Raw genomic sequence first — 54,617 nt, 5'->3', positions numbered from 1 at the left:
CGGTCGCTATAGGGACCGGATCCCGACGACGATCACCGGGGATGGGGGCAGAAAACCGACAACGATCACTGGCTTCGTCAGGCGGCGACGGGGAGAGAATCGCCCCGGGCGACATCGTCGACGTCACCTTCTTCACCAGCCTGCACGGCCCGCCGGCCGAACACCCACACGTACGTCAGGAACGCCACCTCGGCCACGACCCCTATCCCCACCCGGGCCCATGTGGGCAGGCCCGACGGTGTCACGAACCCCTCGATGACACCGGAGATCAGCAGGACGCCAACCAGCCCCACCGCCAAACCCACCACCGCGCGCCCGGCCCGCGCCAACGCCTCAGTACGTCGCAACGGCCCTGGATCGATCACCGTCCAGCCCAGCCGCAGGCCGGCACCGGCGGCAATAAACACCGCCGTCAGCTCCAACAACCCGTGCGGCGTGATCAGCCCGAAGAACACGTCCAAGCGTCCGGCGGCGGCCATCAGCCCGGCCGACACGGCCACGTTGAGTACGTTCATCCAGAGAACGACGATGACCGGCACCCCAAGAAACACACCCAGGATCAGGCAGGCGGCCGCCACCCACAGGTTGTTGATCCACACCTGGGCAGCGAACGAGCCGGCCGGGTGGGTGGAGTAGTAGTCCTCGAAGTCGTGTTCGACGAGTTGCCGGATCTCCTCCGGGGCACCGATGGCCATCTGTACGTCCGGGTTGGCCTCGACCCACCACGCCACGGCGGTACCGACGACGACGAACGCCACCGCGACCGCTACCCACCAGCGCCGGTTGCGGTAGACGGCGGCCGGAAACCCCACGGTGAGGAAGCGGACCACATCGGACCACCGAGGGTCCCGGGCACCCGTCACCGCGGCCCGGGACCGCGCCACCAAGCTGGATAGACGCCCGAGCAGGACGGCGTCGGGTGCCGCGGAGCGGGCCATGGCCAAGTGGGTAGAGACGCTCCGGTACAGCCCAACCAGCTCATCGGCCTCGGCGCCGGTTAGGCGACCCGGACGGCGAACCAAGGTGTCCAGGCGGTCCCACTCGTGCTGGTGCGCGGCGATGAACGCCTCGACGTCCACGGGCCTCCTTCCGCCGCTGGCTAACGGCTAGACGCTACCAATGACGGCGGGCCGATGCTCCACCCGGCGACGGGCTGTCTACCGGACACCGGAGCACGTGCGCGGTGTGGGGCAGACTGGGGGGATGAACGACGTGGTGACCGGCGAGGCTGTACCGCTAGAGCTGCGCTTGGCGAAGCTGCCGTCCCGGGTGCTGTCCATCGCCATCGACGTGGCGATCTACGCCGGTTGCGGGCTCGCGCTGTTCGGGATCGCCAACGCGGTGGTGCCGGCGCTCGATCCGGCGTTGGCCACCGCTCTCGGCTTGGTCGTCACCATCACCCTGCTCGTCGCCGTCCCGGCGACCATCGAAACACTCACCGGCGGCCGGTCGGCGGGCAAGTACGCGCTCGGGTTGCGGGTGGTTCGCGACGACGGTGGGCCGATCCGCGCTCGGCATGCTCTCGTGCGCGCCCTCAGCGGAGTGTTCGCCGACTTCGTCGTCACACTCGGTGTCGGAGCGATCTTCTGCTCGCTCCTGAACGAGCGCGGTAAACGTATCGGTGACGTGCTCGCCGGCACTGTGGTGTTGCGCGAACGTATTCCCTCACTTCCCGGGCCGCCGGCCGTACCACCCGAACTGGCTGGTTGGGCCCGCACCCTCGAACTGGCCCGGCTTCCCAACGACCTCGCGCTCAACGCGCGGAACTATCTCATCAGGGCACCACAGATGGCTCCCGCCGTGCGGGACGACCTGGGCGCACGGCTAGCCGACCAGGTTGCCTCCGTGGTCACCCCACCACCGCCGCCAGGTGTGCCGGCGTGGGCCTATCTGGCGGCAGTGCTAGGCGAACGCGGGCGCCGGGAGATTGAGCGCATGTCCGGCCAGGCCACCACCCGGGTTTCCCACGAAGCGACGCCGCCCCCTGCGCAGCCGCCATCCGTCGACGGCTCCGACCAGTCCAGTCATCAGCGGCCTACCGGTGGGTTCGCACCTCCACGGTGACGCATCCGCCTTGTGCGCCACGAGGCCTCGGCACCCGGCGAGGCCAGGAACGGTGTACACACCCGGGCTCAGGCGATGCGGTCGATCACCAGCGGCAGCAGATCGGGCCGGGATCCCTCGGGTCCTACGGCGTACGCACCGTCGAGCACCTCCAACGCTCGCTCGAACCTCTCTGGTTCGTCGGTGTGCAGGGTCATCAGCGGTTCGCCACCCCGGATGGACGCTCCGGGCTTCGCGTGTAGTTCGACACCCGCGCCAGCTTGAACCGCGTCCTCTTTGCGAGCTCGTCCGGCGCCGAGGCGCCACGCGGCCACTCCTACGCTGTAGGCATCCAGCCCGGTGAGCACACCAGCGGCCGGGGCCACGACGGTGTGGCTATGACGTGCGGTGGGTAGCGGCGCTTCCGGGTCTCCCCCTTGGGCAGTGATCATCCGCCGCCACACGTCCATGGCGGAGCCGTCGCGCAGGGCGTCCGCCGGGTCGATACCGTCGAGCCCCGCGCCTTCGAGCATCTCCCGGGCCAGTGTGATGGTGAGGTCGACGACGTCGTCGGGGCCGCCACCGGCGAGCACCTCCACCGCTTCTCGGACCTCCAAGGCATTGCCGACGGTGCACCCGAGTGGCGTCTGCATGTTGGTGAGCAGCGCTACGGTGTGGACACCCGCGTCGGTACCGAGGTGGACCATGGTGCTGGCCAGCTCACGTGCGGCGGTGACGTCCTTCATAAAAGCGCCGGAACCGACCTTGACGTCCAGGACCAGCGCCCCGGTGCCCTCGGCGATCTTCTTGCTCATGATCGAGCTGGCGATGAGCGGGATCGACTCGACGGTTCCGGTGACGTCGCGCAAGGCGTACAGGCGTTTGTCGGCCGGCGCTAGGTCGTCGGTCGCCGCACAAACCACCGCACCCACGTCGCGGACGACGGCCAGCATCTCCGGGGCAGCCAGGGATGCCCGCCAGCCCGGAATAGCCTCGAACTTGTCCAGGGTGCCACCCGTGTGGCCGAGGCCCCGGCCGGATAGTTGCGGGACGGCCGCACCACACGCGGCCACGGTGGGGGCGAGCGGCAACGTGATCTTGTCACCGACCCCGCCGGTGGAATGTTTGTCTGTTGTTGGCCGCGGGACGGATGACCAGTCCATTCGCACGCCGGATCGCACCATGGCGTCGGTCCATCGAGCGACTTCGCGCCGCGACATCCCGTTGAGGAGAACCGCCATCGCTAGCGCTGCCATCTGCTCGTCGGCGATCCCGCCGTCATGCCCATGTGCGTATACGTCGATGACCCAGTCGATCTGCGCGTCGGACAGCTCTGAACCGTCACGTTTGGTTCGGATGATGTCGACGGCGTCGAAGCGGGATGCGCTAGTCATGCGCCCAACGATGCCCGACTCGAGGCGCCGCCGGCCACCCACCCTCCCCCCCCCGCAGCGCACTAGTGTGTCGCGGGTGTTTTTGGTGACTTGTCGGTTGGGGTTAGCGGGCGACGGCGCGGTGTAGTGCATCCGATTGCGTCTTAGCCTCGATCCGTGGAGTGGCGATCGGATCTACAAGCAGCCCGTTCGTCGCGGCCATCGGTCTCGGCGTACATTTCTGGCGACGCCCGCGCTCGGCCGGCCGCAACAAGCTTCCTCACGGCACGCCGCCGAGTGCAGTAAGCCTCCTTGTTGTCGCCCTGGCGACAACAAGCCTCCTTGTGCCCAGAGCGAAGGCCGCAGTAAGCCTCCTTGTTGTCGCCCGGACGGCGACACGCGTCCCTCGCGATGAGGACTCTGCTGCTTGCCCCGGACTCCGCTACCGCCAAATGGCGTTAAAGCCCGAATCCGGCTCTTAACACCACCTGGCAGTAGCGAAGTGCGCGATATCGCCCACCCAGAGGAGCGACAACGGGCCGACCGCGGCACACCTCGTCGCTCCCGCCCCATGATCATGAACACTTTGCCGGGTCATGACCCGGCAAAGTGTTCATGATCATGGGGCGGGGAGGGACGAGGTGGAACGGCCAGAGCATGTCCTACCGCCCAGTACCGGTACGCCACCGCGGTAGTGCCGAAGCCGGCCGCGATCAGCAGCAGCACCAGGTGAGACTGGCCGGTTGGTGGCAGCAAAAGCGCAGCGACGCAGATCGCCGCCACGAACGTCGCGTTGAAGGCGACGTCGTAGAACGAGAAGACACGTCCCCGGTACTCGTCGTCCACATTCTCATGAATCACTGTGTCGACGACGATCTTCACACCCTGGGTGGCCAGCCCGAGGACGAGCGCCACCACCGCCAGCGCGGGCACGGTGAACAGACCCCCGGGGGCGATCACGGCGACCGCGGCCGCGCCCAGCAGCACCGCCGCCCAGGTCTCTTTCCGCATCCGCCGGGTGGCCAGCGGCGTCACCATGGCGGCCAGCGCGAATCCCGCACCGGACAGTCCCAGCAACAGCGCCAGGGTGCCGAGGCCCGCGTCGACGTCGTCGGGGTCATGGAAGTAGTTACGCGACAGCAGGATGGCCACGATCAAGGTGAAACCGTAAAAGAACCTCGTGCCCGCCATGGCGAGCAGGCCGAGCAGTGCTGGCCGCCGGCTGGCCACGTGCCGGGCTCCGGCAGTCATCCCCAGCACCACCTGCCGAGCCGCATGTCCGAGCGTGATCCGCGCTGCCCCCTCGTCGGGGCCCAGTACACGCCGCCCGAGCCGCAGCGCCAGCAGCCCCGCGACCAGGTACATCACGGCGCTGGCGACGACGACCGGGCTCTCGGCGGACTCGTCCGCGTCCGAGCCGAGCACCCAGCGCTGGGTGGCATACCCGAGACTCACACCGGTGACGACGGCGACGGCCCCAGCGGTCGGTGCGATCGAGTTGGCCAGGACCAGCTCGGAGCGAGGTACGACGCGGGGTACCGATGCGCCGAGTCCCGCCAAGATGAACCGGTTGAGCGACAACATGACGAGCACCGTGGCGAACAACAGCGGCCCGATGTTGCCGTCGATCACCTGCCAGGCAACCACCAGTGCGAGCGCGGCGCGCAGGAAATTGGCCAGCAACAAGATCTGGCGGCGTTGCCAGCGGTCCAACAACACCCCAGCGAATGGTCCGACTACGGAGTACGGCAACAGGATGACGGCGAACGCCGCGGCCGCCGCCGGCGCCGTAGTCTGCCGCTCCGGCGAGAAGAAAACAAACGAGACGAGTGCCACCTGTAACACACCGTCACCCACCTGGCCGGCGATCCGCACCGCGAACAGGCGCCGGAACCCACTCCGGCGCAGCAACGTCCACACATCGGCGAGCAGTCCGCTCTTAACAGGCACGCCTGACAGCCTAGTTGGCGGCTGTCCGCGGCCGCCGGAGGTGATGCGCCCTGTTCCGGTACGGCCACCTGGGGCGTCGCTGGACGTTCAGATGGGCCGCGGACAGTGGCCCGGAATTGTTCATCCCGTGTCCGCCAGGTGGTACCAGGGTGCTGGCGGAGCTGTTCACAGCTCGAAGGCCTGCGGCAGCACCTGCGTCATCGCCAGCACACCGGCTGGAGTATCGACGAGCAGCTCCGCGCCGCCATGCTCCCAGAGCAACTGGCGGCACCGCCCACATGGCATGATCGTTTCCCGGTCCGCACCACCCACACAGGTGAACGCGACCAGCCGGCCGCCGCCGGTGGCCATCAGACTCGACACCAAACCACATTCGGCACACAGGGTCAGTCCGTACGACGCGTTCTCGACGTTGCAGCCAGTGACCACCCGCCCGTCGTCCACCAGTGCCGCAGCCCCCACGGGGAACGACGAGTACGGCGCGTAGGCATGCCGCGACGCTTCCCCTGCCGCTGCTCGCAACGCTGCCCAATCAACCTGCTCAGCCATAGAGTCTCTCCATCCGCGACGCGCGTCGATCCACGTCAGTGTTCCTCGCCGCGGCGGTATCGGACCCCGTCGGCCGCTGGTGGCCGCAGCCGCTGCGAGGCGGTGGCCAGCACCGCCAGGGTCACCAGGTACGGCGTCATGGTCGTGACCTCGTGCGGCAATGCGTCCAACCCGGCCCAACCCACGACCGCGAGCCCTGCCAGGACAAGAAGCACAGCGCTGAGGACGTAGCGGCGCCGGTACAGGTCCCAGATACCAACGGCGGCCAGAATGAGGCCGACGAGCAGGAGAAGTGCCAGGATCGCCGCCGACGTCGCGGCCCGCAGCCGGACCGCGTCGGCATATCCGAACAGACCGGACCCGGCCAACAGCCCGCCCGGGCGCCAGTTGCCGAAGATCATCGCGGCTAGCCCGATGAACCCGCGGCCCCCGGTCTGACCTTCCCGATACGACTGCTCGAACATGACGAGCACGAATCCGCCTAGTCCGGCCAGCGCTCCGCTGACCACCACCGCCAGGTACTTCATCCGATAGACGTTGACACCGAGCGACTCCGCCGCGACCGGGCTCTCTCCCGCCGAGCGCCAACGCAAACCCAACGCGGTGCGCCACAGAATGAACCACACCAGTGGGATCATCGCCAGCGCGATCAGGGTGAACACGGTCAGGCCGCTGGTCAAGCCGCGGAGCAGGCCGCCCACGTCGGAGATCAGGAAAACGCCGGTGTTTTCGAGCCGGCCGAGCACATTCGGACCGGAGGACAGAATCGGTACATCGAACGTACTCACCGACCCCAGCGGAGGCGACATGGTCGGTCCGCCACCCTCGGTCGCGTCGGTGTAGACCGCTTCGGACAGGAACCGCACCAGGCCAGCCGCGACCAAGTTGATCGCCACACCGCTGACGATGTGATCGACGCCGAAGCTAACGGTGGCCACAGCATGCAGCAACCCGCCCAGCGCACCGCCGATCAAGGCACCGAGCAGAGCACCCCACGGCCCGTAGTGCCAGCCACCGAAGCCGGCCCCCCACGTTCCGAGGATCATCATGCCTTCAAGACCAATGTTGATCACACCGGCCCGCTCGGCCACCAGGCCACCTAGGGCGCACATGGCGATCGGCAGCGCCAGCGTAAGCATCGCACGGGCGGTTCCGCTGCTGGTCAGCACAACTTCGCCGCTGACGACGCGGACCAGCGAGATGGCGATGAACCCGAGCGCCACCAGCAGAAGCATCCGGTGCATGCGGGACAGCCGATGTGCCTGGCCGTCCGGCTCGGTCTGAATCGGCGGCTCGGTCCGTGTTGTCATCGAGCCACCTCCTCGGTCACCGTCGCCGGGTCTTGAGCGCGAGCCCGTCGTTCCTCACGGCGGAGCATTCCACGACGGGCGACTTCGTCGACCACGAGAACGGACAGCACGACGATTCCCTGCATGATGATCACGGCGGCCGGCGGTATCCCCTCGGATTGCAGGCTCGGCCCGGCCCGGTCCAAGAAGGCGAAAAGCAACGCCGCCAGGGCGATGCCCACCGGTTTGTTCCTCCCCAACAGGGCGACCGCGATACCGGTGAACCCGTAGCCGGAGACGAATGAGTCAGCTTGGAATCGGTGTGCGGACCCGAGTAGGTCCGGCAGGCCGACCAGCCCGGCCAACGCCCCGGACACCAGCATCGCCTTGATGATCATCGCCTTCGACGAGATCCCATTGGCGGTGGCAGCGAACGGGTTCAGCCCGGTGGCCCGCAGCTCGAACCCGAACCGAGACCGCGACAGCACGATCGCCATCACGATCCCGACCACGATCGCGACGACGACGAACCCGTGCACCGGGCGGCGCGGCTCTTCGAGCCCGATCACCCCGAACAACTCGTTCAGCCCGGGGAACTGGCCGGATTCCGCGATCCGCCGCGTCGCGACGTTCTCGCCGGGCCCGAGATCGGGGTCGACGAACGGCACCCGCACCATCCAGGCGGCTAATGCGATCGCGATCGAGTTCAGCATGATCGTGGAGATGACCTCGCTGACTCCGCGGGTCACCTTGAGCACCGCGGGAATGGCGGCGTACACAGCGCCGGCAGCCATGGCGGCGACGACGATCACTAACACGTGCAGTGGCGCCGGTAGCACCAGCGCCGCCCCCACACCTGCTGCCACCACGGTAGCGATCCGGTACTGGCCTTCGACTCCGATGTTGAACAGGCCCATCCGGAAGCCGATGCTGACCGCCAAACCGGCCAGGAACAGGGGCGCCGCCCGGTTGATCCAGACGCCGATCGAGTTCGCCTGCGCCACACTCGTTTCGCCGAAGTCGAATAGGGCGGCCAGCGCGCGTAGTGGATTCTCACCGATGATCAGGATGAACAGAGCCGTGATGACGAGCGCCACACCCAACGCGACCAGCGTCGGCGCCATCCGCCGCCACCATCCGAGCAGCCGCGTCATGCGAGTTCTCCCGGGTCGTCGGCTGGGCCGGCCTCAGCAGGAGTGGCGCCGGTCATGTAGCTGCCGAGGATCTCGGGGGTGACGTCGGCGGGATCGAGTTTGGCGACGATACGCCCACCGAACAACACGTAGAGCGTGTCGGAGAGGCCGAGCAACTCGTCGAGATCAGCCGAGATGAGCACGGTCGCCAGGCCAGCGGCGCGAGCCTCGCGCAAGCGATCCCAGACGGCGGCCTGGGCCCCGACGTCGATGCCGCGTGTTGGATGCGCGGCGACCAACACTCGCAGCTGGGTGCTCATCTCCCGCCCAATGACGAACTTTTGCTGGTTGCCACCAGACAACGCGGCGGCCAAGGTCTCCGGTCCGGGCGCGCGGACGTCGTAATCCGTCATGATCTGCGCCGCCTCGGCCCGCGCCGACTTGGGGTTGATCCAGAATCGGCCCCCCGCCGGCTCCTGGCTATGCCAGCCCAGCAACCGGTTCTCCCACAAGGGCGCGTCCAGCAACAGGGCCTGCCGATGCCGGTCTTCGGGGATGAAGCCCACCCCACTGACCCGCCGGCGGTGCGCCGACCACTGGGTGACGTCGTCGGCGCCGAGCACCACCCGGCCCGCGTCCAAGGATCGCAACCCCATGATGGCCTCGACCAGCTCGCTCTGGCCGTTGCCCTCCACCCCGGCGAACCCGACGATCTCCCCCCGGCGGACGTCGAAGGAGATATCTCGCAGCAGGTCAGGACCATCGTCGGAGGTGATGGTGACGTCCGTGACCGCCAACTCCACGTGATCGGTCACAGTGGACTCGGCGGTTTGCGGCGTGGGCAGTTCGCTGCCGACCATCAACTCCGCGAGCTGGCGCGACGTCGTCGTCCCTGGTTCGACGGTGGCCACCGTCGAACCGCGCCTGATCACCGTGATCCGATCGGCCACCTGGAGTACTTCATCCAGCTTGTGACTGATGAAGATCACCGACAGGCCCGCCGTCCGCAGCTGGACCAGGTTGGAGAACAGCGCATCGACCTCTTGCGGCACCAGTACGGCCGTCGGCTCGTCCAGGATAAGCACCCGCGCACCGCGGAATAGCACCTTGGCGATCTCCACCCGCTGGCGGGCGGCGACCGAGAGTTCCTCGACCAGCCGGTCTGGATGCAGGCCCAAACCGTAGCGGTCGGACAGCTCACGGATCTGTCGGCGGGCCGCGGCGTAGTCGAGCCGAATACCACGGCGCGGTTCCGCCCCCAGGACGATGTTCTCCAACACGGTCAGGTTGTCGGCCAGCATGAAGTGCTGGTGCACCATGCCGATGCCGAGGTCGATCGCATCTTTGGGGGTGTGGAACCGCACCAATTCGCCATCCACCGTGATGGTTCCCTCGTCCGGCTGATACATGCCGTAGAGGATCTTCATCAGAGTGGACTTGCCGGCGCCGTTCTCGCCGACGACGGCATGTACCTCACCGCGGCGCGCGTCGAGGTGAACGTCGCGGTTCGCCACTACACCCGGAAACCGTTTGGTAATCCCGGTCAACTGGACGACAGCGGGTTCGTCGTCCTCGACGGTCACATCCTGATCGGCGTTGTCCATGGGCCCCCTTCACGGGTCGTGCCGGGCCCGGCGGCCGATGTGCCGGCTACCGGACCCACACAGACGTCGTGAGAACTACTCCGTCGGGCTGACCTCGATCTCACCGTCGACGATCCGCTGCTTGTAGTCGTCGAGTTCATCGACGATGTCGTCGATGAACCCGCCGCTGGTGGTGTAGCCAACACCGTCATCGGACAGGTCGTAGGCATGGGACACGATGTCCTCGCCGTCGGCGAAGGCCGCGATGCTGTCGAAGACGGCGACGTCGACCCGTTTCAGCATCGACGTGAGGATCACCTCTTGCAGCTCTGGATCGCCGACGGTCTCGTACTGGTCCGAGTCGGTGCCGATGGCCCATTTGCCGGCATCAGCGGCCGCCTGGAAGGTACCGACGTTGGAGTCACCTGCTGGTGTATAGATCACGTCGATACCGCGGTCGTACATCGCTTCTGCTGCCACCCTGGCGCCAGCCGCATCCCGGAAGCCGCTGGCGTCCTCGCCGGCCGCCAGCCGCTGGTCGGCGATCTCGATGGATGGGTCGACAGCTTCGACGCCCTGTTTGAACCCAGCGGCGAACGCGTTGATGACCGCGCCCTCGTTGCCGCCGATGATGCCCACCTGGCCGGACTCCGTCTTCAGCGCCGCCGCTACTCCCATGAGGAACGAACCCTCATGATCGGCGAAGGTCATCACCGCGACGTTGTCGTGGTCGCTGGGGATACCGTCGATCCGGATGAACTGGACGTCTGGATACTCACCGGCAGCCGTGTCCATGTCCTCGATGAAGGCGTAGCCGATCCCGAAGATCGGCTCGCGGCCAGCGTCAGCCAACTCCCGCAGCAGCTCACCGCGGTTCGACCCGTCCGGGTTCGGCGACAATTCTTGGAAGTCGACGCCCAGCTCATCCCGAGCACGTTCGAGCCCGGCGGCCGCGGCGTCGTTGAATGAACGGTCGCCCCGCCCCCCGATGTCGAACGCAAGTCCGACACTCAGGTCGCTGGCGGCGCCGTTGTCGCTGGTAGTGCCGTTGTCGCCGTCGTCATCGCTGGCACATGCCCCGAGCAGTAGCGCCAGCCCAGCAGCACCCACCGCATATTTCAACACCCGTCGCATGGGCGTCTCCCTCCAATGGCCTTTGGCTTCGGGCATGACGTCAATGAATACGGCCCGAGGACGGAGAGCGTAGCCGCCGAAACGACGGCTGGCGACACCGACACGACGTTGTTACAAGACCGAAAGCGAATCGCCCCTAATGTGCCGTTCTTACGGCGGGTCAGAGCAATCCGCGGACGATCGACTGGATCTCGGCCACTGGGACGAAAACCTCCGAGTCGCGAGACAGCGGGTCGAGTTCACCGCCGACGGCATCGCCGTCCTGAGTCTGGCCCTCCCACGTCGCCGACCATTCCGTCGACGCCGTAACCGGATACCCGTTGGCATAACCGATCGACGCGCGGCGGAACGTCACCGTGCATCCTTCATCGGCGTCCCCCCACTCAATGAGGGCGAGGCTGGGTTCGCAGAACACACTTCCGCTCGGGGAGGCGATCGACAGGCCACCCGTCCGCGCGGTCACCTCGGCCCACACGTCACCGCCGGCCACATCGGCCCGGATAGTGCGCTCGCCGTCCGGCCCACCAACACTGTCGGGGTTCGTCACCCAGAACCACGTGGCGATGTTGACCAGCGTCGCGCCAGCACTGCTCCCGGCCATCTTCGGATTACGATCGACCTCCGGCTCATCGATCACCATCACGTCACGGGCAGCTTCCGCCAGATCCTCTGGATCGATCACAGGTTCGGGTTGTGAACCAGTGACGAAGAAGGTGTAACGAACTGGGATCTCATTCCCAAGGTCATCGGAGACGTCGTGCACATGAGGTGAGCACGGCTTCGCATCAGGCGACTCCGACGCGATCTGGTACCACGTGATGCTATCGCCGTTCTCATAACGCTCAATGGCCTCGTCGAACACGTCGACATCCGGCCAGGCATGCCGACCCGACGCGGCATGGCCCGTATAGCCTGGGAGGATGTTTTCGGTGACATATTCCTTGATGGCTCCGGGATCACTTGGATCGATATCCGCCCAGCCCATGGCTGCCAAGTCGAGCGGGACCCACCAACAGACCGGGGGAACGTGCACCGTGTAACTGCCGCCACCACCAGGTGCTCCGTCACCGCTGAGGTCGACGCTCACCGCCACGGTATATCCGTCACCGTCCGAATCTCCGCCACCACCAGGAAGCTCCGCACCTGCGCCGACTAGGAGGGATAACGACACGGCGGCGGTCAGACCTAGGGCGGCTCCGGTACGAATCATCCTGCGCATGAAACGTGTACACCTCGATGCGTCGGCGGTCGATCGTCGGTAGGTTAGCAGGATTGCGGTGTTTCCGGACATCTCACGGCACAACGTATGGTCAAACTGCGGATGAACTGACGGTCACAGGGCACCAGGAGACCGACCGGCCGCTGCTGCGCACCATGGACCCCGGGCATAGAGTGGGGGTACCACTAGCCACCACAGGCGGTGTTGTCCTGAACCGCGGTGTCCTCGACGAGCCACTGGTCATCCAGCAGCCGCAAGTCCAGCCGGTAACGTTCGAGGTGGGAAGCAGGGGCGGCGGCGCCCTGCCGGATCTCGAACCAGTCGAGCATTCTGATGCACAGGTCTACCTCGGCACGGTCGGCGGCAACCCCAAGGTCGAGTGCCTCCAGTTGCATCGGCGTCCCGATGAACACCCACTCTTCTCGATCCATTTCGCCGATCAAGTCGATCAGCCGGTCTAGCTGCACACCCGTGGCGACGTCGCGAATGCCGGATTGCTTGTCGTCGGCACCGAACAATACGGCCTGCCAACTAGCCATGAACCGTCCGGCGGCCTCCAAGACCTGAAGGTCGTCGTCGGTCACACCCTCCGGCGCTTCGATGGGCAACTCCTCCGCCAACGAGATGACGCTCGGCTCGTCGCCGGGAAGGTGAGGTTGGGTGAACGATGCCTCCGGTTCGGGCGTGGCGTCATCGGGCGGGTCTGGAGTGGACGTGGTGGCGGCCGGTGTATCAGTGGGGTCCGGCACGGGTCCGACCGTGGTGGTGGCAGTGCCGTCGAGGCCGGCTGGCTCCGCGGAGTCGCTGGAGCATCCGGCTATGACCAACATGAGTGCTGCTGCGGTGGCCGGCGCCATCCGGCGCATCGTCGTTCGAGACACCCGGACACCCTACTGACACCCCCATGATCATGAACACTTGTCCGTGCCATGGCACGGACAAGTGTTCATGATCATGGGGTGGGGGTGCCAGGCGTTCAGGGTGGCGGTCAACCGGTCGACGAACGCCATCGCCGCCGGCGCACCTCTCGCGGCGACGACGGGCACCGTGGCGTAGATCCCGCGCCGCGGAGGGTCGGCCAGCCGGACGGTGGAGACGTCCCGCCGAACAGTGGGCGCCATGACACCCGGGATCAGAGCAACCGCATGCCCGGCAGCCACCAACGCCATCTTGCCCATGAGGTCGACGGCGGCCATGTCGATCCGAGGCTCGAACCCCGCACGGACCGCGGTTCGGCGCAGCAGCGCCGCTGAGCCGTCGTTGTCCTCCACCCATGTCTCCCCGATAAACTCGCCGATCGACACCTCGTCGAGCCCTGCGCATCGATGACCCGCAGGCACGATGACACACATCTCGTCCACCCCGACGGGATGCCGCACTAGCCGTGGGTCGTCGGTCAGGCCAGGGGGTGCGTCCGTCACGACGGCGACGTCGAGATCACCGGCACCAACCATGACCTCGAGCTCGGCGGTCAGGCCCGGCAGCAGTGTCCAGATGACTTGATCGCCATCACCTGGGAGTTCCCGCAGGGCCGCCGGAACGATGCTGGCTGCCGTCGACGGAGTGGCGCCGACGGCGAGGGTGTGTGCGTCCGGCCCAGCGGCGGCAGCTCGCGCGGAGCGTACTGCCCGGTCCGCTTCGGTCACAACCACCCGAGCATGGTGCCGGAAGGCGTCGCCAGCAGCAGTGGGGGCAACCCCGCGGGCGTGCCGCCGCAGCAGCGGCACTCCGGCGAGCCGCTCGATGGTGTGGATCTGCCGCGAAACCGCCGACTGGGTGTAGCCGAGCTCGGAAGCAGCTGCGGTGAGTGACCCCAGCCGGCAAACAGCCAAGTAGGTCTGCCATGCGGTTAACGTCACACCATGATGGTATGCGATACGCGCATGCCTGATCTGCTTGATCTTCGCTTGTCACAGGCCTATTGGCCAGTCACCGTTGACGGTATGCACACACCACCCAACCCCCGCGTGGCTGTACTCGGCCTAGGCAGGATGGGGTCCGCGATCAGCCGTCGACTACAGGAACACGGATGGTCAGTGACGGCCTGGAACCGAACGGCCCACCCCGTAGTAGATCCGCCGCTCGCCGCCGATCCGACCACCGCGATCGACTCGGCAGACTTCGTCATCCTGAGCCTGTTCGATGGGCCGGCGTGCGCTGAAGTGCTGGCCAACTGCCGTGCCGCTCTCAGTCCCGGCACCGTCGTGGTCAACACCAGTACCGTCGGACCGGACGAGGCGACGGCGCTGTCCGACGAGGTGACCCGTACCGGCGCCGCCTACGTCCACGCACCCGTGCTCGGCTCTGTGTCCGCGGTGGCGACCGGGGCGCTGGCGGTGCTCACCGGCGGGCGCCCCGCCCACGTCGACCGGGCCGAGAAACTACTGTCCGACCTGGGCGAGACGGTCCATATCGGGTCGCCGGCAGACGCCGCCGCCGCGAAGCTCGTGGCCAACGGCACCCTAGGCCGCTCCTTGCTCGGCGTTCGAGATAGCCGCCAGCACGCCTCCGACCTTCGGCTCGACGAAGATCAAGCGTTGGCCGTCCTCGAGAGGTCCGCCCATGGCCGGTTGGTGTTGGCGAAGCGGAAGCGGCTCGCCGACCGGGACTTCACCGACGCCGACTTCGCCGTCGGGGCGCTCGCGAAGGATCTCGACCTTCTGACGCGTCACTCGCCTGCCGCCGCCAACCTGGCCACCGACGTACACACCGCGCTCACCACCGGTCAGGTGACCGAGGACGACGACATCTCCGCCTTGTGTGAGCACACCACACCGGCCATCGACGACGGACTGACCGACATCCGGCTGACCACCGCACCCGGCGTCAGGACAGAGGCACCAGCTATGGCCCCGCTGGTGGCGTACGCAACCGGCCACGCCACCGGCGATCCGCGACACTTCGAGGCAGCGTTTCTCCCCACGGCTCACGTCGAAGGCTTACGCGACGGCCAGTTCGTCTCGTGGAATCTGGACGAGTACTACGCCATCTTCACCGGCCGTCCCGCACCAGACGAACCCACGCGCAGCCGACGCGTCGAACATCTCAGCACCGTCGACACGGTAGGTACCGCATCGATGACGTTGTGGCATGGCCCTGACACCTTCACCGACGTGTTCGTGCTCGTGCGCGTCGATGACAGGTGGTGGATCGCGAACAAGGCCTACCAACGCCGGACGGCTTCCTGACACCCTCCACTCCCCGCCGCCCGCCGCGCGGCCAGGCAACACCTGGACACCGCCGGCGGGTGGTCAGAGGGTCGAGGGCGGCTGGTACATACCCCAGACCTCACGCAACGCGTCGCATACCTCCCCGACCGTGGCCCGAGCCGCTAGGGCGGCCCGCATCGGGTCCATGACGTTGTCCGAACCGGCGGCCGCCGCGCGCAAGGCGTCGAGGTTGCGTTCTACTTCCGCACCGTCACGGGTCTCGCGCACCCGGGCAAGCCGCTCCACCTGCTGTGCCTCAAGTTCGGGGTCGACGCGCAGCGGCTCGTACGGTTCGTCGCCGTCGCTGGTGTATCGGTTGACCCCGACGACGACCCGTTCGCCCCGCTCGATCTCCTGCGCGACGGCATAGGCGGAACGTTCGATCTCGTCCTTCTGGAAACCTCGCTCGATGGCGGCCACCGCGCCGCCCAGATCGTCGACCCGGCGGATGAGATCCCGGGCCGCTTCCTCCACGTCGTCGGTCATCGACTCGACCGCGAACGACCCGGCGAACGGATCAACCGTGCGGGTCACGTCGGTCTCGTGTGCGAGCACCTGCTGGGTACGCAACGCAAGCCGAGCGGCCTTCGCCGTCGGCAGCGCGATGGCCTCGTCGTATGCGTTGGTGTGCAGCGACTGGGTGCCGCCCAGCACGGCCGCGAGGGCTTGCACCGCCACCCGGACCAGGTTGACCTCCGGCTGCTGCGCGGTCAGCTGAACACCGGCGGTCTGGGTGTGGAAGCGCAGCATCTGCGATTTGGGGTTCTGCGCCCCGAACTCGTCGCGCATCATCTGCGCCCAAATCCGCCGGGCGGCACGGAACTTCGCCACCTCTTCGAGGAAGGTCGTGCGCGATACGAAGAAGAAGGACAGCCGAGGGGCGAACTCGTCGACGTCTAGCCCGGCGGACAACGCGGCCCGCACGTACTCCTTGGCGTTGGCCAACGTGAACGCGATCTCCTGCGCGGGCGTGGCACCGGCCTCGGCCATGTGATAGCCGGATATGGAGATCATGTTCCACCGCGGGATACTCCGGCGGCAATACCCGAAGATGTCGCTGACCAGCCGCAGCGACGCCGCTGGAGGGAAGATGTAGGTGCCGCGGGCGATGTACTCCTTCAACACGTCGTTCTGGATGGTGCCGGTCAGCTGGTCACCACGGACACCCTGCTCGGCGCCGACGAGCTCATACAGCAGGAGCAGCAACCCCGCCGGGGCGTTGATGGTCATGGACGTCGACACCTGATCGAGCGGGATCCCGTTGAACAGCGTCCGCATGTCCTCGATCGAGTCGATGGCCACCCCGACCTTGCCGACCTCACCCTTGACGAGGGCGGCGTCGGAGTCGTACCCCATCTGCGTCGGCAGGTCGAAGGCCACCGAGAGTCCGCCGGTGCCGGCCGCCACGAGTTCGTGATAACGCTGGTTGGACTCGGCAGCGGTGCCGAAGCCCGCGTACTGCCGCATCGTCCACGGCCGCCCGGTGTACATGCTCGGGTACACGCCCCGGGTAAACGGGTACGAGCCGGGCTCCCCCAGCTGCGTCGCCGGGTCCCAGCCGTCCAATACGTCCGGACCGTACACGGGTTCGATCGGCAGTCCGGACTCCGTTGTCGCGTTCATGCTCGCCTCGATTCGGCCGACGGCTCTCACGTCAAGCCTGGAAGTCCTGTTGTCGTCAAGCTTGGCCCAACCGTAGTGATCCCCCCACGTTATGGCCGTGAGATGTGGCACACCAGGAGATTCTTCACAGCCAACAGGTTCACGACAACGAGGCAGAACGAGCTATTGGCCCCCGTGCGCACCACACCACTTACGGCTATCCTGACCCGTGGTCGCGATAGACGATGAACAAGGAGTCACATGCGGTTCACCCTGCGTATCACGATAGCGGCGGTGTCCGCGCTCGCTGTGGCGGCGTGCGGCTCCAACGGCGAACCAGCCGGGCTCGACGCGACGACCCCGGCCACGAGTGCGCCGGACACCCCGACACCGGACCCCGAGCCCGCCGACGTCGCCGACCCCACGGAAGAACCCACCGCGGACCCCACACCCGACGACGATCCCAGCCCGGCCGCCACTTTCACCCAGCCATACCTCCCCCAGGAGAACGTCGTCGAACTCCGCGACGTCATCCCCATCACCCCACCCGACGACGCCACCGACGAAGAACTCGACGTCCTCGAAGCCCTCGGCCACTACGAGGCCGCGTGGGAACAACTCCTCTGGGGAGTCCCGTTCGAGGACTCCGGCATGCAACAACATGCCATCGACCCCAACCTCACTACCACTCGCGAGTACGCCGAACAGATGATCGACGAAGAACTCGTCCACAGCGGCCCACCCGTCGACGAGATCGCGCTTTCGGTAGAGATCGACGGCGACACCGCGACCGCGGCCGTCTGCATCGACAACCGCGGGTGGTTCTACGGCCCGGCAGGTGTCCCTCCAACGGCCGACGATCCCTTTTACCTAACAACACCCACCTTGCAACGCCTGGACGGCCGCTGGATGGTGTCGAACGTCAGCTACGACGACGACGTCTCACCTTGCGAGGAGTTGTTCGAGTGAGCATGAACCAGCGCCCTATTCGACGCGGTCTGCTGACCTTGGCGGTCGCTTGCCTACTCTCCTCGGCGTTTCTCGCACCCGTCCACGCCAACGGCCGCGACAACAACTCGGAAGACGACGACAAGACCGTCGAGGGTTCGGTTACCGAGACGATCGTGATCGAGGGTGACACCATACCCGGGGGTAGCCGCACCGAGACCGTGTCGATCCCAGCACGCTGCTGGTGGAACGCGTTTGACAGCGATGAAGAGTTTCTCGCGTGGTGGTTCACCACCCTTACCAGAACTCCCGTGAGTTGGTACTTCCTCCCCAACCCGGACTACATCATTGAGATCCTTGAAAACGACGAACCACGCGACGGTCGTTGGTACCGCGCTCAATGCGTCGACGGCGCCACGATCGATGACTTCGAGGCTTTTCTCGGTACCTGTCAGGCGTGGTACCCCGACGCCTGTATCCCCCAGATCGCGGTGTGGTGGGAGAACACCGAAACCGAACCACCCGTGGTCATCCAACCCGAAGAACTTGCGCTGACCGCACACGCGCTGATCGAGATCCCGTCGCCCGAGGTCGACCAGAACCCGAAGATGTCCGGCACCGACAACACCACCATGGTCAACTTCAGTACCGGATACTGGGTTGTCGACGAAAACGCTGTTGGCGGCGAGAACGGCCGACTCGAACTCCGCGCCACCATCCCCGAAACCGGCACCTGGGTCGAGGTATGGGCCAGCACCGACGGTCTACGCATCACCTCGCCGGCCGGCGGCACGACATGCAGCCCCGCCGAAGCGATCACCGCGTGGAGCCCCGGCACCGAACCCGCCTGCGCCGTGACCTTCGAGCGCGCATCGACCGCCTACCCAGCCGGATTCCCGGTCTCCATCGACGCCGTCTGGCAAACCGGCTGGCGCGGCGGATTCAACGGCGCCGAGACCGACAGCGGTGATCTGGACTCGATCTACACCGACCAATCGATCACCGTACCCGTCGCCGAGGTTCAAACCATCGTCCGCTGATCAACACCCCAACACAGCCCCAACGAGAGCACTCGTAGAAAGACACCACCGCTGTGGACGACGAGACACCACCGATGGTCCCCAACCCGATGAAGGCCGCCCTCGAACAAGTGCTCAAACGGGCGCAACGCGCTCTCGACGACATCATGGACATCACTGGACCGGCCGAGACCATCGGCGTCGGCCAGGGATGGACAGGATCGGTTGCGCAAGACACCTATGACCACTCACTCGCACCCGCCGCCAACGACATCAGCACCAGCCGCACCGACCTCATCACCGACATCGAGACCTCTCTAGGAGCAATGGACGACCTGGTCCCAGAAGACGTCGCCGAGCTAATGCAAGCGGAGCTGAACAGCCGATGACACGAATCCACCACAGCACGGCCGTGCACCAAGGCCGACGAAGCAGTCTCTAGTTGGAGTTCGCGGTGAACACATCGGCAAGCAACCGCTACGCCTCCATTGATCTCGACGTCCTCGGCCAGGCCGTCGCCGACCTTGAAGAGACGCTGAACGGGCTACACCAATGGCTGCCAGGCCTGGAACGAGACTTCGCCTACTTCGGCGTCGACACGGCTAGCCTCAACCGCCTCGGCGCCGCCAAACGCGAACTTGATTCAGTGGTTCCCGACCTACGTGAACGGCACCGTCGAGCCGAAATTCTGCTGGTCCACCAGAGCAACTACCGTTTGCATGGCGAAGATGGCGTCGTCCATTTCACTGGCGATCTGATCGATGGCAACGGCCACGTTAGCCATCAAATCCACGACCAAACCAGCCGTCCCCCAGGCGAGGTGAACCAGTGGTGGACCGGACTAGGCGACGACGAGAAGAACTACCTCACCGAGTACCACCCCTACCTGCTAGGTCGGCTCGACGGGGTCCCCGTCTCGTTTCGCGACCAAGCAAACCGAGCAGTCCTGGCGCATGAGATCGAGCGCCTACGGCACGAACTGAGCAGACTGATCAACCCGCCCGGTCTGGATACACCTCTCTACTTCGACGGCCGCCCAGTCCCACCAACCGATCCCATGGCACACCTTCCCCGCCTCCAGGAAGCCTCACGCCTTGGCCAACGCCTGCCCGGCCTACTCGCCATCCAAGAACGACTAGAACGCACCGATCCACCCGCATACCTCATCGACTTCAGCACACAGGGCTTGGGCCGCACCGTCATCTCGATTGGCAACCCGGATGAAGCCGACAACGTCGGCACTTACGTCCCCGGCACGGGCAGCCAGCTCGACGAACGCATCAACACCGACATCCGCCGCGCCGACATCATGTTCGACGACGCCCACGATGCGGCAAAATCCAGCTCAACGGCCGTGATCATGTGGCTCGGATACAACGCGCCACAGGATGTCATCCTCGACGTTCAGAACCCGTCCCACACCGCGTGGAGCCCCAGCAGGGCCGAGTCCGCCGCCCCTAATCTACGCCGCTTCCAAGAAACACTCCGCGTTACCCATATAGAAGGCAACTCCCACAACACGCTCCTTGGACACAGCTACGGCACCACCGTCATTGGACATGCCGCCAAGGAAGGAGACATACACGTGGACAATCTCGTGTTCATCGCAAGTCCGGGGGTAGGTGTCAACCACGTTTCAGATCTCGGAGTCGATGCCGGGCATGTTTTCGCTACGACGGCACATGGGGATCCGATTCTGTTCACGCCCGATCGGATCCTCGGGACACAGCCTTCCAGCAACCGCTTCGGTCTCCACACGATTGACGGCACTATCGGTCCGACCTACTTCAGAAGCAACCCAGGCGGACACTCCAGCTATTGGGACAACGGAAACAAGGCGCGGAACAACTTCGCCTACATCATTACCGGCCAATACGGGTTCGTTCGCTAATGCGACATTTCATCGGGGCCGTCTCGGCTGCCGTGGCGTTTGCGCTCACCGGATGCACAGGGACGGAGGACTCTTTCATGACCGAGGCAGAGGCACTTGAACGTGCCGAGCAACACATCGCCGACGCCGTTGCGCAGATCATTCCTGCTCCTTCTGTTGAGCCGAGGCGCCGACTTGACATTCCGTGCAGAGATCAGGCGGGCCGGGACGACGGCCTCTACCAAGTCGAGCGCCGATACTGGCTCCACGACCTGCCAGTTGAAGACAATCGACAAACTTTCGACACACTGTATGCCTACTGGACTGACACCGGCTACGAGATCGTCGACGACATCCGCGACCGCGCCCAGGCCCGCGCTTTGACGGCGCACAGTGATGGTTTCACGGTTCATCTCCTGGAGAGCGTTGAAGGAGAGCTCAGCATCCGTGCGACGTCTCCATGCATCAGGACCAGTGAGTCTCCGAGCGACACATGAACTCCGCGCGCTCACCACCACCCGCCTCGACACCACTCACCGACTCACCATCACGCCACATCGCGCTCGCCGTCGCAATCACTGGCCCGTTCGAACGGGAATACTCATGAGAAGAGTCGCTGTGCTAGTCGCATCGATCGTCGTACTGGCGGTCACCGGCTGCACGGGGAAGGACGTTTCGATGACCGAAGACGAAGCCATCGAGCAGGTCGGCCAGCATGTCCACGATGCGGCCGACGCCATGACCCCCCGGCCGCGCACGGAGCAGTTCCCGCCAGTCGACGTGCCTTGTGATGACCACTTCGGCCGACACAACGGTCTCTATCAAGTCGAGCGCCGCTATTGGCTCGACGATCTCCCCGTCAAAGACAATCAGCAGACCTTCGATGCGGCACACACCTTCTGGACGGATCGAGGCTACGACATCATCCGCGACGTGCGCGACCGTGAGCTGGCTCGGGTACTCACCGCCCGCACCGACGGCTTAACCATCCGCCTATTGGAACGCAGCGACGGCCGACTCAGCATCACATCGAGGTCACCGTGCATCAGGACCGGCGAGTCTCCGAGGGACACATGAACCTCCGCGCACCCACCATCACTCACCTACTCGCATTCACAGCAATAACTGCACTAGCCGTAGCGGCATGCGGCTCTGACACCGAGCCAGCGACCGTCGCCCCCACCACCCCGGCGACCACCACATCAAACACCTTGACACCGGAACCCGATCCGACCGGCAACCCCGAACCGACCGACGAACCCCCCGAGGAAACCACCAACGACGTCTCATCCGACGATGACCCCACCCCTGTGGCCACTTTCACCCAGCCATACCTCCCCCAGGAGAACGTCGTCGAACTCCGCGACGTCATCCCCATCACCCCACCCGACGACGCCACCGACGAAGAACTCGACGTCATCGAAGCCCTCGGCCACTACGAGGCCGCGTGGGAACAACTCCTCTGGGGAGTCCCGTTCGAGGACTCCGGCATGCAACAACATGCCATCGACCCCAACCTCACTACCACTCGCGAGTACGCCGAACAGATGATCGACGAAGAACTCGTCCACAGCGGCCCACCCGTCGACGAGATCGCGCTTTCGGTAGAGATCGACGGCGGCACGGCGACCGCGGCCGTCTGCATCGACAACCGCGGGTGGTTCTACGGCCCGGCAGGTGTCCCTCCAACGGCCGACGATCCCTTTTACCTAACAACACCCACCTTGCAACACCTGGACGGCCGCTGGATGGTCTCGAACGTCAGCTACAACGACGACCTCGCTCCGTGCGAAGGGCTATTCGAATGATCACATTGCTGCGCTGCATCGCACCGACAATGCTGATCACGAGATTCCTGGCTATCGCCGCGTTACCCATTGCCAAGGCTGAGCAAGGACTTCCACGCTCACCTCGGGCTTCATCCGGCTACTGGGATGACGAAAGCATGGTCCGGCACCATGTGCACCTATTGGCCAGCCCAAACGGGGCCACTGATGAGAAGCCTTAGGATCGCGCTCTTCATTACAGCCTTGGCGTTCGTGCTTGCCAGCTGCGCAGGAGCAACGGGCTCTTCCATGACCGAGGCTGAGGCACTCGACCGAGCCGAACAACATATCCGCAGCGCTATCGACACGGTCACGCCGCGGCCACAACCAGCACAACTCCCACCGCTCGATATCCCTTGCACCGACCGATCGGGCCAACACAATGGCCTCTACCAGGTAGATCGCGTCTATTGGCTCGCCGAAGTTCCTCGCGCGGAGAATCAACAAGTCTTCGACGACCTGCACGCCTACTGGACGGAGCAGGGCTACGACATTGTCAGAGACGTGCGCGACCGTGAGCTGGCTAGGGTACTTACCGCCCGCACCGACGGCTTCACCATCCGCGTCCTCGAACGCGACGACGGTCAGCTCAGCATCAACGCCACATCTCCATGCATCAGAACGAGCGAGTCTCCGAGCAACACATGAAATCGCCGTCGCAATCACTGGCCAACTCGGATGGGTGCACTGATGACAAGACTCGCCTTGATGATCATTTCGATGGCGATGCTCGCGATCACCGGCTGCATGAGAGATGCGGAGCAGGCGATGACTGAGGAAGAAGCACTGACAACAGTGGATCAGCACGCGCTCGAACTAGCTGAAGCGGCTGGCACGGATTCCGCCCCTGAGCCTCGGCCCCGGTTTGACGTGCCTTGTGATGATCGCTCAGGCCGCCACAACGGTCTCTATCAAGTAGAACGCCGATATTGGCTCGACAATCTCCCCATCGAAGACAACCAACAGACCTTCGATGACGTGTACACCTTCTGGTCTGGTCAGGGCTACGACATCATCCGCGACGTGCGCGACCGTGAGCTGGCTAGGGTACTTACCGCCCGCACCGACGGCTTCACCATCCGCCTACTGGAACGCGACGACGGCCGACTCAGCATCAAGTCGACGTCACCGTGCATCAGGACCAGCGAGTCTCCGAGCGACACATGAACCTCCGCGCACCCACCTCACCGGGCTGAGGAACATCGCCGACCTCCGTGTCGTCGTGCCCAGCGGCAGCCACCCGGCGACAACGTCACGATCGGCCAAATCACGGCTCAGCCACGGTCCCCGGCGCGGGTCACGCCGACCGAGGTAGTCGGGTTGAGGAAAACCGGTAAATCTATCATCCGGACATGATCACGGAGCTTTCCGCCTGCCGAACCCCGTGCTGGGGGCGGCGCATAGGCTCGCCGCGGTCCATTTGGCCGGCCATATTTTCGCAGGCACTGCGGCTCGTGGACCTCCGGCGACTGCGCCGGATTACCCCATGTTGAGATGATTGGAAGGAACAGCATGCGCATGACGCTTTCCCGGCGTCGCATCGTCACCGTGACCTCCGGCGCCGTGCTGGCGCTGGGCCTGGTCGCGTGTGGCTCCGACGACGACGCCGATGACGAGGGAGGCGACGGCACGACGAGTGAGTCCTCGGACGTCGATGACGACGCCTCCGAGGAGGACGTCGACGACGCGGAGGACACTGACGACGACACCGACGACACCGACGACGTCGACGAGGTCGAAGAGGTGGCCGACAGCCCGAACGGCGGCGACGCTCCGTCGTGGGCGGCCCCGGTTGTCACCCCGGGTGACCAGATCACGACGATCGAAGGGGACAACTTCGAGGTTGCGGTCTATCAGGTGGGCGTCACGCCGTCGCCTAAGGACGGCATGTTGGTCGACCCCGACGACAACCAGCCCGTGCTGGCCGAAGGCGATGACATCGTGTTCGTCAACTACGTCGTCACCAACACGTCGAGCGAGACCATCCCGATGAGCATCAGTCTCGTCGACATTTCGCCCAAGTACGAAGACTGGCCGTACCTGCAGGGGATGGACTCCATCACCGACTTTTCCCTCTACGAGGAGATGGGCGTCAACAACGACGCAGTGGACGACCGTCCCGAGGACGGGATCTACCACCTTGAGCCTGGACAGTCGGTCTCCTACGGCGACAACTTCATGTACCGGACTGACGCCGCGGTTATCTTCGAGGCCCGGTTGACGCCGGTCGACGAGGAGGGTGACCTGGTGAGCGACGAGCGCCAGGAAGTGACCGCCGAGGTCACGTTGTCCTGAGTACGCCGATGACCGCCTGGGCTTGAACTACCCCCCGATTCGGGCCCAGGCGGCCGGACCGGGCCGGTTGCGGCGGGCGCCGCGGTGTTGACGTAGGCCGCTAGCCAATGGGCGCGCACCGGACGCTGGTCCCGCCTCGGCTCGCCGTTAACCTCTGGCCTGGCCGAAGGTTAACGGCGAGCTTGGTCTAATGAACCTGATGGACGCTGACCTCATGGTCGGCACTGACCACCAGATACCGCTCGCCACGGCCAATCTTGCGGCCAATGGGAATATTCTGCCGGCCTTCGCCGAGCCGTCCAGAGAATATCGGCGTCTGATGAACTCGATATAAAGAGTCCAACCGGTGCAGGATTATACCAACCTCTGCGGATTTTCGCATGAGCAGAACCACACGATTAATACCCTGCTCATAAAAGGCACTGGCAACAACTCTCTCCCCCGCCGACGGGGTACCGACCGCTTCCTGCACTTGTGCCACCAGTAGGGCCGGTATCGGCGCGAGCCCGTCGACCACCTTGAGCCGGGGGTTCTGGGCACGCAGCGCTACTACCAGCTCTTCTCGCTTGTTGCCGCGGACTGCCCGCCCAAGTGCGACAACGTCCACTTCGGAAGCGTCGACGACGTCCCTAGCTCGGGCCAGGTCAGTCTCCTGGGCGACGTCCATTCCAAGATGCTGCAGGGAGCGGCCGAGTTCTTCCAACACCCGGGCTCGTTTACCGATCAGTAGTACTCGTGCAACATGCACCGATTCAGCCGTCATGGGCCACCCCAGACCGTGCCGTACTCCGCCATCCCTTGACATGGATGATCGGTGTTCGTCTCATGAAAAGTCACGCCCCATCTCTAATAATGAGATTTGCGGCCGGGGCAGGTCTACTGGACGCCACATAGTCATCGTTCATTCACGTCACTCTCGCCACATCGCCATCAAGGCACCACACCGTGGACATCATGCGGGTAGTGATCATCACAGAGTCCTTCCTGCCACAGATCAACGGGGTGGCGAACACGGTCTGCAGGATCGTGGAACACCTGATTTACCGGGGACACGAGCCGGTGGTTGTCGCACCCGGCGACGGTCCGACGTCCTATCAGGGCGCACCAGTGGTCAGGACACCGTCGCGCACCTTGCCCGGCAACGACGACAGCGTGATCGGCATGTCCACGAGCCGGCGGATCGGCACCGTACTTCGCGACGTAGAGCCAGACATCGTCCACCTGGCCTCCCCGGCTTGGCTCGGCAGGGCCGGCATCCGGGCCGCCGCCCGTTTGAACCTGCCCACCGTCGCCGTGTTCCAGACCGATCTGGCCGGATTCGCCCGTGGGTACCGACTGTGGCGGGTGGTCGGGGACGACGTCATCTGGAGTTGGCTGCGCCGGATCCATCAGCAGGCCGATCGGACACTAGCGCCGTCGACATCCACCATGCACGAGTTGTCCGCGCGCGGCTTCCCCCGACTAGCGCACTGGGGCCGCGGCGTCGACCTCGTCCGCTTCCACCCGGATCACCGCGACGCGGACCTCCGTCGCCAACTGGCACCCAACGGCGAGTTGCTCGTCGGCTACGTCGGGCGGCTCGCACCAGAGAAGCAAGTGGCCGACCTGGCCGCACTGCGCGATGTGCCCGGGCTCAAACTCGTGGTGGTCGGCGGCGGCCCGAGCGAAGCCAGGCTACGCGCCGCACTGCCGGATGCGTCGTTCCTCGGCGTCTTGACCGGAGCGCAGCTGTCTCGCGCCTACGCGAGCCTCGACGTATTCGTCCACACCGGCCCCGCGGAGACGTTCTGCCAGACGGTTCAGGAGGCGCTGGCTTCAGGAGTGCCCGTCGTCGCCCCGCGTTCCGGTGGTCCCATCGACCTCGTCGACGACGGGCACACGGGATTCCTCGTAGCGCCCGGAGATCGGGCCGCCCTTCACGCGGCGGTGAATTGCCTGGCAACCAACGACGCACGACGGATCGCGATGGCCCGCCGAGCCCGCGAGGCCGTTCATGGCAGGTCATGGACGGCGATCTGCGACCAGCTACTCGTCCACTACCGTGCCGTTCTCGACCAACGCCACGCGGCGACGAGGGCCCCAGTTTGATTCATGTCACACCCGGCAGGTGACCTTTGCCACGGAAACTACCTAACCCCGACGGCTACCATAAACGCCGGCCGGAGCGGCGAATGCTCTGGCTGGGCCGCACGTGACGCAGCAGCACGGCAGCCCCAACGGGCCGGCCCGGCACGCTTGGGGCCGCTTGCCGTGCACTCGTGTGCGCCTAGCTCTCCGACACGTGAAAGGTGACCTCCCGTGCCCAAGGCGCCGGCAGGCACGATCTATCGCGGCCGCGAAGGCATGTGGTCGTGGGTGGCCCACCGGGTCACCGGCATCGGCATCTTCTTCTTCCTGCTAGTTCATATCGTCGATACCGCGCTGGTCAGGGTGTCGCCTGAGTCGTACAACGAGGTCATCGCCACCTACAAGACCACGATCGTCGGCCTCATGGAGGTCCTACTCGTGGCGGCGATCGTTTTCCACGCATTCAACGGACTCCGCATCATCCTGGTCGACTTCTGGAGCAAGGGGCCCCGGTATCAGCGGCAGATGCTGGCCGGCGTCGGCATCCTCTGGCTGGTGTTGATGGTGCCGTTCCTCGTCCGCCACCTCTCGCACGTCTTCGGGGGCTGATCGCCGTGACCACAACCACCATTGCCGCCCCTCGGTCTCCACGCCGGCTTCGGGGACGCACCAACACCGAGCTCTACGCGTGGCTGTTCATGCGGGTCTCGGGTGTGTTCCTGATCGTGCTCGTGTTTGGTCATCTCTTCGTCAACCTGATGGTCGGCGAGGGCATCAACGCCCTCGACTTCGCCTTCGTCGCCGGGAAGTGGGCCGACCCGCTCTGGCAGGTGTGGGACCTGCTGATGTTGTGGCTGGCGATGATCCACGGCACTAACGGGCTCCGCACCGTCATCAATGACTACGCCGAACGCGACCAGGTGCGTATGTGGCTGAAGATGCTTCTCTACGTCGCCGCAGCTTTCACCATCATTCTCGGCACGCTCGTGATTTTCACTTTCGACCCGTGCCCGGCCGAGGCAGCTGCCGAGTTGCTGCCGTCGTTCTGCCCCGGCGCTTAGAAGTCCCGAGGGCCGCAACGACCAGCAAGACCTGGAGGTTCATCTCATGCAGACGCACCAATACGACGTGGTGATCGTCGGGGCCGGCGGCGCCGGGATGCGCGCGGCTCTCGAAGCCGGGCAACGAGCCCGGACCGCGGTGATCACGAAGCTCTACCCCACCCGCTCCCACACCGGCGCGGCGCAGGGCGGCATGTGTGCCGCCCTGGCCAACGTCGAAGAAGACAACTGGGAATGGCATACCTTCGACACCGTCAAAGGTGGCGACTTCCTCGTCGATCAAGACGCGGCCGAGATCATGGCCAAGGAGGCCATCGATGCGGTGCTCGACCTCGAGAAGATGGGGCTGCCGTTCAACCGGACCCCGGAAGGCACCATCGACCAGCGCCGCTTCGGTGGCCACACCCGCAACCACGGTGAGGCCGCGGTGCGCCGGGCGTGCTACTCCGCCGACCGTACCGGCCACATGATTCTGCAGACGCTGTACCAGCAGTGCCTCAAGAACGACGTCGAGTTCTTCAGCGAGTTCTACGTCCTCGACATCCTCACCAACGACGTAGAGGGCGAGCGGCGCACCGCCGGCGTCGTCGCCTACGACCTCGCCAGCGGCGAGATCCACATCTTCCGGGCCAAGTCCGTGGTGTTCGCCACCGGTGGCGCCGGCAAGGTGTACAAGACGACGTCCAACGCTCACACGCTGACCGGGGACGGTATGGCCATCGCCTACCGTCGTGGGATCCCGCTCGAGGACATGGAATTCTTCCAGTTCCACCCGACGGGCCTGGCCGGGCTGGGGATCTTGCTCTCCGAGGCGGCCCGAGGTGAGGGTGCCATCCTGCGCAACTCCGAGGGTGAGCGTTTCATGGAGCGCTACGCCCCGACGTTGAAGGACCTGGCGCCGCGTGACGTCGTCGCTCGCGCGATGGCCAACGAGGTGCGCGAAGGCCGCGGCGCCGGGCCGAACAAGGATTACGTCCTGCTCGACCTGACCCACCTGGAACCGGCCCATATCGATGCCAAACTGCCGGACATCACCGAGTTCGCCCGAACGTACTTGGGTATCGAGCCGTACACCGAACCGGTGCCCGTCTACCCCACAGCGCACTACGCCATGGGCGGGATCCCCACCAACGTCGAGACCGAAGTCCTCGCCGACAACGAGCGGGTCCTACCCGGCATGTTCGCCGCCGGTGAAGTCGCGTGTGTCAGCGTGCACGGCGCGAACCGGCTGGGGACCAACTCCCTACTGGACATCAACGTCTTCGGCCGTCGAGCGGGGATCGCCGCGGCCGCCTTCGCCGCCAAAGCCCCATGGGTGGACTTGCCGGAGTCGCCGGAGGCGGACACGGTCGAGATGCTCGAGACCCTGCGGGACCGCCAGGATGGCGAACGGATCGCCGACCTGCGCCGCGCCCTGCAAGAAACCATGGACGCCAACGCCCAGGTGTTCCGGTCCGAGGCCACTCTCAAGCAGGCCCTCTCCGACATCCATGCGCTGCGCGAGCGCTACTCGCGGGCGTCGGTCCAGGACAAGGGCAAGCGGTTCAACACCGACCTGCTCGAAGGTCTCGAACTCGGTTTCCTACTCGACTTGGCCGAGGTGATCGTCGTCGGGGCTTTAGAACGCAAGGAGTCCCGCGGCGGGCACTTCCGCGAGGACTACCAGAACCGCGACGACGTCAACTACATGCGCCACACCATGGCCTACCGCACCAGCAACGAGGATGGGAGCACCGGCGTTCGGCTGGACTACAAACCCGTCGTCGTCACCCGTTACCAGCCGATGGAGCGTAAGTTCTGATGACGTTGACCACCGAGGCACCAGGCGCTACACCGGCCGAAGCGCCGTCCGCCATCCCGTCGTTCCAGGTCACCATGCGGCTGCGCCGGTTCAATCCGGAATCGGACACCGAGCCACGCTGGGAGAACCACACCCTCACCATGCACGGCACCGACCGGGTGCTGGACGCCTTGCACAAGATCAAATGGGAGATCGACGGCTCCCTAACGTTCCGCCGCTCCTGCGCACACGGCATCTGCGGCTCCGACGCGATGCGCATCAACGGCCGCAACCGGCTAGCGTGCAAGACGCTGCTCAAAGACCTGCCGCTGAAGAAGCCCATCACGGTTGAGCCGATCAAGGGCCTCGCCGTCCAAAAGGACCTCGTCGTCGACATGGAGCCGTTCTACGCGGCCTACAAGTCGATCATGCCGTTCCTGATCACGACGGGCAACGATCCGAGCCGGGAACGCCGCCAGTCGCCGGCCGACCGGGAGCGGTTCGACGACACCACCAAGTGCATCCTCTGTGCGGCCTGCACCACGTCGTGCCCGGTGTACTGGTCCGACGGGCAGTACTTTGGCCCGCAGGCGATCGTCGGAGCACACCGGTTCATCTTCGATAGCCGCGACGAGGGCGCTGAGCAGCGCCTGGAGATCCTCAACGACCGCGAGGGTGTCTGGCGCTGCCGTACGACGTTCAACTGCACCGACGCGTGCCCGCGTGGCATCGAGGTCACCAAGGCCATCCAGGAGGTCAAACAGGCCCTCCTATTCCGCCGCGTCTAACCACCCCGTTTCCGCACCTGATCTCCGATATGTCACCTGATCGTTCTTGTGGCGACGATCAGATGCGGACGCGGTGGCGACGCTGCTGGTCGAAGCGCGGCTGCGGCGTCCGGTCGCGTCTCACGATACGAACGTAGAATGATCAGATGCACAGACCGGCGCTAGACGTCGCCGCGTGCATCTGATCGCCTCGGTTCACGTGCTACGCCCACCGCGGTCAGTCACCAAGAGACCGGCCGCCTATACAACCTCAATGGCTGCGCGCTGTGGTCGTTCCGTCCGGCATTCGCCGTCTGCCGTCAACCGATCAGATGCACCAACGGCCACTACACGTCGGAGCGTGCATCTGATCGTTCTCCGTCCACATGCCGATATGCGATCAGATGTACGGTCGACGCAAACCCGCAGATCAGCACGGCCGGACGCACATCTGATCGCCACGCGCAAAGCGATCAGGTGCACAAACGACGATCAGGTGCACAACGTCGGGGCGGGCCCGCACCGAGGATTACCACGCGTCGGTTAGGCTCAGGCGAGTGGCAGACATGTCCCATGACCGCGTGCTCGTCGTCGACTTCGGCGCCCAGTACGCCCAGTTGATCGCCCGCCGAGTTCGCGAGGCCAGGGTGTACTCCGAGATCGTGCCGCACACCATGCCGGTGGCGGACATGCTGGCCAAACAGCCGAAGGCCATCATCCTGTCCGGTGGCCCGGCCAGCGTCTACTCTGCCGATGCACCATCGGTCGATCCCGCCTTGTTCGAGGCCGGCGTAGCAGCGTTCGGCATCTGCTACGGATTCCAGGCGATGACGGTCGCTCTCGATGGCCAGGTCGCGCGCACCGGCTTGGCCGAGTTCGGCCGGACCAGGGTTGACATCGCCGACGCCGGTACCTTGCTGCGCGGCGTCGACCCTGGTGCCGCGGTGTGGATGAGCCACAACGACTCCGTTACCCAGCCGCCACCCGGTTTCGACGTCCTGGCCACCACCGACGGAACCCCGGTCGCGGCGTTCGAGAACGTCGCCAAGGGTCTGGCCGGCGTCCAGTGGCACCCGGAGGTCATGCACACCGAATACGGCCAAACGGTGCTTGAGCATTTCCTCTTCGACATCGCTCAGGTCCGCCCGACGTGGACCATGGTGAACATCGTCGACGACGCGGTCGACACGATCCGCGCGCAGGTCGGCGAGAAACAAGTCCTCTGCGCACTGTCCGGAGGTGTCGACTCGTCGGTGGCCGCGGCGCTGGTCCAGCGGGCGGTCGGCGACCAGCTCACCTGTGTGTTCGTCGACCACGGCTTGCTGCGCGAGGGCGAAGCCGAACAGGTCGAACGCGACTTCGTTGCGGCCACGGGCGTCGATCTTCACGTCGTCCACGCGGAGGAGCGGTTCCTCACCGCGCTCAAGGACGTCGATGATCCCGAAGAGAAGCGGAAGATCATCGGACGGGAGTTCATCCGCGTCTTCGAGGACGCCGCCCGCGAGATCGTCGCGCAGGCCGGACGTGAGGGAAGCGAGGTCGAGTTCCTCGTGCAGGGCACCTTGTATCCCGACGTGGTGGAGTCCGGCGGCGGCGAAGGCGCGGCCAACATCAAGAGTCACCACAATGTCGGCGGTCTTCCCGACGACCTCCAGTTCACCCTCGTCGAGCCCCTACGCTGGCTCTTCAAGGACGAGGTCCGCGCGGTCGGCGAACAGTTGGGGGTCCCGGCCGACATCGTGTGGCGCCAGCCGTTCCCCGGCCCGGGGCTGGCGATCCGCATCATCGGTGCGGTCGACCACAGCCGCCTGGAGATCCTGCGGCGCGCGGACGCCATCGCGCGGGCCGAGCTCACCGCCGCCGGATTGGATCGCGACGTGTGGCAGTTCCCGGTGGTCCTGCTGGCCGACGTACGTTCCGTCGGAGTACAGGGCGACGGCCGCACCTATGGCCACCCCGTCGTGCTCCGGCCGGTCAGCAGTGAAGACGCGATGACGGCCGACTGGTCCCGGTTGCCGTACGAACTGCTGGAGCGGATCTCCACTCGGATCACCAATGAGGTTTCCGAGATCAACCGCGTCGTGCTCGACGTCACCAGCAAGCCGCCCGGCACCATCGAGTGGGAGTGAGCACCCGGGCAGAGCCAACCCAGACGCGGCGCGCCCAATGCCGGGGCACGTCAGCGGTCGCGCCGCAACTTGGTGATCGACGCCATCAGGCCTGCCAGCCCAACGGACACCAGCAGCACGGGAGCGGCCACTTCGAGGCCACGTAGGCCCATGATGTCGAGTTGGACAAGCGACCACACGATGAACACTCCGAGGAAGAAGAGACCGAACACGAGCGATGTGACGTCGACGTCGTGGCGTTTCATCGGTCCGCCCCCTCGTCGCTAGAACCGGAGCGGTCAGCGCTGGAGCCGTCGTCAGGGTGCGAAGCGGTTCCGTCTAGTCCGTCGAGGTCGGCTCGGCTCACCTCGATCGCTCCCATTCCGATCTCGAGGTCGAGTTCGATGCGCCCGCCGCCGGTGCCATCAGGCCCCAGGTCGGTAATGGTTTCGGTCCGGCCGAACCCACCCTGAGAGTTGTCGAAGACGTCGAGGGACCCAGCTCCCACCGACGAGTTGACGACGACGTCGACCTCAGGCGGGACCAGCACCTCGATGGTGCCCATCGCGACCTGCACCGTGATGGTCACTTCGTCGCCGTCGGCCATCTCGAGCTGTGAGAGGTCATACTCGACCGGGCCCAGACCGTGTGTGACGGTGACAGTAGACAGATCGGCGAGGTCGGGAGCGGCCACGAGTTCGACCGGCCCAGCGCTGAGATCCCATCGCTCGGCGACGGCGGCTGGTACGAGGGCGAGGGTGAGCAAGATGCCGAGGAAGATCAGCCCACGGGACCGGCCGAACCAAGCGCCGAGCAGCAGGCCGATGGCCACCACGGCGAGCGGGACGGCGATGTACGCCGGACCGGCCACCCCAACGTCCATCGCGTCGGCGACGGCCACGAGCCCGGTGGCGACGACGGCGGTACACACCGTCAGCATTCCGAGTACGGAACGGGGGCGTGGCTCGTCGAGGACGGAAGGATGCGGCTCGGTCCGTTGGGGCGGCTGCGCGTCGGAGTCGCGGGCCAGGTAGAGGTCGTCGTAGGGGGAGGTTCCGGCACGGCCGGCCGGCTGCCAGTCGGGGCCTTCGGGCCAGCCCTGGGTGCCCGGCGGGAGCGGACCAGTGACGTCCGGGGAACGCGACGGCGTGGTGGGCGCGTCGGTCGTTGCGTCGGGTCGGGGTGGCTCGGCGACGCCGGGCCCGTGGTCGGTATCTGGATCGGGCTCGGATACTGGTTCGGTCGTGGACCTCGACGCCCCCTGGGTGGGAACGGTCCACCCCGCCGCGCCTGGTGTGGCTGCGACGTCGTCGGGCAAGGTCCAGCTGCCAGCGGCAGCGTCGTAGACGTACGACGGCTCGCCCCCGGGCCAACCCGACGCGGCGGTGGCAGGCGGTTCGTCGGACCGGCGGCGCAGCAGTACGTACAGCCCGACGACGGCGAGCACCAAGAGGATCTTGCCGTTCCACGACGTTCCGATGGCGATGCCCGAGGTGATCAGGATCACCGACCCGAGGCCCAACGCCAGCGGCACAGCGCTAGCGTCGCGGACCTCCCGCCGGCCAATGGCTTGATCCAGCACGGAGGCTGAATCATCTTCGGCCGGCATGAGTAGCCAGGCGATCGCGTAGAGCAGCACTCCGACGCCGCCGAACACCACCAACACGGCCAGAGCGACGCGCAACAGGATCGGATCGATGCCGAGCCGCTGCCCGAGGCCGCCGAGCACGCCGGCGATCACCCGGTTGGATCTGCTGCGACGCAGCATACGCAGCTCGTCGGTCATCCCGGGTGAGGAGGCGGTGGTAGGGCCGCTCGCGGACGTACTCGGCGGAGTCTCGGTCATGTCTTCGATCGTGCCGTGTCGCATGGCCTGGCGCCATCGGGGATCACCCTGAAACCGCCCCGGGTACCGCTGACACCCGGCACACTAGGGGCCTTCCCTGATGGCGCCGACGGTGCGCGACGTGTGACTATCGGTGCCATGGACGTCGTGCCTCGAACCCCGTCTGCCCACCGGGCGGGCGGTTCTGGTGCACGTATGGGGTCAGACCCACCGAAGTTCTACCGCAGCTCCGACGGCCGGCTCATCGGTGGCGTCGCGACGGGCCTCGCCCGACATCTCGGCCTACAGCCACTCACCATCCGGATCGCGTTCAGCGTCCTGACCGGCCTGGCCGGATTCGGTTTGGTGTTGTATCTGGCCGTTTGGATCTTTACCCCGCTGGATCGGGACCTGGTCCAGCGGGCGGAACGAGATGCGCCGGCAGGCATCGCCGCGGCTACCCGATCAGGGCTGCGCCGACGCCGGACCATCGTCGAGCGCACCGGCGACGCAGGGCAGTTGGCCGCCCTGGTGGCGTTGGGTATCGGCACGATCCTCATCTTCGGTCAGACCCCGGTCGGGCTCCGCCCGGAGATCGTGGTCCCGGTCCTGTTGGTCGGGGGCGGGCTCACGCTGGTGTGGCGGCGGGCGGATTCCGAAGAGCGCCGTCGGCTGACCGCGATGTCGGCACAAATGCCATGGCTGGCCGCGATCACCAGCGGCGGCTGGTTCGCCGTGCTCCGCATCGGGGCGGGAGCCGTCACCGTCATCGTCGGCGCGCTGGTGTTCCTCGTCGGTCAGGGTCAGCTCGACGCCACGCTCAACGCGTTGTCCGGGGTGGTCGTCTTGCTGCTCGGCTGCGGGCTGATCGTCGGGCCATGGTTGTGGCAGTTGTGGCGCACCGCCGAGTCGGAGCGACGCGAACGTATCGTCTCGGAGGAGCGCGCGGACATGGCCGCTCACCTCCACGACTCCGTGCTGCAAACCCTCGCGCTGATCCAGAAGCAGGCCCACGATCCGCGCACCGTCGTCAAGCTGGCCCGCAGCCAGGAGCGTGACCTTAGGCACTGGCTCTACGGTGAGCACCGTTCCGACGAAGAGTCCTCGCTGGCCGCCGAACTGGTCAAAGCCGGTGCGGAGGTGGAGGAGACGTTCGAGGTCCCAGTGGAGGTCGTCACCGTGGGCGACGCCCCGGTGGACGACGTCGGGCGGGCTCTGCTCAATGCCGCCCGTGAAGCAGCTGTCAACGCGGCCAAACACTCGGGGGCGGACAAGATCGATGTCTTTCTGGAGGCCGACGATGACACGATCGAGCTGTTCGTGCGGGACCGGGGGGCTGGCTTCGATCTGAACCAGGTGCCGGAAGACCGGCTCGGGGTGCGGCGCTCGATCATCGACCGGATGCAGCGGCACGGTGGCTCCGCGGAGATCCGGTCCACACCGGGCGACGGCACGGAAGTCAGGCTGTCCGCGAACCGCACCTGAGCGAAGCACGGACGGTTCAGTACACAAGCGGTCCAGATAGATCGTGGATCGTGTCTTGTTATGCCTTGCTCGGATGCCAGGAGGGCAACGAGGCACGATCGCGGGGGTACAACTCTTGGTCTCGCCTGAGTAGCTCCAACTCACGTTCTCCCAGGTAGGCACCAAACGGCGGCGACGAGTAGTCGTAATGCGCGGCGACGGTCCCGTCTTCGTATATCCGCAGCAATGCGTTACACCAAGCCCCGCCGCCGTCGTCTCGACGTGTTGCGGCCCGCAGTGTCCGGCCTTCGGCGGCCGCGTCGACAAATAGGTAGATGGGTACGGGTGACGGTTTACCCTGATCAACCACGATGGCGAAGGAACGCACCTCGTCGGCCGCTCCCGAGAGGTTGAAGACCGCAATCTTCCACCTCTCCGGCAGCACCTCGGCGAGTTTTGCGGCGGTGGCAAGTAGTGGGTCGCCCTTCGCCGCGCCTAAGTCGTCGAACCTGAGTTTCGGAAGTGGGACGCCGTCATCATCGAACGTCGGCGGATCATGGTCTGAAGCATCGTCCGAGAATCCGGAACGGATGATGTCGAGTATCTTCTCGACGCTGATCCACTGCCCGTCGGGGAACTGAACATACTCCTCATGGCTCGTAAACTGACTGTGACACCTCGGCCGCCGCCCCGCCCACCACGTCGTTGACCAAACTATGCCGGTGTCCGGTGATGGCGAGTCGGGAACGTCCACCGGGACCGGAACGCGCCGGGGCGGAGTCGACGCCTGGCAGACTAGGGCTGGCTCAACCGGCGGACAACAGGAGGACACGGTGAACGACGTCCAGAGTTCCAGTGGCGGGCAGGCGCGGAATGCGCCGGTCCGGGTGCTACTGGTCGACGACCACGCGATGTTCCGCACCGGTGTACGGGCCGAGCTGGCGCAAGCGGCCAGCACGGTCGAGGTGGTCGGTGAAGCCGCCGATACCCAGGAAGCCATCGAGATGGTCGCGCGGATCGTGCCCGACGTCGTCCTACTCGACGTACACCTGCCCGGTGGCGGCGGCGTCGAGGTACTGCGGCAGCTGCACGGGAAGGTAGGCGACGTACGGTTTCTGGCGCTGTCGGTCTCGGACGCCGCCGAAGACGTCATCGGCACCATCCGGGCTGGAGCGCGCGGGTACGTCACCAAGACCATCACCGGTGACGACCTCGTCGCCGCTATCGTCCGGGTCGCCGACGGTGATGCGGTCTTCTCACCCCGGCTGGCCGGGTTCGTGCTGGATGCGTTTGCCGGCGGGGAGGCGCCCAGCGTCGACGACGATCTCGACCGGCTCACCCGTCGCGAGCGGGAAGTGCTGCGGCTGATCGCCCGCGGATACGCGTACAAAGAGATCGCCAAGGAGCTGTTCATCTCCGTCAAGACGGTAGAGACCCACGTGTCCGCGGTGTTGCGCAAGCTCCAGCTGTCCAACCGCTACGAACTCACCCGGTGGGCCACTGACCGGCGCCTGATCTGACCTGGCCTGATTCTCTGGTCGATTCCACTGGCGCGATCTTGGCACCCCGAGCCTCGATATACGACGCTACGTAGTAGGATCCTGGCGGATGCTGGCACCATTGTCCGTGCAACTTCGTCCGCCGAGATCAACAAGATCTCGCCGGGTGTAATGATCACCGGAAGCGACCGACAGCGTGACGTGAGAGGACGACGATGCAGTTTCTGTACAACGTTTTGGTGGTTTTTCACTTCATCGGGCTGGCGAGCTTGCTGGGTGGATGCATGGTGCAGATGACCACCTCCAAAGGTGAACGGGTGGTCAACGCCGCGATTCTGCACGGCGTCATGACTCAACTGGTCACCGGCGTGTTGCTGGTGGGTATGCAGGAGATGGCCGACTCGCTGAACATCGATCCGGATCACGCGAAGGTAGGCGTCAAGCTCGCGGTAGCCGCCGCGATCGCAGTCCTGGCATTCGCCAATCGCCGCCGCACCACCATTACCGACGGTGTGTACGGCCTGCTGTTCGCCCTGTCCCTCGGTAACGTGCTGGTCGCCGTCTTCTGGTGAACCTGGGGTTCGGCGGGGCCGACGAGCGGTGACCACCCGTCGCGCCATCCCGCCGATTCCGACCAACTCTTGGGCTGGGCGCGTCGAGCATGTCGGGGCGGCCGCATAGGCTTGACCCACGATGAGCGCACCCACAGAACAGTCCACCTTGTTCGCCCCGGAAGCCCACGGCACCCCCTCCGGGCGTGTTCGTGATGATGCTGTCGCTGAGCACCGGAAAGAGGACGCCGGGTCGTCGGATGAAGCGTCCATTCTTGACGGGCTGAATCCGCAGCAACGTGCGGCAGTGACCCATGAAGGGCCACCCCTGCTCATCGTCGCCGGCGCCGGTTCGGGCAAGACGCGGGTCCTCACTCGGCGTATCGCGTACTTGCTGTCCGAGCGCAACGTCCATCCGGGGTCGGTGTTGGCCATCACCTTCACCAACAAGGCCGCCGGGGAGATGAAGGAGCGGGTCGCCGAGCTGATCGGTGCTCGGGCCCGGGTGATGTGGGTCTCCACGTTCCATTCCGCCTGCGTGCGCATATTGCGGCGGGAAGCCAAACGGTTCGGCTTCACCTCATCGTTCAGCATCTATGATCAAGCCGACTCACAACGACTGATGGCCATGGTCTGCCGGGACCTCGAACTCGACCCGCGCCGGTATCCGCCTCGGATGTTCAGCTACGCCGTCAGCAACTTCAAGAACGAGCTCATCGATCACGAGACGGCCGCTGCGCAGGCCAACAACCACCATGAGCGCACCATCGCCGAGGCGTATGGCATGTATCAGCGGCGGCTGACCGACGCCAACGCGTTCGACTTCGACGATCTCATCATGACCACGGTCAATCTGCTGCAGGCGTTCCCTGACGTCGCCGAGCATTACCGCCGTCGATTCCGGCACGTCCTCGTCGACGAGTATCAAGACACCAACCACGCCCAGTACATCCTGATCCGAGAGCTGGTTGGCGAGACTGACACCGAGCCCGCCAACACGGACAGCCCTTCGGTCGAACCCGCCGAGCTGTGCGTGGTCGGTGACGCCGACCAGTCGATCTACGCCTTCCGTGGCGCCACCATCCGCAACATCGAGGAGTTCGAGAAAGACTACCCGGACGCTCGCGTGGTGCTGCTGGAGCAGAACTACCGGTCCACTCAGACCATCCTGTCGGCGGCCAATGCGGTCATCTCCCGCAACGAAGGGCGCAAACCGAAGCGGCTGTGGAGCGACAGCGGTGACGGCGAGAAGATCGTCGGATACGTCGCGGACAACGAACACAGCGAAGCACAGTTCATCGCTGAGGAGATCGACCGGCTCGGCGACGAGGGCCACGCCTCGCCTGGAGACGTCGCCATCTTCTACCGCACCAACGCCCAGTCCCGGGTGTTGGAGGAGATCCTCATCCGGGTGGGCCTGCCCTACCGCGTAGTCGGCGGAGTACGGTTCTACGAGCGGCGCGAAGTCAAGGATGCCCTCGCCTACCTGCGTTTTCTCGCGAATCCGGAAGACACCGTCTCGCTGCGGCGTATCCTCAACGTTCCCAAACGCGGCATCGGCGACCGCGCCGAGGCGATGATCGACGCGCTGGCTCAGCGGGAGCGCATCACGTTCTGGCAGGCGTTGCGGCGGGCTGGAGACGCTCCGGGCATCGCCACTCGCTCCGTGCGGGCCATCGAGTCGTTCGTCGCGCTCGCCGACGAGCTCCGCTTGCTGGCCGAGGACGACGCCGACCCCGCGGCCATCCTCGAAGCCGTGCTGGAACGCACCGGATACCTGGCCGAACTGGCCGGATCGGACGACCCTCAGGACGAGACCCGGGTGGACAACCTCCGTGAGCTGGTAGCCGTCGCCACCGAATACGACGTAGACCAGATCGAAGCCGAGGGCGGCACACTGACCGGATTCCTGGAGAAGGTCAGTCTGGTGGCTGATGCCGACGAGATCCCGGAAGGTGACGACCACGAGGGTGTCGTGACATTGATGACGCTCCACACCGCCAAAGGTCTGGAGTTCCCGGTCGTCTTCCTCACCGGGATGGAAGACGCCGTGTTCCCTCATCAGCGGTCCTTGTCCGAACCGCGAGAACTGGAGGAGGAGCGTCGCCTCGCCTATGTTGGCATCACCCGCGCCCGCCAGCGGCTCTACCTCTCACGCGCTACCACACGTAGCGCTTGGGGCGCGCCGAGCCACAACCCGGCCTCACGTTTCCTCGCCGAGATCCCGGAAGAACTCATCGAATGGCGCCGCACCGAAGCCGAACAGACCCGTTGGACCACACCACGGGCGCCACGGCTCGGCGGTGGGAACCAGGTCGGTTCACGGCCAATACCTGCTCTCGCCGCGGGCGACCGGGTCAACCATGACGCCTTCGGTCTGGGTAGGGTCGTCGCCACCTCGGGTACTGGCGATCAAGCCCAGGTAACGGTGGACTTCGGCGATGACGGCCTGAAGACGCTCATGCTACGTTTCGCGCCCGTCGAGAAGCTCTGACCTAGCCACCCGCCCGCCCCGCCCCAGGGGGGTGTGCACCTGATCTCCGTTTTGTCACCTGATCTTTTCCACAGCGGCGATCAGGTGTGCTAAACGCGGGCAACGGCCCACCGTCGTACATCTGATCTCGTCTCACCATACGAACGAAGAACGATCAGATGCGCCAACAGACCGTCATCGCGCGGTGATGCATCTGATCACCTGCGCCACAAGACCCACTCCGTACCCTGTGGGTTCGACCCTCGGAGCTAAGGGCCGGGCCACCCCCGAGCCATGAGCGCCCGGATCAGCGTGGACGCTACCGCCTCCGCACGATGGCGGACGGCGTAGGACGTGAAGCGTAGGAGCACACCGCTGCTGATGACGATCTCGTTCGCCCGGTCGATGTCCGCTTCCCACCGGCGCGCCTCAAGATGCCCCATCCCGTCGACCTCCGCATACAGGGCGTACTCATCCCAGCCGGCATCCAGGTAGCTCCGCCCGTCCGGTCGCTGGCGCACAAGCTGCCTCGACGGCTCCGGCAGTGCGTAAGTGCGAATGATTGCCGCAAATCTCCACTCTGGAACCGATTGAATGCCACCCTGAGCATCATCGAGCGTCTCAGCGATCAGTGCGTGCCGAGCGCAAGGTCCCCGACCCGGCAGTGCGTCCGACAGCTGTTGCGCCGACACCAATCCTTGTTGCACGCCTGCCAACAAGATCGCTCGCGCATGCTGATCACTGCTGGCCCAGCTGGCGCTGTCGAGCAGACTCCGCGCCGGCCTGGTCCGGCGAGGTCTACGCAACGGATGGATGTCAGAACTCGATAGGAACCGCGAGAAATGCTCGACCACACCGGCGAGTTTCAGCCGGCGGTATCCACAGGGCAGGGTTACGTGCACCTCAGCAGGGTCGAATCCGGACAGACCGTCGATCGACGCGGCCGTCAGACCGGACAACGCAGAGCCAGCGGGTGCGATCTTCAGCGCCGCCAGTGCTCGCTGTTCGGGAGTCAGCGGACCATTGTGTACAACGAAGACGTCCCGGCCGACACGCTGCCAGCGCTTGGCCCGGACCTCACGCCGCGCATGTCCCGCGTATGAGGCTGGGATTTCCCGCCTATGGACGACGCCGCGCTCGTCGTCGATCAAGGCGGTCCATCGCTCATCATCGAACGGCTCAGGTATCGGGTCAGCAGTCATGATGGCAGCCTCACGCGAGCCGGCCGAGAAGCGCTAGATACCAATCAGCGAATGTGGATAAGTCGAGCGACGGGCCCGCCGCAGCTGTGGATAGCACCCGTTCGCCCCTCCCCCAGAACCGCCGCGCGACACCCGGACCCCGTCCATGAGCAGCCGATGATCAGATGCATCACCGGGCGCTGGCGGGCGGTTGGCGCATCTGATCGTTCTTCGTTCGTATGGTGAGACGAGATCAGATGTACGACGGTGGGCCGTTGCCCGCGCTTAGCACACCTGATCGCCGCTGTGGAAAAGATCAGGTGACAAAACGGAGATCAGGTGCACACCCCGCGGTCGGCGAGGAAGGCGGCGCCCACGGCGACGGCGTGCACCCCGAGCAGGCTCGCCACCACCGTGATCGGCTGCTCCGACACGGGTGGTTCGGCGGCTATTCCGGCTTCGATGGCCGGTTGCAGCAGGTCCCAGGCCCGCGCAACGCCGCCACCAACGACGACATGGGTGACGTCCACCAGGGTCGCTACCATCACCGCCGCGGTGGCGACGGCTCGGCCGGCATCGTCGAACACCGCTGCGGCCGCCGGGTCACCCTCCCGGGCAGCCGCCGCTACGTCGACAGCGGTCAACTCCGCCGCCCCATTACCTGAACCACGACGTTCCAGGTACCGTCGGGCAATCGCCGGACCGGAGGCGAGGGTCTCCAGATGTCCGGTCCGTCCGCATGAACACCGCTGGTTGCCGAAGCCGGGGACGTGTCCGATTTCGCCAGCCGCGCCGTTCGGGCCGGTGTGCAGCCCACCGCCGATGACCAACGCACCACCAACACCCGTGCCCAGCGTCATACCGAGCACGTCGTCCAGGCCGCGGGCTGCCCCGATGCGGCGCTCACCTTCGATGAAGGCGTTGACGTCGTTCTCGACGACGACGGGCACGTGGAGGGCCATCCGGAGGTCGCTGGCCAGCGGGTACCCGGCCCAGTCCCGGAACGAGTTGGACGCCGCGAGGATGGATCCGTCGGCCGGGTCGATGACACCAGCCGCGCCGACGCCGACGGCGGTCAACTCGAAACGCCCGCGGCTCATCGCCATCTCGCACACTCGCACGGCCGTGCGGAACATGGCGGTGCCGCCTTCTCGGGCCGGGGTCGGCAGGCTGGCTTCGGCCACGATGGCACCGTCGTCACCGATGACGACGGCCGATGTCGTCGTTCCCCCGATGTCGATCCCGGCAGCCGCCGGCAGCCGTGTCGGTCCGCCCACTCAGCGGCCTCCGAGGCCAGCCGTCGCGATCCCTTTGACCAGGTGTTTCTGTAGGGCGATCACGATGATCGTGGTGGGGATCATGGAGACGATCGACGCAGCCATTTGCAGGTCCCAGCGGGTGCCGTGTTGTCCGGAGAACGACGCCAGTCCGATGGGCAAGGTGCCGTGGGATTGATAGTCGACGACGGTGATCAGCGGCCAGAGGTAACTGTTCCAGAAGGACAGGAACGTGAAGACGGCCAGCACCGCCACCGCGGACTTCGCCAGCGGCAGGATGATCTGCCAGAACGTGCGGAACGCGCCCGCCCCGTCCACCCGTGCGGCCTCGTCGAGTTCGTACGGGATACCGCGGAAGAACTGCCGCATGAGGAACGTGCCGAACGCGGTGAACGCGAACGGGAAAATCAGCGACTGGTAGGTGTCCACCCATCCGAACCACTGCATGACGATGAACATCGGGACGACGACGACCTCTTGCGGCACCATCAGCGTGGCGAGGAACAGGACGAACACGATGTCCCGTCCGGGCCAGCGCAGCCGGCCGAACGCGTAACCAGCTGTCGTCGAGACCACGAGTACCACCAGGGTGCCGGCTGTGGCGACGAAGAACGAGTTGAAGATGTACGTGGTGAACGGCCCGTACTGGAACACCTCGGCGAAGTTGCTCCATCTGATCTCCGAACCGAACAGCCGGGGCGGCATCGAGAAGACCTCGGTGTTCGGCTTCAACGCGGAGAAGAACGCATACACCAGTGGGAGCGCGAACATCGCGGCGGCAGCGACGACGGCCAGGTGGGCGAGCACCGTTCGCCATCGGCGCGGCCCGTCGCCGGCCACACTGGTGACGCGGTTCGACGGTGCGGCGGCCGAACGATCCTTCCGGAGACGACGGCGGGCCCCTCGGGTCGGCAGGGTCTCAGTGCTCATAGTGCACCCACCGTTTCTGCGCTTTGAACTGCAGGGCGGTGATCAGGATGATCAGGACGAACAGCACCCAGGCCGCCGCGGCCGCGAGGCCCAGGTTCTGGAATTGGAAGCCCTGGTTGTAGATGAACTGGACGAGAGGCATCGTGGCGTTGCCCGGGCCGCCCCCGGTCAGGAGCTGTGGTTGGGCGAATACCTGCAGCGACGTAATGATGGTCATGACCGTCGCGAAGAAGATGGCCGGCGACAACATCGGGATGACGACGCTGCGGATCATCCGGGCGCCCTGCGCGCCGTCGATCCGGGCGGCTTCGATGACCGACGTCGGAAGTTGTTCCAGCGCGGCGGAGAAGATGAGCATGTTGTAGCCCATCCCCTGCCAGACCGACATCATGACCACCATGATCATCGCCCAGTTGCGGTCGGCGAGGAAGTTCGGCAGCTCAATCCCGAACACCGACGTCGAGACACCGTTGAACAACCCCTGCGGTTGCAGCATCATCTTCCACACCAGGGCGTTGGCCACGATCGGTGTCACCACGGGGATGAAGAACAACACCCGGAACGCGCCTCGTCCGCGGATCCGCGGCGACAACGCAAGCGCCAAGGACAACGCGACGACCAGGTTGAGCGGCACGTACAGCAGCGCGAAGACCGCGGTGTTGCGCAGCGCGGGCCAGAAGTCCGGGTTCTTCGTGAACAAATCCACGTAGTTGCCGAGGCCGGAGAAGGAACGCTCACCGAAGGCCGGCCAATGGTGCAGACTCATCACGATCGACAGCACGACGGGCACAACGGTGAACACGGCCAGGCCGAGCAGGGCTGGACTGATGAATCCCAGCGCCTGCCGGGTCTCCGTTCTCCGCAGGCTGCCGCTCCGGTGGGGAGATCGCGTCTTCAGCATCACGCATCCTTCTCTGGCCGCGGCCCATCCGCCGTCCGGCTGTCCCTCGTCGTGTCACCCGCCGTCGACGTCGCCGCCCGGCCGGAGACGGTGATCCGAGCTCGTCGAACTCAGATCACCGTCGCGGGTCCGCGCTACCGGACGGGCACCTTCCGCCTCGGGCGTTCAGTCGCCGAACTGCGACTGCGCCTGGTCGAGAACGTCGGGCATCGACGCCTGGCCGGTGTAGACGCTGACGAGTTGCGGCTGCAGCGCCGTGTTCACCTGGTCCCAGTTCTTCGTCGAACGCTGGCCTTCGACGTTGGCGAAGGCGGCGTCGAAGGCAGCCTGGACGTCGTCCCGAACGTCGTCGTCGAGCGACTCGAAGTAGAGGGGCTGCGACTCCGCGCGGGCCGGGTAGCTGCGGCCGGCGGCGGCCATCGCGTCCTGGGCTTCCTTGCCGACCAGCGAACCGAGCACGGCGAGTGCGGCGTCCTTGTCCTCGCAGTCTTGCGAGATGCCGTAGCCGGAGCCCAGGATGAGGGCGGTGGCGCCGTTGTCGCCCGCCGGGAGGTTCACCATTCCGGCGGCGAAGCCAGCGTCGTTGCCCAGATAGCTCACCGCGTTCCAGGTGCCGTCGACGGCCATCGCGGCATTGCCGCTGGAATACTCGGTCTCGCCCCAGCCGGTGTCGGACGCCGACGGCACCGGTGCGGCAACGTCGTCGTCGGTCACGAGTGCCGCGTACCAGGTCGCGGCGGCGGCGAAGTCCGGGTCGGTGAGGGCGAGATTGCCGCTCTCGTCCACCGGCTGCTTGCCGGACCGCGCGATGGGCAGCGCCATCCACTGGAATTCGCCCATACCAACGGCGAACCCTTTGTTCGCGTCGGTGGTGGCGGCGCTAGCCGCGGCCTCGAAATCGTCGATCGTCCAGCCGATCTGCGGCTCGTCGGCGCCGGCCGCCGCGAAGAGGTCCTTGTTGTAATAGACGAGCATCGTGGCCACATCGAACGGCACGCCGTACAGCTGTCCGTCGTAACTCATGATGTCGAGGGCGCCGGGCGAGAAGTCGTCTTCGGAGAGCCCGGCCTTCTCCAGATCCTCGGCGGTCAGCGGGTGGAACGCCTCGGCGTAGGTGGACAGACGCTGGCCGTTCATCGACGTCACACACGCCACGTTGCCCGACGAGAGGTTGGTGGTGAGCTTGGTGAAGTAGTCGTTCCACGGTGCCGTCTGCAGGTTCACCGTGAGGTCCGGATTCTCGTCGCGGACGATCGCCAGGGTCTCCTCCAGCGCGTCGATGTCGGACTGGCTGCCAGCCCACATGTCCCAGACGATCGTCGCGCCGTCGCCGCCGCCATTGCCGGAACTGGTGGCCGCGCTGCCGTCGTCGTCGGATCCGCAGGCCGCCAGCGAGGCGGTCACCGCGACGGCCGCGCATGCGGCCAGCCCTCGGGTGATGTGCATGGTCGTGTCCTCTCGGTTGGGTCGATCCGGTCGCTGCGAGTGGGTGAAACCGGCGCCGATCAGGCACCCGGTTCCAGGAAGAGCTCGATGACGGGGACCTCGACGTCGGGCCGGACCGTCGGGAGGGTGAGGGTCAGCGTCCCGGGTGGCTGCCCGCCGGGTTCGGTGGTCAGGGCCACCCGGTCCGGCGGGATCTGGGTTCGACGGATCTCCGAGCCGTCGTTGAGTAGTTGTGCATACCGCACCTTGCCGGCCAGGCCTTTGACGTGGATGTGGCCGAATGGCCAGGCGAGCAGGTGTAGGTACAGCCGGTCGCCGCGTTGAGTGGCCACCGTGCCGGGTGGCGCCTCGAACGGGCCGTGGAGGGCGACCGCGCCGGCCGCGTGGACCGACCGCCCGTGCAGACGCATCCACCGCCCGATCGCGGCCAAGGTTCGCTCGTCCCGATCGCTGATCGCGCCGCGCCCGTCCGGTCCGATGTTGAGCAGGAGGTTGCCGTCTTTGGCGACGGTGTCGACGAGCATCCGGACCAGCAGGTCGGGTGTTTTGTAGTCGGTGTTGTCACGGTCGTAGCCCCAGCTGCCGTTCAACGTTTGGCATGCCTCCCACACCACGGGTTCGCCGTCGACGCGCATGGGGGCGTCTGGCTGGTACTGCTCCGGCGTGACCAGATCGGCGGGGATGCCGAGCCGGTCGTTGACCACGATGCCGGGCTGTAGCCGCCGGGTCAGCGCAAGGAGATCGTCGGCGGCCCAATCCGCTGGGTGCTTACCTTGCCAGCCGTCGCGTTCCTCGGCGTACGTGAAGTCGTAGAACAGGTAGTCGATGGGGCCGTACGTGGTAAGGAGTTCGGTGACCTGAGCGTGGAGATAGGCCCGGTACCGGTCCATGTTCTTGGTCTCGTTGGCCGCGCGAGCGTCGGGGTTGTCTCGGCGGGGGTGGTGGAAGTCGACTGTGAAGTCGGGGTGGTGCCAGTCGATCAGCGAGTGATAGAAGCCCACACGTAGCCCTTCGGCCCGGACCGCCTCGACGAATTCCGCCACCAGGTCCCGGCCGCAAGCGGTCCAGGCGTTGTAGTCGCTCGTCGTGCTGCGCCAGAGCGCGAACCCGTCGTGGTGTTTGGTGGTAAGTACGACGTACCGCATCCCGGCGTCTTTGGCCGCCCGAGCGATGCGACCGGCGTCGAACAGGTCGGGGTCGAAGACGTCGGCGTAACACTCGTAGTCCTCCACGGAGCGACGTTCGTGTGTCATGACCCACTCGTGCCGGGCGGCGAGGCTGTAGAGCCCGAAGTGGACGAAGAGACCGAAGCGCGACTCGGTGAACCACTCGGTGTGGGGCCGCCGGCCGGCGTCGTTGGAACCCTGGTGCGACATCCGTCTCCTTCGTGCGTCGAGTTTCCCGTCGGACGGGATTGCTCAAGATTCACTTCATTCGCGTGGTTGATGATTAGTTCATACTGTCGGGCAAAGTCACCGAAGTAAGTGAGACGAACACTAAAGGGGTCGGATGTTTTTCGCAACCCCTTGCCACCGGACGGGCGCCGGCGACATGATAGTGAAGCCCCTTCGTTCGATACCGAAGGAAGTGACCTTGACCACTGGAACCGTGGCGGCCAACGGCTCGCCCGACCGCTCGATCTCTTCCCGCATCGTCGGCCTGATCTCCGCCGGCGTCGCCACGTCGCGGGCGGAGCTGGCCAGAACACTCGGAGTATCCCCTTCTACCGTGTCGCTGCACGTCCAGGAGCTGCTGGAGTCCGGTGTGGTGACCGAGACCGGGGCCGGCGAGTCCCGTGGCGGACGCCGCCCCCGGCTGCTCCAAATCCGCGACGACGGCGGCCACGTACTGGTGGCCGACCTCGGTGGCACCCACGCGCGCGTGGCGGTCATATCCCTCGCCAGCGAGATCCGGATGGTGCAGGAGATCGACGTCGATGTGGCCGGAGGCCCCGAACGTTCACTCGACACGATCATGGCAAATTGGTCGGATCTTTCCGGTCCATGGGCGGACTCATCACCACTTCATGGAGCCGCCATCGGACTGCCCGGCCCGGTCGACATCGAGGCCGGACGGGTGGAGTCGCCCGCACGTATGCCCGGATGGCACTCGTTCGGGGTCGCCGAGTACGTTCGCGACCAGCTCGGCGTCCCCGTCCTCGTCGACAACGACGTCAACCTCATGGCGCTCGGCGAGCACTTCGCCCACGGCGCCGCCTTGCGGCACAGCGTGACGGTGAAGGCCGGCACCGGAATCGGCTGCGGGCTGATCGCCTCCGGCCAGTTGCACCGCGGCGCTACCGGCACCGCCGGCGACATCACCCATTCACGAGTCTCGGCGGCCGGCTCGACACCATGCTCCTGCGGCAAACTGGGCTGCCTCGAGACCATCGCCTCGGGCGCCGCCATCGTCCGGCAGCTCCGCGAACGTGGCCTCGACGTCCGAACCACCGCGGACATCGTTCGTCGGGCTCAAGACGCCGAGCCCGAGGTCACCTCAATGGTCCGGGACGCCGGGCGGCATCTCGGCGAGGTGTTGTGCACGGTGGTGAACTTCGTCAACCCGGATGCGGTCTTCCTGGGCGGGGCGCTGTCGACGCTGGAGCCGTTCGTCGCCATGGTCCGCAGCCAACTCTACGAGGGGTGCCACCCGCTGGTGACTCAGCAACTCCTCATCACCCGCACCACAACCGGGCCTGAGGCCGGGGTCGTGGGTGCCGGGCGGCTGATCCTTCAGCACGTCCTCCCGGAACGAGCGACCACCCCATAGCCCCCCTCCCTCCCATGATCATGAACACTTTGCCGTGCTATGGCACGGCAAAGTGTTCATGATCATGGGGTTGGTGGACGGCGTTCGGTGTCTCCTCGGCGACGCACGACGGGCCGCAGATCTGGTTCCGCCATGTCGGGGTCGAACGGGTACATCGGCCGCTGGATGTGCCGGTGCCCCAGCCGCAACAGGTCCTGGTCTACACCACCCGGGGTGAGCGCGAGCAACCAGTCGGCGGCCATGTCGTACAACTCGGGCTCCAGATACCCGATCTTCACCACCACCACGTCCGCCCCATGCGGGTCCAGGCCCAGCGCGGTGAAGTCGGCCACGAGATGGAACGGTTTGCGCCGCTCGGTGATGATCGCGTGCACAGCGCCGCTGCGGATCACCGCGATAGTGCCGGCTACCGGATCATCATCGGTGATCGAGAAAACCTCACCGGTCAACCGGACTGGACCCCGCGGACCAGCATCCACCCGGCCCCCCACCTCGACGTCGACCTGGCCACCAACCCCGGCCCGGACCGCGGCGGCCACGGCATCCGGGTCGAAGATCGAAGCATGGAGCACCGTCCGAGCCGGATCGCCGAGCTCGGGGCGGGCTAGCAGCTCACCCAGCGTCCACGACACGTCGCCGGCACCACCCGCGGTCGGATTGTCGCCTGAGTCGGAGACGACGAACGGCGTCGGGGCACCCGGTCCGCGGGTCAACGCCCGATCCAGGCATTCGGCCAGGGACCCGGTCGGCGCCACGAACGAGAAATCCCCACGGGCCATCCAGAAATCCCTGGCCAGGCCCTCCGCTTCCCGACGAGCCAGTTCGGCGTCATCCCCGGTGACGACGATCGCCGCCTGACAGCGGGGCTCGTCGGCCCATGCGTAGCCGATCCAGATGGCCGCATCCACCACGCCGTCGAGCGCTTCGACCTCGGGGACGCGGTCATACAGACCCCGGGCCGGCTCGAGCCGGGTACTCGTCTTCTCCCCCGGCAGCAACACGGGCACTTGGACCCATGCCTGCCACGGTCGGCGAGCGTGTGGGTCACGGCCGTATGGTCCGCGTAGCCGCTCCAGCAGGTTGTGCACGGCTCGCTCTTTCGTGTTCCACGCGTCCTCGTGCGGGGCCATGCGGTAACAGGTGATTAGGTCGACGGCTCGAGAGAACTCGGCCGACACGTTGCCGTGGAGATCCATCGACGTGGACACGAGCGGGTCGTCGCCGACCGCGGTGCGGATCGCTCCGGCCAGATCTGCCTCGGCGTCGCGGATGCCGACCACACTCATGGCGCCGTGAATGTCGAGGAACACCCCGTCGAATGGGCCTTGTGCGGCCAGGCCGTGGACGATCTCGTCCCGCATCGACCGGTAGACCTGCGGGTCGACGGCTCCACCCGGCAGTGCCAAGCCGTGCAGGATCGGCACCCACTCGGCGGCGTCACCGCGCTCGGTGCCGGGGCCGAGAAACGCGTAGCGGCCGAGCAACTCGTCGCCACGCCGGACCGTGAACGCGTCCCAACCGCTGATATGCGGGGAGAACGTCGACGATTCGATGGCGATACCGGCGATCGCGATCCGTGGTCGAGTCAGGCCGCCGTCGTGCACGGGGCTCAGCGGCGGGGACCAGACGGTGGAAGCAAGCGGCGTCGTCACGGGCAGACCTTCTTCGATACTGGAGTAAGTTCGTACGATTGGTCGATCGTGGCCATGGTAGCCCTCCGGGCCGGGTGTCGTCGCCCATCCTGTGCCCATCCCCGGTGGGCGATCAGATGCTCTCCCGGTCCCGCCAGCCACGGGTTTGCCATCTGATCGCCACGTGCCCGACTGGTGTCCGAATGGTGGAGGCGATCAGATGCAGTAGTCATGGACCCCATGCCCGATTAGCACACCTGATCGTTTTCACCTTGACGATCAGGTGACATATCGACGATCAGGTGCACGACGGGGCGGCGAAAATGGCGTGCGGATGTCAGTGGCTCTCCGTAACGTGAACTGGTGCGCACATTGCCCTACCCCCACCCCGGTACCCCAGACACCCGCTCCCCCGTCCGTTATCTACTCTGGGTGGCTCGACGCCAGGCCGGCGTCATCACACTCGCGGCCATTCTCGGTACCTTGTGGATGGTCGCGCAGGCCATCATGCCGTGGGCCATCGGACAGGGCATCGACGGTGTCGCCGACGGTGACACCAACACCGCGATGCGCTGGGCAGGCGCCGTGTGTGCCCTCGGCGCCTTCCAGGCGCTCGTCGGGATCGCACGACACCGAGCAGCCGTAGCCAACTGGCTCTACGCTGCCTTCCGCACCATCCAGGTGGTCACCCGGCACACAGCGCGAACCGGCACCGCCGTCACGGCCACCATGCCCACCGGCGAGGTCGCGGCTACCGCATCCGCCGATGCCCCGCACATCGGCCACGCCTTCGAAGTGATCTCCCGGTTCGCCGGTGCCATCGCGTCTTACGTGGTCGTGGCGATCATCGTGCTGTCCACGTCCGTGCCGCTCGGCTTGATCGTGCTCATCGGCGTCCCCGTGCTCTTCGCGGTCATCTCCCCCATCCTGCGCCCCCTCCAACGGCGTCAGCGGGCACAACGTGAGGCACTCGGCAATCTCACCGCCCTGGGCGCCGACACCGTCGCCGGGCTCCGAGTGCTGCGCGGCATCGGTGGCGAGCACGTCTTCCTGGCCCGTTACACCGAACGATCGGCCAAGGTCCGCGGGGCCGGCAACCGGCTAGCCACCACCCACTCGCTTCTCGACGCACTCATGGTTCTGCTGCCCGGCGTGTTCCTCGTCGTGTTGACCTGGGTGGGGGCTCGGATGGTGCTCGACGGAACCATCCAGCCCGGTGCGCTCGTCGCCATGTATGGTTTCGCCTTCTTCCTGGTCATTCCCGTGCGCACAGCCGGCGAAATGGCCTTCGTGGCGGCGCGGGCGCTGGTCGCGGCCCGTCGGGTGCTCGCGCTCCTCGCCGTCGAGCGCGCGGTACCCGAGCCCGTCGCCGACAACTCCGGGGCGACCAGCTCCGAGCATCTACCGGTCAGCGCCCAACCCGGCTTAACCGACTCGGTAACCGAACTACACATCTCGCCCGGCACCTTCACCATGCTCGTCGCCGACGACCCCGCCTTCACCACGTCTCTCGCCGACCGCCTCGGGCGGCTCGTCCCCGGCAACGGGGTGAGTCTGGATGGCCAGCCGCTGGATCGGCTGCCCTTGTCCGAGGTCCGCCGCCGCATCGTTGTCAGCGACCCCGAGCCGAGCCTGTTCACCGGCACATTGCGCGCCGGACTGGATCCCGACGGCCAACACGACGACGCCACCCTGGCGCGGGCCATGGCCGTCGCCGCCGGTGACGACATTCTCGAGACCCTCCGCGACGGCTTCGACGCCACGGTCGAGGAACGCGGCCGGTCGCTGTCGGGTGGCCAGCGGCAACGAGTGGCACTCGCCCGGGCTCTGCTCACCGACCCGGAGGTCCTCATCCTGGTCGAGCCCACAAGCGCCGTCGATGCGCACACCGAGGCCGCCATCGCCGCCCGGCTGCGAGATGCCCGGCACGGCCGCACCACGGTCGCCGTCACCGGCAGCCCGTTGATGCTCAGCCGCGCCGACACCGTCGTCTGGTTCTCCGGCGGCCGAGTCAGCGCTACCGGCACCCATGCCGAGTTGCTACGCACCGTGCCCGAATACCGGCGCACCGTCACCCGAGCGGACGAGCTGGTATGAGCACCCAACTACCCGTCGCCACCGCCGGCGAGGTCAGATCACAGGCGGGGCAGCTGTTCCGCGAACACCGCCGCCCGCTCAGCGCCACCCTGGCACTACACGTGCTGGCCGCGGCGCTCGGCCTGGCCGGCCCGTTCCTTCTCGGGCGGATGGTGGACGCCGTCCTCGAGGGAACCACCGCGGCCCGGCTGAACCTGCTCGCCCTGATGCTGGCCGGATTCATCCTTGCTCAAGCGCTCATCACCCGCGCGGCCATCCGCCGGTCGCTGATCCTCGGGGAAAAGGTGTTCGCCCAGCTACGCGAGACCTTCATCCGCCGTGTGCTGGGGTTGCCGCTGTCCACGGTCGAGCGGGCCGGCACGGGCGATCTCGTCGCTCGGACCACCGGCGACATCGACGCCTTGTCACGCACGGTGAGATTCGCCGTACCCGAGATCCTGGTCGCTCTGGTCACCACCGTGTTGACGCTGGCTGCCGCGGTCATCGCCGGGCCGGCGATCGCGGCCGGCGCCATCGTCGGCGTCCCGCTCCTCTACGTGGGCACCCGCTGGTATCTCAAGCGAGCCCGGGACGCCTACCTATGGGAGCGAGCCGCGTATGCCACGCTGAACGGAGCGGTCACCGAGACCGTCGATGGGGCCCGCACCATCGACACGCTGAGCCTGGCCGACGTCCGCGTCCGCCGGACCGAACTCGACCTGTCCGATGCCTACGCCGCGGAGCGACGCACGCTCTTCCTGCGCAGCGTGTGGTTTCCCACCGCGGAGATGTCTTATGTGCTGCCGGTAGCCACCACGCTGGCCTGGGGCGCCTGGCTCGTCGGCCAAGGCCACGCCACGGTCGGTCAGCTGACTGCCGTCGTGCTGTATATGGTGCAGATCGTCGACCCGGTTGACCGGCTCGTCTCCTGGCTCGACGAACTCCAGGTCGGCACATCGTCGCTGGCCCGGGTCTTCGGCATCGCCAAGATCCCGGACGACCGCACCCCCACCGGCCAGCAGCCCGACGGCGAAGACATCTCAGCCTCTGACATCCGCTACGCCTACGTCGACGACCTTGATGTCCTACACGGCGTCTCGCTGCGGCTGGCACACGGCGAACGCCTGGCCATGGTCGGCCCGTCGGGTGCCGGCAAGTCCACTCTCGGCCGGCTGCTCGCAGGTATCCACCCGCCCCGCACCGGACGAGTCGTGGTGGGTGGGGTCCCGCTGGTCGATCTCGAACTCGACCAGCTGCGCCGCGAGGTGGTCTTAGTGACCCAGGAGCACCACGTGTTCGTCGGAACGTTGCGTGACAACCTCGCGCTTGCGGCCCCGGCCGCACCGGACGACGAACTCCTGCGTGCGCTGGACGCCGTCGACGCCCTGGGATGGGTAGACACCCTTCCCCATGGCCTCGACACGGTGGTGGGCTCCGGCGGGCACCCCGTCGGCCCGGCGCATGCTCAGCAGATCGCGCTCGCCCGCATCGTGCTCGCCGACCCACACACACTGGTACTCGACGAGGCCACGTCTCTGCTCGATCCACGCGCCGCCCGGCATCTGGAACGTTCGCTGTCCGCAGTTCTCAAAGACCGCACGGTGATCGCCATCGCGCACCGGCTGCACACCGCACATGACGCCGACCGGGTGGCCGTCGTCGAGGCTGGCCGGATCGCGGAGTTGGGTAGCCACGACGAGCTTGTGAAGCACGGCGAGGCCTACGCCGCGCTGTGGGAGTCTTGGCACGGGCGCCCGGCCCAGCACGAC

Annotated in this window: 48 protein-coding genes (1 of these 48 only partly in view); 25 read left to right on the top strand and 23 right to left on the bottom strand. The window is 66.1% G+C overall.

What is annotated here, in order from left to right; translation table 11 throughout:
* Window positions 1-77: 77 nt before the first annotated feature.
* Complete coding sequence (locus G8760_RS24330) at window positions 78-1,079, bottom strand: stage II sporulation protein M (protein ID WP_166355435.1); 1,002 nt, start codon at window positions 1,077-1,079, stop codon at window positions 78-80.
* A gap of 124 nt (window positions 1,080-1,203) precedes the next feature.
* On the opposite strand from G8760_RS24330, the gene G8760_RS24325 reads away from it, so the two are divergent.
* Window positions 1,204-2,064 (top strand): RDD family protein, encoded by an 861-nt coding sequence (locus G8760_RS24325; RefSeq protein WP_166355434.1) that lies wholly within the window; start codon window positions 1,204-1,206, stop codon window positions 2,062-2,064.
* A 68-nt stretch (window positions 2,065-2,132) separates the two neighbouring features.
* On the opposite strand, the gene G8760_RS24320 is transcribed toward G8760_RS24325, so the two are convergent.
* The 10 genes from G8760_RS24320 to G8760_RS24275 form a co-directional block, all read right to left on the bottom strand.
* Window positions 2,133-3,437: a thymidine phosphorylase gene (locus G8760_RS24320; protein WP_166355433.1), complete on the bottom strand. Its 1,305-nt coding sequence runs from the start codon at window positions 3,435-3,437 to the stop codon at window positions 2,133-2,135.
* 573 nt (window positions 3,438-4,010) lie between these two features.
* Window positions 4,011-5,366: an MFS transporter gene (locus G8760_RS24315; protein WP_166355432.1), complete on the bottom strand. Its 1,356-nt coding sequence runs from the start codon at window positions 5,364-5,366 to the stop codon at window positions 4,011-4,013.
* 165 nt (window positions 5,367-5,531) lie between these two features.
* Window positions 5,532-5,915 (bottom strand): cytidine deaminase, encoded by a 384-nt coding sequence (locus G8760_RS24310; protein ID WP_166355431.1) that lies wholly within the window; start codon window positions 5,913-5,915, stop codon window positions 5,532-5,534.
* 35 nt (window positions 5,916-5,950) lie between these two features.
* Entirely contained in the window at window positions 5,951-7,225 is a 1,275-nt protein-coding gene (locus G8760_RS24305; RefSeq protein WP_166355430.1) for an ABC transporter permease, read from the bottom strand.
* Window positions 7,222-8,358, bottom strand: coding sequence for an ABC transporter permease (locus G8760_RS24300; protein ID WP_166355429.1), 1,137 nt, complete (start codon window positions 8,356-8,358; stop codon window positions 7,222-7,224). Before G8760_RS24300 ends, G8760_RS24305 begins: the two co-directional genes overlap by 4 nt.
* Entirely contained in the window at window positions 8,355-9,941 is a 1,587-nt protein-coding gene (locus G8760_RS24295) for an ABC transporter ATP-binding protein (RefSeq protein ID WP_166355428.1), read from the bottom strand. Before G8760_RS24295 ends, G8760_RS24300 begins: the two co-directional genes overlap by 4 nt.
* A 75-nt stretch (window positions 9,942-10,016) precedes the next feature.
* A complete protein-coding gene (locus tag G8760_RS24290; RefSeq protein ID WP_166355427.1) occupies window positions 10,017-11,054 on the bottom strand; it encodes a BMP family lipoprotein in 1,038 nt (345 codons plus the stop codon).
* A 160-nt stretch (window positions 11,055-11,214) separates the two neighbouring features.
* Window positions 11,215-12,273, bottom strand: coding sequence for a hypothetical protein (locus G8760_RS24285; protein WP_166355426.1), 1,059 nt, complete (start codon window positions 12,271-12,273; stop codon window positions 11,215-11,217).
* A 185-nt stretch (window positions 12,274-12,458) separates the two neighbouring features.
* Window positions 12,459-13,154: a hypothetical protein gene (locus G8760_RS24280; RefSeq protein ID WP_166355425.1), complete on the bottom strand. Its 696-nt coding sequence runs from the start codon at window positions 13,152-13,154 to the stop codon at window positions 12,459-12,461.
* Between the two features lie 27 nt (window positions 13,155-13,181).
* Complete coding sequence (locus G8760_RS24275; RefSeq protein WP_166355424.1) at window positions 13,182-14,132, bottom strand: LysR family transcriptional regulator; 951 nt, start codon at window positions 14,130-14,132, stop codon at window positions 13,182-13,184.
* 84 nt (window positions 14,133-14,216) lie between these two features.
* Between G8760_RS24275 and G8760_RS24270 the strand changes: the two genes are divergently transcribed.
* Window positions 14,217-15,461, top strand: coding sequence for an NAD(P)-binding domain-containing protein (locus tag G8760_RS24270; protein WP_166355423.1), 1,245 nt, complete (start codon window positions 14,217-14,219; stop codon window positions 15,459-15,461).
* 63 nt (window positions 15,462-15,524) lie between these two features.
* Here the strand turns inward: G8760_RS24270 and G8760_RS24265 are convergent, their stop codons facing one another.
* Complete coding sequence (locus G8760_RS24265; protein WP_166355422.1) at window positions 15,525-17,105, bottom strand: acyl-CoA mutase large subunit family protein; 1,581 nt, start codon at window positions 17,103-17,105, stop codon at window positions 15,525-15,527.
* Window positions 17,106-17,345: 240 nt separating this feature from the next.
* Between G8760_RS24265 and G8760_RS24260 the strand changes: the two genes are divergently transcribed.
* The 10 genes from G8760_RS24260 (at window position 17,346) to G8760_RS24215 (ending at window position 25,042) form a co-directional block, all read left to right on the top strand.
* A complete protein-coding gene (locus tag G8760_RS24260; protein ID WP_166355421.1) occupies window positions 17,346-18,053 on the top strand; it encodes a hypothetical protein in 708 nt (235 codons plus the stop codon).
* Window positions 18,054-18,055: 2 nt separating this feature from the next.
* Window positions 18,056-19,072, top strand: a complete 1,017-nt coding sequence (locus G8760_RS24255) for a hypothetical protein (protein ID WP_166355420.1) — start codon at window positions 18,056-18,058, stop codon at window positions 19,070-19,072.
* A 53-nt stretch (window positions 19,073-19,125) separates the two neighbouring features.
* Entirely contained in the window at window positions 19,126-19,440 is a 315-nt protein-coding gene (locus G8760_RS24250; RefSeq protein ID WP_166355419.1) for a hypothetical protein, read from the top strand.
* Between the two features lie 65 nt (window positions 19,441-19,505).
* Complete coding sequence (locus tag G8760_RS24245; protein ID WP_166355418.1) at window positions 19,506-20,942, top strand: alpha/beta hydrolase; 1,437 nt, start codon at window positions 19,506-19,508, stop codon at window positions 20,940-20,942.
* Window positions 20,943-21,019: 77 nt separating this feature from the next.
* On the top strand, window positions 21,020-21,418 hold the full coding sequence (locus G8760_RS24240; protein WP_166355417.1) for a hypothetical protein: 399 nt from the start codon (window positions 21,020-21,022) through the stop codon (window positions 21,416-21,418).
* Window positions 21,419-21,599: 181 nt separating this feature from the next.
* Window positions 21,600-21,998 (top strand): hypothetical protein, encoded by a 399-nt coding sequence (locus tag G8760_RS24235; RefSeq protein WP_166355416.1) that lies wholly within the window; start codon window positions 21,600-21,602, stop codon window positions 21,996-21,998.
* On the top strand, window positions 21,995-22,729 hold the full coding sequence (locus G8760_RS24230; protein ID WP_166355415.1) for a hypothetical protein: 735 nt from the start codon (window positions 21,995-21,997) through the stop codon (window positions 22,727-22,729). Before G8760_RS24235 ends, G8760_RS24230 begins: the two co-directional genes overlap by 4 nt.
* A 267-nt stretch (window positions 22,730-22,996) precedes the next feature.
* Window positions 22,997-23,395, top strand: a complete 399-nt coding sequence (locus G8760_RS24225; RefSeq protein WP_166355414.1) for a hypothetical protein — start codon at window positions 22,997-22,999, stop codon at window positions 23,393-23,395.
* Between the two features lie 72 nt (window positions 23,396-23,467).
* Window positions 23,468-23,914 carry a hypothetical protein gene (locus G8760_RS24220; protein WP_166355413.1) on the top strand — a complete coding sequence of 149 codons (447 nt, stop codon included), beginning with the start codon at window positions 23,468-23,470 and terminating at the stop codon, window positions 23,912-23,914.
* Between the two features lie 351 nt (window positions 23,915-24,265).
* The gene (locus tag G8760_RS24215) at window positions 24,266-25,042 is read left to right on the top strand and encodes a hypothetical protein (protein WP_166355412.1); all 777 of its coding nucleotides are present in this window, start codon (window positions 24,266-24,268) and stop codon (window positions 25,040-25,042) included.
* Window positions 25,043-25,229: 187 nt separating this feature from the next.
* Here the strand turns inward: G8760_RS24215 and G8760_RS24210 are convergent, their stop codons facing one another.
* Window positions 25,230-25,805 (bottom strand): hypothetical protein, encoded by a 576-nt coding sequence (locus G8760_RS24210; RefSeq protein ID WP_166355411.1) that lies wholly within the window; start codon window positions 25,803-25,805, stop codon window positions 25,230-25,232.
* A 191-nt stretch (window positions 25,806-25,996) separates the two neighbouring features.
* Between G8760_RS24210 and G8760_RS24205 the strand changes: the two genes are divergently transcribed.
* From G8760_RS24205 to guaA, 6 genes are all read left to right on the top strand, one after another.
* On the top strand, window positions 25,997-27,130 hold the full coding sequence (locus G8760_RS24205) for a glycosyltransferase family 4 protein (RefSeq protein WP_207782671.1): 1,134 nt from the start codon (window positions 25,997-25,999) through the stop codon (window positions 27,128-27,130).
* A 210-nt stretch (window positions 27,131-27,340) separates the two neighbouring features.
* Window positions 27,341-27,718, top strand: a complete 378-nt coding sequence (gene sdhC, locus G8760_RS24200) for a succinate dehydrogenase, cytochrome b556 subunit (protein ID WP_166355409.1) — start codon at window positions 27,341-27,343, stop codon at window positions 27,716-27,718.
* A complete protein-coding gene (gene sdhD / locus G8760_RS24195; protein WP_211199009.1) occupies window positions 27,715-28,170 on the top strand; it encodes a succinate dehydrogenase, hydrophobic membrane anchor protein in 456 nt (151 codons plus the stop codon). The genes sdhC and sdhD overlap by 4 nt, the downstream gene beginning before the upstream one ends.
* A gap of 46 nt (window positions 28,171-28,216) precedes the next feature.
* Entirely contained in the window at window positions 28,217-29,971 is a 1,755-nt protein-coding gene (sdhA, locus tag G8760_RS24190; protein WP_166355408.1) for a succinate dehydrogenase flavoprotein subunit, read from the top strand.
* Window positions 29,971-30,738 (top strand): succinate dehydrogenase iron-sulfur subunit, encoded by a 768-nt coding sequence (locus G8760_RS24185; RefSeq protein WP_166355407.1) that lies wholly within the window; start codon window positions 29,971-29,973, stop codon window positions 30,736-30,738. The genes sdhA and G8760_RS24185 overlap by 1 nt, the downstream gene beginning before the upstream one ends.
* Window positions 30,739-31,283: 545 nt before the next feature.
* Window positions 31,284-32,846, top strand: a complete 1,563-nt coding sequence (gene guaA, locus G8760_RS24180; protein WP_166355445.1) for a glutamine-hydrolyzing GMP synthase — start codon at window positions 31,284-31,286, stop codon at window positions 32,844-32,846.
* A 50-nt stretch (window positions 32,847-32,896) separates the two neighbouring features.
* Here the strand turns inward: guaA and G8760_RS24175 are convergent, their stop codons facing one another.
* On the bottom strand, window positions 32,897-33,091 hold the full coding sequence (locus G8760_RS24175) for a hypothetical protein (RefSeq protein ID WP_166355406.1): 195 nt from the start codon (window positions 33,089-33,091) through the stop codon (window positions 32,897-32,899).
* The gene (locus tag G8760_RS24170) at window positions 33,088-34,671 is read right to left on the bottom strand and encodes a PspC domain-containing protein (RefSeq protein ID WP_166355405.1); all 1,584 of its coding nucleotides are present in this window, start codon (window positions 34,669-34,671) and stop codon (window positions 33,088-33,090) included. The genes G8760_RS24175 and G8760_RS24170 overlap by 4 nt, the downstream gene beginning before the upstream one ends.
* A gap of 195 nt (window positions 34,672-34,866) precedes the next feature.
* On the opposite strand from G8760_RS24170, the gene G8760_RS24165 reads away from it, so the two are divergent.
* On the top strand, window positions 34,867-36,135 hold the full coding sequence (locus G8760_RS24165) for an ATP-binding protein (protein ID WP_166355404.1): 1,269 nt from the start codon (window positions 34,867-34,869) through the stop codon (window positions 36,133-36,135).
* Between the two features lie 58 nt (window positions 36,136-36,193).
* Here the strand turns inward: G8760_RS24165 and G8760_RS24160 are convergent, their stop codons facing one another.
* Entirely contained in the window at window positions 36,194-36,868 is a 675-nt protein-coding gene (locus tag G8760_RS24160) for a hypothetical protein (protein WP_166355403.1), read from the bottom strand.
* Here G8760_RS24160 and G8760_RS24155 point away from each other — a divergent pair.
* The 3 genes from G8760_RS24155 to pcrA all read left to right on the top strand — a co-directional run bounded on the left by G8760_RS24155 (window position 36,831) and on the right by pcrA (window position 40,658).
* Window positions 36,831-37,634, top strand: a complete 804-nt coding sequence (locus G8760_RS24155; RefSeq protein ID WP_166355402.1) for a response regulator — start codon at window positions 36,831-36,833, stop codon at window positions 37,632-37,634. The two genes, G8760_RS24160 and G8760_RS24155, sit on opposite strands and share 38 nt — an antisense overlap.
* A 194-nt stretch (window positions 37,635-37,828) precedes the next feature.
* On the top strand, window positions 37,829-38,185 hold the full coding sequence (locus G8760_RS24150; RefSeq protein WP_166355401.1) for a hypothetical protein: 357 nt from the start codon (window positions 37,829-37,831) through the stop codon (window positions 38,183-38,185).
* Between the two features lie 121 nt (window positions 38,186-38,306).
* A complete protein-coding gene (gene pcrA, locus G8760_RS24145) occupies window positions 38,307-40,658 on the top strand; it encodes a DNA helicase PcrA (RefSeq protein WP_166355400.1) in 2,352 nt (783 codons plus the stop codon).
* 248 nt (window positions 40,659-40,906) lie between these two features.
* Here pcrA and G8760_RS24140 read toward each other — a convergent pair whose 3' ends face one another.
* The 6 genes from G8760_RS24140 to G8760_RS24115 form a co-directional block, all read right to left on the bottom strand.
* On the bottom strand, window positions 40,907-41,839 hold the full coding sequence (locus G8760_RS24140; protein ID WP_166355399.1) for a hypothetical protein: 933 nt from the start codon (window positions 41,837-41,839) through the stop codon (window positions 40,907-40,909).
* A 314-nt stretch (window positions 41,840-42,153) separates the two neighbouring features.
* Window positions 42,154-43,095, bottom strand: coding sequence for an ROK family protein (locus G8760_RS24135; RefSeq protein ID WP_207782670.1), 942 nt, complete (start codon window positions 43,093-43,095; stop codon window positions 42,154-42,156).
* Window positions 43,096-44,025, bottom strand: a complete 930-nt coding sequence (locus tag G8760_RS24130; protein ID WP_166355398.1) for a carbohydrate ABC transporter permease — start codon at window positions 44,023-44,025, stop codon at window positions 43,096-43,098.
* The gene (locus tag G8760_RS24125; protein WP_166355397.1) at window positions 44,015-44,926 is read right to left on the bottom strand and encodes a carbohydrate ABC transporter permease; all 912 of its coding nucleotides are present in this window, start codon (window positions 44,924-44,926) and stop codon (window positions 44,015-44,017) included. The genes G8760_RS24130 and G8760_RS24125 overlap by 11 nt, the downstream gene beginning before the upstream one ends.
* 165 nt (window positions 44,927-45,091) lie before the next feature.
* Window positions 45,092-46,372, bottom strand: coding sequence for an ABC transporter substrate-binding protein (locus G8760_RS24120; protein ID WP_166355396.1), 1,281 nt, complete (start codon window positions 46,370-46,372; stop codon window positions 45,092-45,094).
* Window positions 46,373-46,431: 59 nt separating this feature from the next.
* Window positions 46,432-47,748 carry an alpha-L-fucosidase gene (locus G8760_RS24115; RefSeq protein WP_166355395.1) on the bottom strand — a complete coding sequence of 439 codons (1,317 nt, stop codon included), beginning with the start codon at window positions 47,746-47,748 and terminating at the stop codon, window positions 46,432-46,434.
* 217 nt (window positions 47,749-47,965) lie between these two features.
* On the opposite strand from G8760_RS24115, the gene G8760_RS24110 reads away from it, so the two are divergent.
* A complete protein-coding gene (locus tag G8760_RS24110) occupies window positions 47,966-49,141 on the top strand; it encodes an ROK family transcriptional regulator (protein WP_207782669.1) in 1,176 nt (391 codons plus the stop codon).
* A gap of 62 nt (window positions 49,142-49,203) precedes the next feature.
* Here G8760_RS24110 and G8760_RS24105 read toward each other — a convergent pair whose 3' ends face one another.
* Window positions 49,204-50,730, bottom strand: coding sequence for a M81 family metallopeptidase (locus tag G8760_RS24105; protein WP_207782674.1), 1,527 nt, complete (start codon window positions 50,728-50,730; stop codon window positions 49,204-49,206).
* A gap of 405 nt (window positions 50,731-51,135) precedes the next feature.
* Between G8760_RS24105 and G8760_RS24100 the strand changes: the two genes are divergently transcribed.
* Window positions 51,136-52,869 carry an ABC transporter ATP-binding protein gene (locus G8760_RS24100; protein WP_166355392.1) on the top strand — a complete coding sequence of 578 codons (1,734 nt, stop codon included), beginning with the start codon at window positions 51,136-51,138 and terminating at the stop codon, window positions 52,867-52,869.
* Window positions 52,866-54,617, top strand: partial view of an ABC transporter ATP-binding protein gene (locus tag G8760_RS24095; RefSeq protein ID WP_166355391.1) — the 5' portion only. 12 nt of this gene lie beyond the right edge of the window; 1,752 of the gene's 1,764 nt are visible here — the first part of the coding sequence; it begins with the start codon at window positions 52,866-52,868; its stop codon lies off the right edge, out of view. The genes G8760_RS24100 and G8760_RS24095 overlap by 4 nt, the downstream gene beginning before the upstream one ends.

Source organism: Phytoactinopolyspora limicola, from assembly GCF_011320225.1.
Taxonomy (GTDB): domain Bacteria; phylum Actinomycetota; class Actinomycetes; order Jiangellales; family Jiangellaceae; genus Phytoactinopolyspora; species Phytoactinopolyspora limicola.
This window is presented reverse-complemented; position numbering and strand designations above follow the sequence as displayed.

Coding starts and splice junctions, on each gene's coding strand:
- G8760_RS24325 (WP_166355434.1), top strand. CDS start 1,204: ATGAACGACGTGGTGACCGGCGAGGCTGTACCGCTAGAGCTGCGCTTG.
- G8760_RS24320 (WP_166355433.1), bottom strand. CDS start 3,437: ATGACTAGCGCATCCCGCTTCGACGCCGTCGACATCATCCGAACCAAA.
- G8760_RS24310 (WP_166355431.1), bottom strand. CDS start 5,915: ATGGCTGAGCAGGTTGATTGGGCAGCGTTGCGAGCAGCGGCAGGGGAA.
- G8760_RS24305 (WP_166355430.1), bottom strand. CDS start 7,225: ATGACAACACGGACCGAGCCGCCGATTCAGACCGAGCCGGACGGCCAG.
- G8760_RS24300 (WP_166355429.1), bottom strand. CDS start 8,358: ATGACGCGGCTGCTCGGATGGTGGCGGCGGATGGCGCCGACGCTGGTC.
- G8760_RS24295 (WP_166355428.1), bottom strand. CDS start 9,941: ATGGACAACGCCGATCAGGATGTGACCGTCGAGGACGACGAACCCGCT.
- G8760_RS24290 (WP_166355427.1), bottom strand. CDS start 11,054: ATGCGACGGGTGTTGAAATATGCGGTGGGTGCTGCTGGGCTGGCGCTA.
- G8760_RS24285 (WP_166355426.1), bottom strand. CDS start 12,273: ATGCGCAGGATGATTCGTACCGGAGCCGCCCTAGGTCTGACCGCCGCC.
- G8760_RS24270 (WP_166355423.1), top strand. CDS start 14,217: ATGCACACACCACCCAACCCCCGCGTGGCTGTACTCGGCCTAGGCAGG.
- G8760_RS24265 (WP_166355422.1), bottom strand. CDS start 17,105: ATGAACGCGACAACGGAGTCCGGACTGCCGATCGAACCCGTGTACGGT.
- G8760_RS24260 (WP_166355421.1), top strand. CDS start 17,346: ATGCGGTTCACCCTGCGTATCACGATAGCGGCGGTGTCCGCGCTCGCT.
- G8760_RS24255 (WP_166355420.1), top strand. CDS start 18,056: ATGAACCAGCGCCCTATTCGACGCGGTCTGCTGACCTTGGCGGTCGCT.
- G8760_RS24240 (WP_166355417.1), top strand. CDS start 21,020: ATGACCGAGGCAGAGGCACTTGAACGTGCCGAGCAACACATCGCCGAC.
- G8760_RS24235 (WP_166355416.1), top strand. CDS start 21,600: ATGACCGAAGACGAAGCCATCGAGCAGGTCGGCCAGCATGTCCACGAT.
- G8760_RS24230 (WP_166355415.1), top strand. CDS start 21,995: ATGAACCTCCGCGCACCCACCATCACTCACCTACTCGCATTCACAGCA.
- G8760_RS24225 (WP_166355414.1), top strand. CDS start 22,997: ATGACCGAGGCTGAGGCACTCGACCGAGCCGAACAACATATCCGCAGC.
- G8760_RS24220 (WP_166355413.1), top strand. CDS start 23,468: ATGGCGATGCTCGCGATCACCGGCTGCATGAGAGATGCGGAGCAGGCG.
- G8760_RS24215 (WP_166355412.1), top strand. CDS start 24,266: ATGACGCTTTCCCGGCGTCGCATCGTCACCGTGACCTCCGGCGCCGTG.
- G8760_RS24210 (WP_166355411.1), bottom strand. CDS start 25,805: ATGACGGCTGAATCGGTGCATGTTGCACGAGTACTACTGATCGGTAAA.
- G8760_RS24205 (WP_207782671.1), top strand. CDS start 25,997: ATGCGGGTAGTGATCATCACAGAGTCCTTCCTGCCACAGATCAACGGG.
- sdhA (WP_166355408.1), top strand. CDS start 28,217: ATGCAGACGCACCAATACGACGTGGTGATCGTCGGGGCCGGCGGCGCC.
- G8760_RS24185 (WP_166355407.1), top strand. CDS start 29,971: ATGACGTTGACCACCGAGGCACCAGGCGCTACACCGGCCGAAGCGCCG.
- guaA (WP_166355445.1), top strand. CDS start 31,284: ATGTCCCATGACCGCGTGCTCGTCGTCGACTTCGGCGCCCAGTACGCC.
- G8760_RS24175 (WP_166355406.1), bottom strand. CDS start 33,091: ATGAAACGCCACGACGTCGACGTCACATCGCTCGTGTTCGGTCTCTTC.
- G8760_RS24170 (WP_166355405.1), bottom strand. CDS start 34,671: ATGACCGAGACTCCGCCGAGTACGTCCGCGAGCGGCCCTACCACCGCC.
- G8760_RS24165 (WP_166355404.1), top strand. CDS start 34,867: ATGGGGTCAGACCCACCGAAGTTCTACCGCAGCTCCGACGGCCGGCTC.
- G8760_RS24155 (WP_166355402.1), top strand. CDS start 36,831: ATGCCGGTGTCCGGTGATGGCGAGTCGGGAACGTCCACCGGGACCGGA.
- G8760_RS24150 (WP_166355401.1), top strand. CDS start 37,829: ATGCAGTTTCTGTACAACGTTTTGGTGGTTTTTCACTTCATCGGGCTG.
- pcrA (WP_166355400.1), top strand. CDS start 38,307: ATGAGCGCACCCACAGAACAGTCCACCTTGTTCGCCCCGGAAGCCCAC.
- G8760_RS24140 (WP_166355399.1), bottom strand. CDS start 41,839: ATGACTGCTGACCCGATACCTGAGCCGTTCGATGATGAGCGATGGACC.
- G8760_RS24130 (WP_166355398.1), bottom strand. CDS start 44,025: ATGAGCACTGAGACCCTGCCGACCCGAGGGGCCCGCCGTCGTCTCCGG.
- G8760_RS24125 (WP_166355397.1), bottom strand. CDS start 44,926: ATGCTGAAGACGCGATCTCCCCACCGGAGCGGCAGCCTGCGGAGAACG.
- G8760_RS24120 (WP_166355396.1), bottom strand. CDS start 46,372: ATGCACATCACCCGAGGGCTGGCCGCATGCGCGGCCGTCGCGGTGACC.
- G8760_RS24115 (WP_166355395.1), bottom strand. CDS start 47,748: ATGTCGCACCAGGGTTCCAACGACGCCGGCCGGCGGCCCCACACCGAG.